Genomic DNA, 57,671 nt, shown 5'->3' with positions numbered 1-57,671 from the left:
CAAAGAGGAGAAACAGTTGGAGTATTTCAATATGAATCTCCTGGAATGCAAAAACACTTAAAAGACCTTAAACCAACAGTTTTTGACGATTTAATTGCGATGAATGCATTATATCGTCCAGGACCAATGGAATATATACCAAGTTTCGTAAGAAGAAAACACGGTGACGAAGATATCGAGTATGACTTGCCAGCAATGGAAGAATACTTAAAAGAAACCTACGGTATTACAGTTTACCAAGAGCAAGTAATGCTTTTGTCGCAAAAGCTAGCTAATTTTACAAAAGGTGAAGCCGATGTCCTTCGTAAAGCAATGGGTAAAAAGCAAATTGCGGTGCTAGATAAAATGAAACCTAAGTTTATCGAGCAAGCAAGTGCTAATGGTCATGATGCTAAAAAACTTGAAAAAATCTGGAAAGACTGGGAAGCATTTGCAAGTTATGCCTTCAATAAATCTCACTCTACGTGTTATGCTTGGATTGCTTATCAAACGGCGTATTTAAAAGCGCATTATCCTGCAGAATATATGGCTGCAGTACTGTCCAATAACATGAACGATATCAAACAAGTTACTTTCTTTATGGAAGAATGTAAACGAATGAAATTACAAGTTTTAGGACCAGATGTAAATGAATCTTTTTATAAATTCTCGGTAAACAAAGATAATGCGGTACGTTTTGGTATGGGAGCAATTAAAGGTGTTGGTCACGGAGCAGTAAAAACGATTGTAGAAAATAGAAAAGAAGATGGACCATATTTATCAATATTTGATTTAGCAAAGCGTATTGATTTAAGAGCAGCTAACAAAAAAGCGTTTGAAAATTTAGCGTTAGCAGGTGGATTTGATGAATTAGGAAATACGCACAGAGCGCAATATTTTTATAAAGATGGTGGTGATTTAACCTTTTTAGAAAAAGCTATAAAATATGGTGCAAAGCATCAAGAAAACGAAAATTCTGCTCAAGTAAGTCTTTTTGGTGGTGAAAGTGAAGTTCAAATTGAAGAACCAACAATACCCGAATGTGAAACTTGGGGAACCATGGAGAAGCTAGCTAAAGAGCGAGAAGTAGTAGGAGTTTATATCTCTGGGCATCCACTAGATGATTTTAAAATAGAAATGAAAACCTTCTGCAATGCTAATTTATCGGTATTTAACGATCTTGAAAAATATGTAAATAGAGAAATGACTTTTGGAGGAGTTGTTACAGATGTGCAACACCGTGTAAGTAAACAAGGTAAAGGTTGGGCATTATTTACTGTAGAAGATTATACAGATACTTACGAGTTCAGAATATTTGGTGAGGAATATTTAAAATTTAGACATTTTTTACTTCAAAATAATTTTGTTTACGTCAAGGTATTTGTACGCGAAGGTTGGGTAAACAAAGATACAGGTAAAAAAAGCGAACCTAGGCTTCAATTTAATAACTTTCAATTACTACAAGATGTTTTAGAAAGTTATGCTAAAAAGCTTTCAATTCAATTAAATATAAAAGATTTAGATGTAGAAAAAATACAACGTTTAAAGGACTTGATTAATCTTCATCCAGGTAATCAAGCTTTAAATTTTGTTGTTTACGATAACAGGGATCAAGTAAAATTGAATATGTCTAGCCGAAAACAAAAAGTTAAAGTAAGCCAAGAGCTTTTAGATCAATTAGAAAACGAACAAGTATATTTTAAATTAAATTAATAACATAACTTAAACTAATACAGTAATAATCAAAACAAATTGTTGTGCTGTAAGGTTTGGCAAATTTTTTGACTAATATTGCATATTAACACGTATTAAAAACACAATTAAATTATATTATTATGGCATTAGAAATTACAGATGCAACTTTTGAAGAGCAAGTATTAAACAGCGACAAACCAGTAATGGTAGACTTTTGGGCTGCTTGGTGTGGACCATGTCGTATGGTTGGACCAATTATTGACGAATTAAGTACAGAATACGAAGGTAAAGCTGTTATAGGTAAAGTAGATGTAGATGCAAATCAAGAGTTTGCAGCAAAATATGGAGTACGTAACATTCCAACAGTATTAGTATTTCAAAATGGAGAAGTAGTTGGACGTCAGGTTGGTGTAGCACCTAAAAATGCTTATGCAGAAGCATTAGACTCTTTATTATAATCCAAATTATAAATAAATTAAAATGAAAGGTTTGTCTTAATGGCAAACCTTTTTTTATTTTAGATGAAATTTAAAAATCATGAAATTACAAAACGAACTAAATAAAGCAGGCGGATTTAAAAACCTTGAACATCTAGCAAAACAAGTAGTAGAAGGTTTTATATCTGGTATGCATAAAAGTCCGTTTCATGGTTTTTCTGCTGAATTTGCAGAACATAAAATATACAATCAAGGAGAAAGCACTAAGCATATTGATTGGAAACTGTTTGCAAAAACAGATAAGTTATACACAAAACGTTTTGATGACGAAACAAACCTAAGATGTCACATAATATTAGATAACAGTAGTTCAATGCATTATCCAATCCTATCTAATTTTTCGATTAATAACTTAAATAAAATTGCATTTTCAGCTTTAGCAAGCGCATCATTAATGCATATTTTAAAACGACAAAGAGATGCTGTTGGATTAAGTATTTATAGTGACGTTTATGATTTTTATGCGCCAGAAAAAGGAAGTGAAAGGCATCATCAAATGTTAATACACCAACTTGAAAAGACTATAGAAAAAAAACAAAAAAATAAGCATACAGAAACATTTACGCTTCTTCATCAAATAGCAGAAAAAATACATAGAAGATCCTTAATATTTCTTTTTACAGATATGTTTCAAACACAAACTAATGAACAGAAGTTATTTGAAGCGCTTAGGCATTTAAAACACAATAAGCATGAAGTAGTACTTTTTCACGTTTTTGATAGTGAAAAAGAACTAATTTTTAATTTTGATAATAAACCAAAACGCTTTATTGATGTAGAAACAGGTCAATATATTAACTTATATGCTGATTCTGTTAAAGAAAATTATAATAAAATGGTTAAAGAGTATTTTAAACAATTAAAATTAAAGTGTTTGCAGTATAAAATTAAATATGTGCAATCTAATGTAAATCAAGGTTTTAATGATGTTTTGACAACCTATATGATCGAAAGGCAAAAATTTATTTAAAAAAAACACGAAAAATATTTGAGAAATTAAAATAGCAGTGTATATTTGCCCTCGCAATAAAGCAACGGTCTGGTAGTTCAGCTGGTTAGAATATCTGCCTGTCACGCAGGGGGTCGCGGGTTCGAATCCCGTCCAGACCGCAAAAATTGTTAAAGCTCCGAGAAATTGGAGCTTTTTTTGGCAATAAAATTTAGTTGTGTTGTTTGACAGATATTGATGTCTGTCAATGGTTTAAGTAGTTAAACCAATGGAAAGCTTTCCTTTTTTCTGTTTTGTTTCAGAAATTAGGGATGCTTTTTTGTTTAAGGACACTTTATCCTTCATTTTAAACGCTTTATCGATTTATTTACTTAATTTAGTCTTCTAATTTTACTTTCGTAGATATTTATAAGTGTCCCTAAATCAATATACTACGCTTATAGTATTAATTATCCATTTTAAAAAGTACAATATCCCTCATTGTATGTAATTTCTTGTTAATTCAATTTTAATGATTGAACAAGTACACTTTTGCTTAAACAAAACAATATAAATTTTAAAATAATAATTAATATGAAATCCTTTAAAATTACAATTCTAGCAATTTTCTCAACTATCTTATTAACTGGATTAATTTCAGCTAATACATCTCCTTCTTCAAAAAACTCTAACAAAGAAGTAAAAGAGATACAGGTAGATTTAATCTCTATGACAGATAAAAAAGTATCAAAAGTACCAACGCAAGGTTAATTAATAATTCACAAAAAAATATACACAATGAAATCCCTTAAAATCACACTAATAGCAATCGCATCAATCGCCATATTAACCGGAGTATCATCAATAAATACAGAAACAGTTACTAAAGAAGATATTAAAGAAGTAAAAGAGGTACAGGTAGATTTAATCTCTATGACAGATAAAAAAGTATCAAAAGTACCAACGCAAGGTTAATTAATAATTCCCAAAAAAATATATACAATGAAATCTCTTAAAATCACACTAATAGCAATCGCATCAATCGCCATATTAACCGGAGTATCATCAATAGAAACAGTTACTAAAGAAGATAACAAAGAAGTAAAAGAGGTACAAGTAGATTTAATCTCTATGACAGATAAAAAAGTATCAAAAGTACCAACGCAAGGTTAATTAATAATTCAAAAAAAATATACACAATGAAATCCCTAAAAATCACACTAATAGCAATCGCATCAATCGCCATATTAACCGGAGTATCATCAATAGATACAGAAACTGTTACTAAAGAAAATAACAAAGAAGCAAAAGAGGTACAAGTAGATTTAATCTCTATGACAGATAAAAAAGTATCAAAGGTACCAACGCAAGGCTAAGACATATATATTTAATTATATAAAAAATCCTCTTCTAACATAACAGTTAGAAGAGGATTAGTTTTTTATTTAAAATATTTTAAATTTGATTTATTAAGAACTCTACTTAGTGAAATATATATTATATATAACCTTACTAATCTTTTTTTTCTCTTTTACTTCTTCACCAAAAGCTAAAGAAGAAGACCCTATTTTAAAAATTTTAAAACTAAGGAAACAAGCCAATAATTCAGATTTAAACATATCTAAAAGGTTTGAATATGCTAGAGAAGCTATTTCGCTATCAAAAAAATATGATAAAGACTCTACAGTATTAGCAAGTAACAGAGTGTTATCTTGGTTATTTATAGTGTCTGGGCAGTATGATTCTTTATATAGGGTAAATAAAGAAAATCTTAAAATTTCTACTAGAATAAAAGACTCTCTTAAGATGGCTTATGCAAATAATAATCTAGGATTTTACTTTGCAGAGAGTAATAAAAATGACAGCGCTTATTACTATTATTACAATGCCAGAAAACTTTACGAGCTTTTAAAAGATATACAAAACGAATCTAATATTATCCTTAATATGGCTAACATACAAGAGTCTGAAAGAGATTATATAGGTGCAGAAATAAATGCCATTAAAGGAATAGAAATAGCAAAAACATTGCCAATATCTGACGGAAACAACCTTAACCTATGGGCTTTTAATAATTTAATTGGTATAGTCTCAAGTAAAGTAAAAAGGTTTGATAAGTCTATTGAATATCATAATAAAGCTTTAGAGTATGCAGAAAAATTAAAAGCTGAAAAGTATAAATATTATAAAGACTTTTCAGAGATGAACATAGCCATAGTACATCGCAGAAAAGGAGATTATGATAAAACAATACAAGTATTAAATAATATAAAAAACTTAGAAACATTAAAGGAAGAAGATCCTCAAACCTATGTTTCTATAATTTCAAATTTAGCCTACGCCAAGTTTTTAAAAGGTAATTTTGTTTCAGAAGAAATAGAAAACACATTTAAAACAGCATACAAATTCTCTATTGATCAAGATATAAAAGTAGAACAATCTATTATCGCCTCTTTTATTTCAGAATTATACTTACACCAAAAACAAATAGATTCTGCTCAAAAATATGCAAATATAGCATACAATAAAGCAAATGAAGTAGGAGAAAACCAAACTGTCTTAGATGCGTTAATACTAAAAGCAAAAACCGAAACAGGAGAGCAATCTAAAGCATACTTATATGAACATATAAGGTTAAACGATAGTTTAATCTCCAAAGAACGAACAAACAGAAATAAATTTGCTAGGATTGAGTTTGAAACAGACGAAATCCTTCAAGAGAAAGAACAAATCTCTAAGCAAAGACAATGGTTAATATTTATATCTGTAGGACTATTAGGCGTTTTATTCTTCTTGTATATTATTAAATCTCAAAGAGAAAAAAATAAAGAGTTACAACTACAAAAACAACAACAAGAAGCAAATGAAGAGATCTATAAGCTAATGCTCTCTCAACAAGAAAAAATAGACGAAGCGCGTAGCGTAGAGAAAAACCGAATTTCTCAAGAAATGCATGATGGTATCTTAGGACGACTTTTTGGAGCAAGATTAAGTCTAGATAGCTTAAATCTAGTTAATACACAAGATGCAATTTCAAAACGAAGTAAATACATTTCTGAATTAAAAAATATAGAAGATGATATAAGAAAGGTTTCTCATGAGTTAAATTCAGATTTTGTTAATCAATCAGGATACTTCAATATGGTTAACAACCTAGTCGAAACTCAAATGACAGCCTACAATATCGATTATACGTTTAAAGCAGATTCTAATATTAATTGGGATATGCTTGATAACAAAATAAAAATTCACTTGTATAGAATCTTGCAAGAAACTATGCAAAATATCTATAAACATGCAGAATCAACATTAGTTGATATCGAGTTTTACTTAGATAAAAATAAATTAAATTTGAAAATAACAGATAATGGTGTTGGATTTGACCAAACCAAAACTAAAAACGGTATCGGTCTTAAAAATATAAAAGATAGATTAAAAGAAATTAACGGATTTTTCAATGTCACATCTCAAATAAATAAAGGAACATCTGTTACAATTACTGTCCCAAACATTTAAACTAACTAAAAAAACATGAAAACTCAAGAGTTAAAAATATTAATGGTTGATGATCATCCAATGATTATAGAAGGCTATATGCATACATTAATGGCTACAAAAAAAGAAAACCAATCTTTGACAATAGATATAGCTTCAGATTGTGATTCGGCATTAAAAGCCATGAAAAAAGCAAAAAGCATAGGCGTACCTTACAATATTTATTTTTTTGATATTAGTATACCAGAGTCTAGTGATGGCTTATATAAATCTGGAGAAGATTTAGCAAAACGAGTAAGAATGGTAGAAGAAGATGCCAAAATAGTAATTCTGACTATGTTTGATGAAGTTTATAGAATACATGATATTATAAAAACTATAAACCCAGAAGGTTTTTTAATAAAAAGCGATTTAACCTCTAGTGAGCTAGCTAGTGCTTTTCAAGCCATTCAAAATAATCCTCCATTTTATAGCGGTACTATCAATAAAATACTAAGAAAAAGCTTACAAAATCCAATAACTTTAGATTTGATAAATCATAAAATGCTTCATCTTTTATCATTAGGTGTAAAGACAAAAGATTTAGTTAAACATTTAGACTTAACATTAAGTGCAATTGAAAAAAGAAAGAAAAACATAAAAGAACTTTTCTTTGTTGAGGATGGTAAAGATGAAACCTTAATTAAAATTGCGAAAGAAAAAGGCTACATATAAAAACTTTTAAAGAAAATTACAATTTTGTTTAACGTTAAAAAAAGCTTCAAAAGTCTACGTATGCTTAAGATTTACGGTTTTTACCACAATCTACTTACGGTAAAAACCGTAAAGGTATAATATACAATTACTTATATTTGTAATGACTATTAATTTAAGTATTTTCCCTTATAAACTTAGTTTGGTTAATAGCATTTACATTTACACACAAGAAAAAGCAACATCGCTCGATGTTGCTTTTTCATTTTATATATATATGATTAAAAAAATTAAAAAATTAAATGCTTAAATTCCCAAAACGTACTAATAAAAAAGCCCATGTAGACTACTGCTACAATAAACTTTAAAAAAGTACCAGTTACAAAACCTAAAAAGGAGCCAAAAGCAGCTTTTAAAGCAGTTTTAGAATCTGCTTTATTAGATAACTCACCTAAGTAAGCGCCAACAAAAGGTCCAATAATAATACCAAATGGTATTGGTGCAATTAATCCTATAATTAAACCTAGCGTTGTCCCAATCATTCCGGATCTACTACCGCCAAATCTTTTAGTACCAATTGCAGGTATGATGTAGTCTAAAGCAAAAATTGATAATGCAACGATTAAGGTTATAATCAAAAAAGAAGTGTCGTTGGGCACAGCGTCTGTAATAAATAAAAATAACAAACCAATCCAACTTAAAGGTGGACCAGGTAAAATTGGTAAGATGCTTCCAACTAAGCCTAACAAGATAAATGCAAAGCCAATAATGGTTAAAAAAATATCCATAAGTTTTTGTTTATATGACGATTATATTTCTGTTATGTTACATTTTTAAACTAAAAAATTAGTTTAAACTAATTTTTTAGTTATATTTGTTATGTTCAACTAAAACTTTAGTTATAAAAATGAAGCCACTTACAAAAGCAGAAGAAGATATTATGCAAGTCCTTTGGCAATTAGAAAAAGCTAATGTAAAAGATATAATTAATATACTTCCAGAACCTAAACCAGCTTACAACACGGTTTCTACAATTGTTAGGATTTTAGAATCCAAAGGATTTGTAGATTATGAAAAAAAAGGAAAGGGACATGTGTATTTTCCTATACTTAAAAAACAAGACTATAGCAATCAAAGCTTAAACACCTTGGTCGAAAATTATTTTCAAGGATCTTTTAAAAGTATGGTGTCTTTTTTTGTGAAGAAAAATGATATAAATATTGAAGAGCTAGAAAGTGTTTTAAAAGAAATCAATAAAAACGAATAGTTATGATTACCTATATCATTCAAATAATAGCTTTTCAACTTATATTTTTATTGGTTTATGAAGCGCTTTTAAAAAAAGAAACGTTTTTTAATTACAACCGTTGGTATTTATTATCAACTTCTGTATTGTCATTACTCTTGCCTTTTATTAAAATTGAAAGTTTTACTAAAACCTTACCAAGTAAATATGTAGTTGTTTTACCAGAAGTTGTTTTAGGTAACGTGAAAAAAACACCACAAATAATTACAGAAGCTTCAACTATTGCCAATAAAACCTCATGGTTAACGCTTAACAATATTATCATTTTAGGTAGTTGTATTGCATTTTTAATTTTTGTCTTTAAACTATCTAAACTTTTAAAATTATGGGCAAAATCTAAAAAAGTAAAGTCTAATGGATATCAAATCTTATCACTGCCAAATACAACTGTTGCTTTTTCCTTTTTTAACTATGTGTTTATTGGTAATCAACTAACAGAACAACAAAAAGAAAGTATTTTGGCACATGAGCTTATTCATGTTAAACAAAAACACAGCATAGATTTATTATGGTTAGAAGTATTAAAAATTGCGCTTTGGTTTAATCCTTTAGTATATGTCTACAAAGCATATTTAATACAAGTGCACGAATATATTGCCGACCAAAATGCCATAAAAACCGTCAATAAAAAAGACTATTATCAACGTTTATTACAGCAAATTTTTGATGTAAAATCGTTGCCTTTCGTCAATCCATTTTTTAAACAATCATTAATCAAAAAACGAATTATTATGTTACAAAAATCAAAATCAAAACCAGTCTATTTAATTAAGTACTTGCTACTAATACCAATGATTACAGCAATGTTGGTGTATTCTTCATGTTCTCAAGACGAAACTAATAAAGCAAATACAGAACAAACTACATTAACAGAAGAAGAGTTAGTGCAAATGTATTTGAAAGAATATAGGAGTAAGTATAAAGATAATATTGAAAAATTGTTTTCAGAGAACAAGACAGATTATAATAATTACTTAAACACTTTAGATCAATATGCAAGACTTAAAGCTAAGTTTTTGTTTATGGCAGAAGACCATAAGGAAAGAACTGGTGAAGATTCAAATATTCTAAAAGTTATAAAAAATGAAACCTATCAAGATTATCTTAATAATAAAAAAACTCAAGAAGCAAAGGATAATTGGGTTGGCAATCCAAAAAGAGGTACTTTAAGATTATTAGTAGAAGATTTAGATGATTTAACTACTGAAGAAGAAGCATTGAAACAATCAAAATTAGCGCAAATAAATAAAGAAGAATGGTATCATGCTTTGGTAATATCTGATGGTTACAGACATATTAAAATTGAAGTTAGAGAACCAAAAGGCGATTACATTCATGATACAAATAACGAAATAGATGTCCCTTTTAGTGTTATAGAACAAGTCCCATTAATTGAAGGTTGTGAAACATTAGTTAATCTTAAAGAACAAAAAGAGTGTTTTTCAAATAAAATTAACGAGCATGTTATGAAAAACTTCAATACAGAACTAGCTAATAATCTAGATTTAGAAAAAGGTGTAAAACGCATTTTTGTAAGCTTTAAAATAGATGTTAATGGAGATGTAGTAAATGTAAAGGCTAGAGCACCACATAAAGAGTTAGAAGAAGAAGCTATTAGAGTGATTAATTTATTGCCAAAAATGATACCTGGTACAGATAAAGGTAAACAAGTTAATGTGCCTTATAGCTTACCAATAACCTTTAAAGTAGATTAGTAAATTCACTTTTAAATAGTTAAAACCGAAGTTTTCTGCTTCGGTTTTTTTATGGTCAACATCTAATAAATATACAATTATCAAGTAAAAATCGTATTTTTCGGCGATACTTGTTTAATATGAAGCAAATAGCAATTTTTTTTATATTCCTTGTGTTAGTGTCTTGTCAGTATTTTGAAGCTAAAAAGACATCAAAAGATGCTATTCTAAAAAAGGAATTAAAAACATTTAATTGGAACGAAGTAGACACGTATCCAAGCTTTCCTGTTTGCGATTCTTTAGACACATTGACTAATAAAAAACAGTGTTTTGAAACTACGTTAGCCAACCACATAAGTACACAATTAGCTAAGCAAACCTTTGTAGTAACTCAAGATATTAACGATACTATTGTTTTAGAACTATTAATTACAGAAAAAGGACAACTACAAATAAAGCAATTTACAGCAGATTCTTTAACGCTTGCAGAATTACCAAACATAAAACAAGTTATAGAAACTAGTTTAGATAGTTTACCTCCAATTTATGCAGCAATAAAAAGAGGTCAACAAGTTAAATCACAATTTAAATTACCTATTATTCTTCAGGTTAATTAACACAGTCTTGCGATTTTAAGACATTTAAAGCTTTAAGAATTACCAATTATAATTATTACTTTGGGAATTTTAAAGCAAACTTTTTCATCAGTCTTAAAATTTCAACATACAACCAAATAAGTGTTGCTAATAATCCCCAAGTCGCAAGCCATTCTTTGTATTTTGGAGCGCGATGTTTTTGTCTTTCAATAAAATCAAAATCAAGTAATAAAGATAAAGAAGCAAAAACAGCAGCAAAAATATTAAAACCAATAGCAAACCATGATGTGCCCCAAATAAAGCTTTTAATACCAAAAAAACTTAGTATCCAAGAGATTAAATAAGTAACAAAAATGCTGGCACAAACTGTAATAATAATACTTCGTAATTTTTTGGTTACTACTATTATTCGTGTTTGATATAGTAATAACATTACAAAAAAAGTAACTATCGTAACACCAACAGCTTGATAAGGTATTTCAGGGAATTTAGCTTGCGCGTATGCAGTGATTCCGCCAAGAAAAAAACCTTTTGCAACAGCATATAAAGGCACTAAAATATGTGCCCAATGTTGTCTTACAGATAAAACTATACTAATAATCAGTGCTGCAATTCCGCCACCAGGAGCAAACCATTTTATGTTTGTTCCTTGCGTATGTAATTTCCAAATACTAACAACAATTGCGGTAATTACAATTAAACAATATACAGTTTTTAGCATTATGCCTGTAACTGTCATTTTTTTAGGGTTGGATTGGTTGTCTTCCCAAAAATAACGGTCAAAAACAGGATTAGAAGTTTTATCTAAAAAAGCCATTATAAGTTAAATTTGTAACCAAGAGCAAAATCTGTAGAAAAGTGATCACCGTTTTCTATAAAGGCAGCAAATAAAGAGTCGTAAATAAATGTAATATATCCGTTGCCAACTTTAAAGTCTGCACCAAGACCAAAAATTAAAGGTGCATCAAATTCTGTGTTAGACACTTCATTAGTTACAAAAGTTCCTGGGTTTTCTGGGTTTTCTATCACAAATGATGCATCTACCTTTGTTAAAGTTGCAAACTTGGTTTGAGCGTACATATTAAACCCATTTGTATTAACAAATCTAAATCTATAACCTAAAGCTAATTGTGCAGCTTTATAATCAAAATTATCGGTTTTAGAAGTGTATCTAAAATTAACAAAACCAGCATGTTTTGGTTGTGGTTTATCTTGAACCAATTCTAATTCGGTACCAAAAAACACAGCGCTTTCATTTTCTGGATTGGAAGTAAAAGGATTGTTGGTTAAACCGCCAAAAACACCAAGTCTTGTTTTAAACTTAACTTTTTGTTCGGTAGACACATAAGTTTCATCTTGACTTACATTGTATTTATTGATAAACTGCTTCAAATCAAATAATGTAAATTTAGTTTTAGACGCATCCATGTCAGTTAAATCAGCAAGTGTCGCTTGGTACTCGTTTTGATATTTATTATTCTCGTTTTTTGTGTTTTTAAGTTCTGTAATAGTTTTGTCTTCGGTTTTGACAAAATATCTAAATTGCCCATCAACAGATGTCCAAAGTAGATCTAAAGTACCTTCTACTTCAGTGTCTAATTTTAAAGATTCGCCATTAACAGAGTAGGTTTGTTGTGCAAAACTTAATGTTGAAACACATAAGCTTAAAATGAAAAGTAAACGTTTCATAGAGATTGTAATTTGGTTGATTGCTAAAGTAGAAATTTTTAAACTAATAAACTATTTCTTAAAACGTCTGTCTTTCCATTTGTAACTTGAAAATGAGCCAACAACAGCAATGTAAACACTAAAAAAAGGATACAATAAACTTGACGGTAAATAGTATTTTAATGCTTGTTCTTTACTAAAAAACACACTTGTTTTATAAATTAAAAGAAAATCTATAAGCAGCTTTAAAAGAAATGAATAAATAAAGGTCTTAAAATGAAATAACCCTAAAACCATTAACACAAAACCAATGACAATTACTGAATTAGCTAGTAAAACCATTAACCCAACCAACTTAGCAAAATTATTATTGTAGTTAGATGTTTTATTAGCCCAACGTATGCGTTGCGATAGTAAACTTTTAAAATCTGGTTGCGGTATTGTCTGCACAATAGCATGGGTGCTTTTTAAATATCTAACAGAATTTTCATCTGTTTTTAAAGCTTTTTCCATTAAAAAAATATCATCTCCGCTTGCAATGGTATCATTGCCTTCAAAACCATTCATGCTATTAAAAAATGATGCTTTGTAAGCTAAATTAGCACCATTACATAAAAATGGTTTACCAATACCAAAACCAGCAATAGTACTTCCTGTTAAACTTAAAAAATCTAAAAGCTGAAAGTGTTTTAAAAACCCATTAACTTGATGATAAGTCACTGGTCCAACAACCATTTTAACATCGTTTTGTTGGATAAAAGTATCAAAACTATCTAGCCAATATTTTGGTAAAACACAGTCGGCATCGGTTGTGATAATCCAATCATAGTTACTAATTTTTATTGCTGAAGAAATCGCATCTTTTTTAGGCGAATTGGATTGTCTTTCGTTTTCAATTAATGTAATGTCCAAAGCTGAAGTTGTAATAAACTTAGTAACAATATCTTTTGAAAGATCTTCAGAATCGTCATTAACTAAAATGATTTCAAAAAGCGAAGCTTGGTAATTTAACTGTGCAATAGAATTTAATAGCGTAGGCAAATTTTCGGCTTCATTTCTAAAAGGAATAACTACCGAAAACTTTATTTTTGCAGGAATATCTTGCAGTTTAAACTCTGATACTTTGTCAATTGCAAAAGCAAATTTTCCTATTAAAAATAAATACAAAAGCAATATAACAACTGTAATAACAAGCATTAATTATGGTTTTTTAGAACATTAAAGTTAAGTACATAGTAACTACCCAAAACGCTAGGCAGTGCAAAATTAAGTAACCACATTAATAAAATACAGCTTAAAATAGGTAATTGGTTAATATCAGCTAGCCCAAAAACATACAGCGCAACACTACCTTTTATCACCACATCAAATATTGAAATTGTTGGAATAATTGAAGCCAATAAATACATGGATGTAATTAAAATCATGGCGTCAATATAGTTTAATTGAATCTCAAAAAGTGTCAAAATAAAATAAAACTGAAAAGAAAATACAGCATATCGTAACACCGATAATAAAAGTCCAATACCTAAAAATTTCGCACCTAAGTTTTTAATGTAATTAATCACCTTTTCAAAAGAAAAACCTTTAATCTTAAATCGGTTTTGTTTAAAACCAAATACAGCAAACAAAGCAATTAAAGCCAATAATATTAAAGCTCTAATAAATTGATAACCAATATTGACTTCATAATTATGATATAAAAAAATAAGCCCAATTACACCTAAAATAACAGTAACACTCATTTGAAGCATATTACTAATTAGGTTTAAAAGCAGTACTTTTTTGCGATGCGTTTTTGCAAAGTAAATCGCTTTTGCGCCGTATTCGCCAATACGATTTGGTGTAAAAATAGATGCAGTTAGAGCACCTAAACTTTGCTCAGTCGCTTCTAAAAAATTTATTGTTTTAATTTTTGAGATTAAAAATCGCCATTTCAAAATTTCTAAAAACCAATTAAGGCTGCTTAAAAACACTAAAAAAATGATGTTTTTTGTTGAAAACAGCTTGTTTTTGTCTAGAAAATTTAAAAAATCTTCAAATTTTAATTCCGGATTATTAAGTAATTTTTGATAAATAAAGTAAAAAGCGCCAACAACTATACTTAATTTGATAAGTACAAAAAAGAATTGCTTAGTTTTGTAAGGTAAGCTACTATTCATCTTATTTTTTCTGAAATGCTTGCAAAATAAACTAAAAAACACACAATGTTATCAAGATTTAAAATCATTTGTTTGGTTGCTTTTTTGATGTTTGGATTAACCACAGTAAAAGCACAAATAGAAACTAGTAAATGGAAAGCTTTAATTGCTGTAGGTGTAAATAGCCCAAGTCAAGATGGATTTGTAACGCCTTTTGAGGCTGATGGATTAAATTTTCCGACCATAAATTTAGGAATTCAGCATATGTTTACTAATCAATTAGGAGCTAAAGTAGATTTTGGGTATAATAGATTTGTAAATGCCGATAATACACCAGATTTTAAAGTAAACTATACACGTGTAAATGCACAGTTTGTTTATGATGCTACACCAGATTTTACGTTTTTACCATTTGGTACAGGTGTAGTTTTTCATGTTGGTCCTGGTTATTCTATGATAAAACCTTTAGATGCTTATGGCGATAATAAAACGTCTTATTTAAATGCTATGGGAGGAATGGAATTTCATTACGGAATAAGTAGAACTGTTTCTGCATATATCGACGCATCTTATATTATGGGATTTGCAAGCGATTTCGATCCTATTACAGAAGGTTATGGATCTTTTAACGGTAATTTATTAACCGTAACTGTTGGTGTTGCAGTTTCTTTAAGCGGTTGCGCAACTTGTAATTAATGGCAAAAGAACAAATTATATTAGGTATTGATCCCGGAACAACCATTATGGGTTTTGGCTTGATTAAAGTTGAAAATAAAAAGATGAGCTTTTTACAACTTAACGAGCTAGATCTAAAAAAATACGACGACCATTACTTAAAATTGAAATTGATTTTTGAGCGTACTATAGAGCTAATCGATACACATCATCCTGACGAAATTGCTATCGAAGCGCCTTTTTTTGGTAAAAACGTACAAAGTATGCTTAAGTTAGGTCGTGCGCAAGGTGTTGCTATGGCGGCAGGTTTAAGTAGAGAAGTACCAGTTACCGAATATTCGCCAAAAAAAATTAAAATGGCAATTACAGGTAATGGTAACGCCAGTAAAGAGCAAGTTGCAAAAATGTTGCAAAGTTTGTTAAAGCTAAAAAGTTTGCCAAAAAACTTAGATTCTACAGATGGTTTAGCAGCAGCAGTTTGTCATTTTTACAATCAAGGTCGCGTAGAAATTGGTAAAAGCTATTCGGGTTGGGCAAGTTTTGTAAAACAAAACCCAACAAAAATCAATAAACAATAAACAGTTATCAATGTCTAAACAAGCAAATAATCCTTTAGCTGATAAATCTTATCAATTAGCTCTTCAAATTGTTAATGTTTATAAAGAATTAACTAATTCAAAAAAAGAGTTTATCTTATCTAAACAATTATTAAGATCTGGTACGTCCATTGGAGCTAATGTTACAGAAGCAAACGGTGCAATATCAAATGCTGATTTTTCTGCTAAAATTTCAATTGCTTATAAAGAAAGCTTAGAGACTAAGTACTGGTTAAGCTTACTTAAAGATTCAGATTTTTTAAGTAAAATAGAGTTTGATAAATTACACTCAAACACTGACGAACTATCAAAAATATTATTTTCAATACTTAAAAAAACAAGAATAAATAAAATACCTTAACTGTTAGTTGGTCACTAATCATTGATATCTGATAATTTGTAAATTGACTACTGCTAATTGTTTACTGTTAATTGTTTATTGACAACTGATATGTCCGGCATCTACATTCACATACCATTTTGCAAACAAGCATGTTATTATTGCGACTTTCATTTTTCGACCTCGTTAAAAAAGAAAGATCAATTAATTTCTGCTTTAGCAAAAGAGCTTCGACTTCGTAAAGATGAATTTAAAAACACAACTGTAGAAACTATCTATTTTGGCGGTGGTACACCAAGCTTATTATCAATTGAAGAATTACAATTTTTAATAGACACGATACATAAAAATTACTCATTAGCAACGTCACCAGAAATCACATTAGAAGCCAATCCTGATGATCTGTCTGAAGAGAAAATTGTAGAATTATCCCAATCACCAATTAATAGACTAAGTATTGGTATTCAATCTTTTTTTGAGAAAGATTTAAAGTTGATGAATCGTGCTCACAATTCCGAAGAGGCAAAAAAATGTTTAGAAATTGCAACCCAATACTTTAACAATATTAGCTTAGATTTAATTTATGGGATACCAAATAGTACATCGCAAGAATGGTTAAATAATATTGAAATGGCTCTAAGTTTTGGTGTACCACATATTTCAAGTTACGCACTAACTGTCGAGCCTAAAACAGCATTAGCTAGTTTTATTGAGAAAGGAATAATTGAGGATGTTGATGATGAGGTTGCACACAAACAATTTCATCAACTAATAGAAAAACTAGATGAAGCAGGTTTTGAGCATTATGAGCTTTCTAATTTTGCAAAACCAGGTTACTATAGTAAAAACAATAGTGCCTATTGGTTAGGTAAGCCATATATTGGTATTGGTCCATCTGCACATAGTTTTAATGGGCATCAACGTGCTTGGAATGTTAAAAATAATTCCATTTACATCAAAAAAATTGAAGCCAACCAATTGCCTCTAGAGATAGAAACCTTATCACAAAATGATAAGTATAATGAGTTTGTCATGACTGGATTAAGAACAATTTGGGGCGTGTCATTATCAAAAATAGAAGACAAGTTTGGGCTTCATTATAAAAATTTCTTAATAAAAGAGGCTCAGTTTTATATCAATGAACAATTATTGTATATTGAAAAGGACAGCTTAAAAGCTACAAAAAAAGGAAAATTTTTAACTGACGGAATAGCAAGTGAGCTATTCATGTTAAATTAATTAGATGAAAACAGTAATTACAATAAACACTATAAAATACACAATAGACTTATCTAAACCTTTAGATATTTCTATGTCAATTAGAGGATCAAAGGATAACGCAAATGCATGGTATATTGAAGAGCCTAAAATTGAACCAGCGCAAATAGGCGAGTGGACTGCAAGTGTAAAAGAAGGTGCGTCTATTAACTTTAATAATATTCAATTTAATCCGCATGCACATGGTACGCATACCGAGTGTGTTGGACATATTACCGAAAAATTTTATAGCATTAATAAATGCTTAAAAACTTTTTTCTTTAGAGCAGAGGTAATCACTGTAGCACCAGAAAAAATAGACGAAGATTATGTGATATCTAAATCGCAATTAAAATTTTTACTAAAACAACGTAAGCCAGAAGCATTAGTTATTCGTACAATGCCAAACACAAAAGATAAGCTTTCTAGACAATACTCTAATACTAATTGGCCTTACTTAACCGAAGATGCGGCAGAATTTATAAAAAAAATAGGTGTACAGCACCTTTTGGTAGACTTACCAAGTGTAGATAAAGAAAAAGACGATGGTAAATTATTAGCGCATAAAGCGTTTTGGGATGTTAATGGTAAGATTAGAAAAAATGCCACTATAACTGAGTTTATTTACGTGAAAAATAAAATTCAAGACGGTAAATACATTTTAAATTTACAAATCGCACCTTTTGAAAACGATGCTACACCAAGTAAGCCTATTCTTTATAAAATAGAATAAAATGAAATCTGTTTTAAAACTAGAAGAATTATTACAATTCGCATTAGGTATTTACTTGTTTTCTACCTTAAGTTACACTTGGTGGTGGTTTTTGGTATTAATTTTGTTACCTGATATTGGTATGTTAGGTTATTTAATAAATACAAAAACTGGAGCATTAACTTATAATGTGTTTCATCATAAAGGATTAGCTATTTTAATCTTTTTAGTAGGAATTTATTTTGAAATCGAAGTCGTGCAGTTAACAGGAATTATCCTATTTTCTCATGCGTCTTTAGACCGAATTTTTGGATACGGACTTAAATATGCAGATCATTTTAAAAACACACATTTAGGACATTTATAATGGAAATTTTTATCTCATTAATCATTGGTGGACTTGTTGTTTTAGCAATATCTACCTATGTAAAACATTTAAAGAACAAAAAAAGAGTTTCATCACAATCGATAATTCTTTTAGATAAAATTAAAAAAGTTTGCAAGTTTATAACAGTAGAAGGTGACTTTGCAGAAATCTATCATTACGAAGATGTAAAAGAACGTTTTTTAAAACTAGTCTCAAGTCGTAAAAAAGCATTGGTAGTTATTAATGCAAAAGCTCATGTAGGTTTTGATTTTAATAAAATAAACTTAGAAGCAAACCAAAATACCAAAACAGTTATAATCAAAAGCTTTCCTCAACCAGAAATATTGTCTATAGAAACTAACTTAAATTACTACGACAAAAAAGATGGTTATTTCAATAAGTTTGAAGCAGCAGATCTTACAGCTTTAAACGAAGAAGCGAAACAACATATCCTAGAAAAAGTTCCAGAAAGCGGCTTATATAATGTTGCCAAACAAGAAGCTTTAGAATCTTTACAATTAATAGAAAATATTGTTGAAACTATTGGTTGGACATTAGATTATCAATCCTTGACTATTCATTCAGAAGAACAACCAAAGTTAACAAAATAACATTTAAACGTTAAAAAATGTAGTTTTGACGTTCATTTCATCGAAAATCGAATAAAGAATTCGTTAATTTGTCTTAGTTTTTTTACCTTAAAGAAAAGTTAATTAAAATTTGCTATTATGAACAGATTACTACTTTATTTAAATGAAACCCTAGAAAGTTTAGACATTCCGCCATTAACCAAGGTAGAAACTAAAAACTTAAAAACAAAAAGGAATAACACCTTAAAAAAAATCAAGCAACATAAAATTGAGTCTTAACTCTAAACATGAATTTAGAGCAGGTTTATCAATATTGTCTTCAAAAACCGCAAGCAGAAGAAACATTTCCTTTTGATCAAGATACATTAGTTTTTAAAGTATGTGGTAAAATGTTTGCGTTACTTCCATTAGAAAAATGGGAAGCAGGACAAGGCTCCATTTCACTTAAATGTGATCCAAAATATGCTATTGAGTTACGTGAAGAATATGATAGCATAAAAGCCGCATATCATATGAATAAAGCACACTGGAATACTATTTATTTAAGTAAAAACGAAATAACTTACGACTTACTTTGCGATTTAATAGATCAATCATATAGTTTGGTAGTCAGTAAATTAACAAAAAAACAACAAAGCCAATTAAACATAAATAACAATTAATCTATAGATATTTAAGTTTGGTCTAACAAAAAGGGCTAAACGTAGAATAAAATTAAATTTTAGAATAACCATAAGTTAATTTTGCATAAAAAAATGATTAATGGTTAATAAAGGTCTATATCAATCGCATAGTTGCCGTAGTCTATCAACAACTTCTTACAAGCCTTTATACTGTAGTATGCAGCAACTACAATGTATAGATTTAATAGAAGATTATCTAATAAACAAGCAGCAACAGCAACATGTTAGAGGGTTATTAAAGGATTTAGAGCAAACAAAATTATTAGCTCAAAAAAATACTTTGAGAGCTTTAAAATTTTGTAAGTAATTTTTTACGACATTTTATTACCATTCGTCGACACTTAATCGCTTTTGACCTTTAGTTTAAAAGCATTAAACGAAATTAAATTTATGTCTAATACTAATGTTCTACCTTTCGAGAATTATAAATCCCTCGATATGAAAAATAAGTTAAATATCTTATTGATAGAAGATGATATGATCGAAATCATGAAGTTGAATAGAACAATCTCTTCTTTAAAATTAAATCATAACATTGTTGAAGCTAATAATGGAGAAGAAGCTCTTAAAATTTTAGAAAAAAAAGACAATCTACCCGATATAATTTTGTTAGATTTAAATATGCCTAAAATTAATGGTATAGAGTTTTTAAGTATCTTAAAAAACGATGAGGTTTTAAAATATATACCAACTATAATTTTAACAACATCTAATAATCAAAAAGACCTGTTAGAATGTTATAAAATAGGTATTGCTGGATACGTAATTAAACCGCTAAAATACGAAGATTACGTTAGTAAAATAGAAAGAGTATTAAACTATTGGAGTGTTAACGAGTTGATAGTAGTATAAGATGAAAGGAATTGTATTTACAGAGTTTTTAGAGTTAGTCGAAGATAAATTTGGATTAGAGATGGTAGATCGTATTATAGAAAATGCAGATCTACCATCTAATGGTGTATACACATCTGTAGGCACATATAGTTTTTCAGAAATGCTTCAATTACTTCAAAATCTAAGTAGTTATACAAACATATCAACAGACGATTTACTACAAGTATACGCAGAACATTTTTTTAGCGTAATAGAAACAAGCTACCCAGGTTTAATAGCTACTTATAAAGATCCAATTGAAATGCTTTCTTCAATAGAAAATCATATACACGTAGAAGTAATGAAGATCTATCCAGATGCAGAGCTACCTACTTTTGTTATAGAAGAAAAGGGAGAAGGTTACCTAAAAATGATTTACAAATCAAGCAGAGCGATGTATAGATTTGGTTTAGGATTAATGAATAAAACCTTTGAGCATTTTAATGCTACAGCAAATATCGAATTTGAAAAAATAAAAGAAGACGGTACAGAAGTAAGATTTATTATCCACCAACAATAATGAGTCAAAAAGAAATTGAAATATTAAAAAGAACATTAGCAAGAGAAAAAGCAGCAAGAAAAGCTGCTGAAAAAATATTAGAGGATAAGTCTAAAGAGCTTTATAATGCTACAAAGCTTTTGCAAAATCATCTAGCAGAAAAATCATCACAATTAAAAGGCGTCTTTGATAATATCTTAGACGCCTATGTTGTTATGGATCTTCCTGGTAATGTCTTAAAATTTAATGACGCAGCAACCAAATTATTTGGGTACGATATTAATAAGCAATCAGTAAATGTTTTAGACTTTGTCTATCATAAAGATTTACCATTGGCATTAGAATCTTTTTATTTACTTAAGACAAAAGGATATTACAGAGACTTTGAAGCTAGAATTGTTACAGGAAATGGTACTATAAAATGGGTGCATATTAACGCAAGTCTTATATTTGATAAACACAAAAAGCCCATTGCAGCACAAGGTATAGTTAGAGATATTACAGAAGAAAAACAATTAAAAAAACAAATAGAAGACCAGCAAAAAAAGCTTAATATAATTGTAGATAACTCACCAATAGGTATTACTCTAACAGATGTAAAAACTCAAGATTTAACATTAGTTAATCAATCCTTTTTAGATATGTTAGGATATTCTAAAGAAGAATTTGATGGCGTTAGTCCACAAGAAATAACACATCCTGAAGATGAGCCAGAAACTAAAGCTATAAGAAAACAATTACTTAAAGGAGAAATTGACAGTGCAACATTACAAAAACGCTATGTAAAAAAGGATGGTTCTTTTTTATGGGCTAAAACAAAAATACTATCTGTAAAAAATAACTCAGGAGATTTAGATTATATAGTAGCCACTATAGAAGATGTTACAAAAGAGCATAAAGCTAATTTAAAGATTTACAAGTCAGAAAAGCAATTATCTACATTAGTACAAAGCTTAGATACTGCAATTTTATTAGAAGATAATAAAAGAAATGCAGTACTAGTAAATAATAAATTTTGTCAATTATTTAAAATAAATGAAAATCCAGAAGATCTAGTTGGGCTAAATTATAATGACATTATTATTAAAAGTAACAGAGCTTTATTTAAAGAAGAAACATTTACCAAAAACTCTGATATTTTAATAAAAGAAAATAAATCAGAGCTTAGAAAAGAAATAACATTAGAAGACGGTACAATAGTAGAAAGAGACTACATACCAATTAATATAGCAGATGGATATAATGGACATTTATGGTCCTATTCAGACGTAACATTAAATAGAACATATCGTAGAAATTTAGAACAACAAAAGCACAAGTACCATAATATTATTGCAAATATGGATTTAGGCTTAATAGAAGCAGATCTAGATGGTAATATTACAATGGTAAACCAAAGTTTACTAAATATGAGCGGCTATACGGAGGAAGAAATATTAGGCAAAAAAGGTAGAGATTTATTTCCTCTAAAATCTGAATCAAGAAAAGTAAAAGAGTTTATAGCTAAAAGAAAAGTAGGTGTTGCTAGTACTTTTGAGTTAAAGGTTAAACGAAAAAACGGAGACACTAGGTTTTGGTTTGTATGCGGATCTCCTAATCTAAACTTAGAAGATGAAGTTGTAGGAAGTGTAGTTGTAGTATTAGATATCACAGATTTAAAAACATTACAACTACAAAAAGAAAGTCTATTAGGTAAACTAGAGAGAAGTAATACAGAGTTACAAGAGTACGCACATATAGTATCTCATGATTTAAAGTCTCCTTTAAGAAGTATACATGCATTAGTTAGCTGGTTAAAAGAAGATAATCAAGGTAAATTAGATCAAGTTAGCCTGCAAAACATTTCTTTAATAGAAAATACGCTAGAAAAAATGGAGCAGCTAATAACAGATATTTTAGAATATTCTAGTATTGGATCAGACTCAAAACTAACAAGTGTAAACCTTGATAATACAATAGAAGAATTGCTTAAAATACTCTATATACCAGATCATATAACTGTTAACATAAAAAATAAACTTCCAACTTTAGAAGGAGATGCAACCAAACTAAAGCAATTGTTTCAAAATCTAATAAGTAACGCAGTAAAATTTATAGATAAAGACAAAGGACTAATTAATATAGATGTAACAGAAAAGAAAACATACTATCAATTCTCAATAGAAGATAACGGGATTGGTATTGATAAAAAATTTCACGATAAAATATTTAAAATATTTCATTCATTAAATAAAAGTAAAGATTCAACCGGAGTAGGATTATCTATAGTAAAAAAAATAGTCGATCTCCATAAAGGTGAAATTTGGCTAGAAAGCGAGTTAAATAAAGGAACCACTTTTTATTTCACTCTAAAAAAGTAAAAAATGAAAACAGTACAATTAGTAAAACATAAAAACTCCGATTGGAAATATATTGGACAAGAAATAAAACTTAACGCACCATTAGTATTGGTTTTAGGTAACAGATATATGTTAGAAGACGCTAATATATATCAAGATATAAAAACTCTATTTCCTGATGGACAAATAGTTTTTGGATCAACTTGCGCAGAAATTTCATCAAATGATGTTAACCAGCAAAGTATTACAATTACAGCAATAGAGTTTGAAAAATCTACATTTGTAATAAAGACTAGTAACATAAAAAATAATAATCAAGATAGTTACAAAGTAGGTCAAGATTTAATCCAACAATTACCAAAAGATAATTTAAAACATGTATTTGTAATATCAGAAGGTAGTTTTGTAAATGGATCAAAACTAACGCAAGGTATGAATAGTGTTACCCAAAATAATTTGTTAATAACAGGTGGACTTTGTGGTGACGATGATCGTTTTGAAAAAACAATTGCAGGGTATAATGAAAATCCAAAAGAAGGACAATTAATCGCTATAGGTTTTTACGGAGATACTTTAGAAGTAACATTTTCTATTTATGGTGGTTGGACACCTTTTGGACCAGAACGTGTAGTTACAAAATCTGATGATAATATTTTATTTGAATTAGATGGTCAGCCAGCATTAGATTTGTACAAAACCTATTTAGGTGATAAAGCCAAAGACTTACCAGGTGCTGCATTACTGTATCCTTTAAACGTAAAAGTACAAATAGACGACCAACCAATTGTAAGATCTATTCTAAACATAGACGAAACTAATAATTCTGTAATATTAGCAGGAGACATACCAGAAAACGCAAAAGTGCAATTAATGATGACTAATGTAGATAACATTGCAAATGCATCAGAACGTGCCGCAAAGCAAGCAATGAATTTAAGACAAAACAAACCAGAACTAGCAATGTTAGTTAGTTGTATTGGACGTAAATTAGTCTTAGATCAAAGAGTAGAAGAAGAAGTAGAAGAAGTAATAGAAGTAATTGGTCAAGACGCAACCATTAGCGGATTTTACTCTTACGGAGAAATAGCTCCTTTTGATGGAGAAATATCATGTCAATTACATAATCAAACAATGACAATTACTTTAATAAGCGAATAATGAACTCGTTATTAAAACGACAAATAAGAAAATTTTTACCTGAAGAATTTGCAAAAAATGATGAGTTAAAAACATTTTTAGACGCAATAAATAGTTCTTACAACAACTTTGAAGAACAATTTAATATGCAGCAAAGAGCCATGCAATTAAGCTCTGAAGAGTTATTTACAGCAAATCAACAATTAAGAGAAGAAGCAGACGCACAAAAAGAAGTAATAGATAAGCTTAAACACGTCTTAGATACCTTAAAGCTTTATAATTTACCAGAAAACAATAAGGATAATACGCTAAATTTAGATTTAGATGGCTTAAAACTTATCGAGTTTATAGACAACCAAACAAAAGAAATTGTCGAAATAAATAAACAAAGAGAGCGATTATTGTCTGAGTTAGCATATCAAAATCAAGAGTTAAGTGATTATGCTCACATGGTATCTCATGATTTAAAATCACCTTTAAGAAGCATAGACACATTAACAGCTTGGTTTAAAGAAGATTTTAAAGATAAAATTGGAGAAAGCGGTAATAAACAATTAGAATTAGTTAGAGAAAATGTAGAGAAAATGGACGCTCTAATTAGCGGCATTTTAGAGTACTCCACTATAGATAAAAATCAAATAAAAATCTATAATGTAGATCTAGATTTAATAGTGGATCAAATCCTAAAAACTATACAAGTACCAAATCATATCACTATAACAAAAGCAAATTTACCTACAGTTAAAGGGGATAAATATAGGCTGCAACAATTGTTTCAAAATTTAATATCAAATGCCATAAAGTATAATGATAAGTCTAAAGGAAGCATAGAAATTGGAGTAGAAGATAAAAAGCAATACTGGCAGTTTTTTGTTAAGGATAACGGAAAAGGGATAAATAGTGATTATTTTGAAAAAATATTTAAAACCTTTGAAAAGTTAGAAAATAGAGCAGATTCTAGCGGTATAGGATTATCTATCGTAAAAAAAATAGTCGAACTATATCAAGGTAAAATATGGCTTGAAAGCGAAATAAATAAAGGAACAACATTTTACTTTACAATAAAAAAACAATTAAATGGAACAGCCTAATCTATCTTATATAAACACACTTTCTGGAGGAGATAAAGAATTTGAAACACAATTGCTAGATGTGGTAAAAAAAGAGTTTCCAACAGAAAAAGAAACGTATTATAAAAACTTAAATAATAAAAATTATAAACTAGCAGCAGAAAATGTTCATAAACTTAAGCATAAAATTAGTATTTTAGGTCTTTCAAAAAGTTATGACATTGCTATTGATTATGAAAATAATTTATTAGACCATAATACAGATCTTAAAGAAGAATTTGATAATATACTAACTGTCATAACTAATTATTTAGATAAATTATAATTAGTTTTTAATGAATTGTATAATAATAGATGACGAGCTTACAGCAAGAACAATAATAAATAAACTTAGCTCTAATGTGCCAGATATTAATGTGGTAGAAGAGTTTTCTAATGCTATTCAAGCTATAAAATACTTAAATCAAAACACTGTAGATTTAATATTTTTAGACATACATATGCCAGATTTTACTGGTTTTGATTTTATACAGACATTAAAAAATCCACCTAAAATTATCTTAACTACATCAGATGCAAATTTTGCAATTCAAGCTTTTGAATATGATTGTATTGTAGATTACTTAGTTAAGCCAATAACCCAAGAGCGATTTAATAAAGCATTAGATAAAGCAAAATCAGCAACATTTACATCTAAAGCTACAACAAACCCGACTGAAGAAGACTCTGGTGTAAATGATTTGTATGTAAATATAGATAGACGCCTTATTAAAATAGATATACCAAGTATATACTTAGTAGAAGCAAAAGGAGACTATATTCATATTAAAACAGAGACAAAAAATTATACAGTACATAGTACATTAAAAAAAATACACGATAAATTACCAGATAGTTTATTTTTAAAAATACACAGATCTTATATCATTAACGTAGATAAAATAATAGATATCGAAGATAATAGTGTATTAATAAAAAAGGATGTAATACCAGTAAGTAGATCTAACCGTCCAGAGTTAATGAAACGCTTAAACTTACTTTAATCGATAGTTTAACTCGGTTAAACGGTAATTGTAAATTTAAAACTTAAAAAATATTCCATTCATCGATACTTTAAAAAGCACTAATCGAATACTTTAACTGTAAAGTAGCATAAAAAATAATTTTGTTGTTAGAAATATAAAACCTAACAACATGTCAAAAATATACCAACCATTACTGCTTCTTTTATTAGTATTAATAACTTCTTGTTCTACAGAAGATATTTCAAGTCAAAACGATACTAATCCTGATATTTCAACAGAAATAAATTATAATTCAATAGACTTAGAAATAATTCAACTAATTAATTCTCATAGAGAAGATTTAGGGTTGTCAAAATTAAACTTGCTAGATATAGCTAGTTTAGAAGCAAAAGCGCACAGTGAGTATATGATAGATCAAGGTCAACCTAGTCATGACTTCTTCTTTTTAAGACAGCAAAATCTACAAGTTACTGTTAACGCAATACATGTGTCAGAAAATGTAGCTTATGGTTATACAACTGCTCAAACAGTTTTTAATGCATGGTTAAATAGTGATTTGCATAAGCAAAATTTAGAACAATCATCATTATCTGATATAGGTGTATATTCAGATGTAGACTCAAGTGGTAAAAGATACTATACCAATATATTTTTAAAGCGATAAACCATTTATCGATAGTTAACTACCATTTAACTTTAGAGTAATAGTAGTAAACGAAAAACACTAATAAACTCTCTTAACCTATATTATTTTTGTTAAAGATTTAATACCCAAAATCATGAATAAAACATTACTTTTTTCTAAAATATTAATCGCTCTTTTAATAGGTCAATTAGCTATTGCACAAGACACGCCATTCAATTGTGATTATAATGCTTATTTATTTCAAAAAAATGATGTTTACGCAATAGATCTAGCTTCTGGTAATTCTTATGAGGTTGCTAAAGATGTAACACCTGGAAATATAAATGCAGCAGCATATAATCCAGCAGATGGATTTATTTGGGGATCATTAAATACACCAACACAAACAATAATTAGAATAGGTCAAGATTTTCAAGTCACTAACTTTACCATTCCACAATTATCAAACTCTAATAGATATGTAGGAGATATTAGTGCAGATGGTATATATTATTTAAAAAGTGGAGGAACAGATTATTACAAAATAGATTTAAATCCACAATCTGCTAATTACGGTCAGTATATATCTACAGAAACTTTAAGTCAAAATATTAATGTACATGATTGGGCTTTTAACGCTGTAGACGGAAATATTTATACAGTAGAAAAAGGGACTAACATACTTTATCGTATTAATCCTTTAACTAGTCAAGTAACAGCTTTGGGTGTTGTACCAATTTTAACAGGATTAAATTATACATATGGCGCTGTTTATTTTGATGCAGATGGTCGTTTTTATGTGTCTGCAAATCAAACAGGAACCATATACGTAATACAAAATGTGCAAGATATAAACACTTTATCTGTTATAGATTCAAATTTATTTGCTTTTGGTCCAGCAAGTTCTAGTAATGATGGAGCACGTTGTCCAACAGCACCAGTATTACAAGAAATTTGTGACAACGGTATTGACGATGATGGCGACGGACTTGTTGATTGTGACGATCCTTCTTGTTCTGGGTTTGGAAATTGTGATGTTATATTGCCTCCAACTACTGCAAACGATGGTGGATTAGAAAGTAATGGTAGATTATCTAAAGCTATTAACAAAAGAAACTATAATCGAGTTAAATCAGGTTATAAGTTCAATCCTAAAAAAGCAAAAAGATTTACAAAAAACAACTCTCAATCTAATTTTAGATCAGTAAATACAGCAGAAAGTGCTTCTACTAATACATCATTTACCCTTCAAGATTTTATACCTTTAACAACTATAAATGAAGATTTTGCAATCGAGTCTACACCAACAGATTTGTTAAATATTACAAATGCAACCGAGGTTTTCTCTGTAGATTATTATCAAAATGATGCTTCTATAGCTTCAATATTAGCTCTTAAAACTGAAAATGGTGTATACGAGCATACAAAATATATTTGTGATAGATTGTTAGGAGCTGAGTTGATTTCTATTTCAACAATAATGATTAACGATGAAGAGTTTGTAAAATCAATTATAAAAAACATAGACGGAAGTTTTGAGTATGTCTTAAGTCTATCTGCAAAAGAAGTAAATAATCAAGCTAACTTTGAAGTTGAAAGTCACTGGAATTTAGATTTATACCAAGAAAATGTGACTTTTTACAACTTTCAAATTTGGTCAGATTCTGTAGACGATTTATACTTACTAGCACAAGAGGTATTAAATTTATTAGATGCCGAAAAAACCATAACAAATTATAATCTATCTGAAGCACCAACAGTGTTTGTAAGAAAAGGAAAGTATATCAATGGTATGTTAGACTTGCAAATTATTAATAGTAATGCTACTAATAGTGTAACATTTGACGCTGGATATAGAACATCAGAAACTAATGATTTTAATTATACAACTTCTACAATAGATTTAAACCAAAACTATATTACTAATGTGCAATTACCAACTGGTAACTTGTTTGATATAGGATTTAGAATAGGAGATGGTGTAAATATTCCTGACGATTTATTTATGTCTGATGGTCCATGGGGTATTGATGATGCACAACCAAATACAATAGTTAATAACTATGAAGTGCAACCAAATACAATCCCATTTGCAGAAGATGTTTTTCCTATAGAAAGAAATATCACCTTAAACGCAACAACTAATACGTATTTTGCAGCCTACCGTGCATTAACACCAAGGTTTAAAGCTGTAGATGTTACAGATTACAACGTTTTAAAATTTAAAGCTAAAGGAACAGGTAGTTTAGAAGTTGCTTTAGTAAAACAAAGTATTACAAATTGGAATGAACAATATAAAGCTACAGTTAATCTAACTGAAAATTATACGAGTTTTTCGTTACCGTTTTCAGATTTTTATTCAGATTTAAGTGCAGAAATTGATCCTGATGATATTGTAACATTAGTATTTACAATGGTTAGCGAAGATGGCTCTACACAAACAAAAGAAATGAACTTACAAGATTTAAGGTTTGAAAGAGGTTTAGCATTATCAGTTTCGGATTTTGAGAGTGAAACTAACCAAAACACATTAGTTGCATATCCAAATCCAATGTCAGAGGTTACTAGCTTAAACTTTAATGCTACAGTAAAAGAAAACTTAACACTATCTATTTATGACCAATTAGGTAAGGTTGTTTACAGCCAACAAGTAAGTGCTAGTGTAGGTAAAAATAAAGTATCAATACAAAGACAAAACCTAAGTTCGGGATTATATATATGTAAGTTAGAGAGTGTAAACTCTAACTATAAAAGTTTAAAGTTATTGATAAGGTAACTTTAATTGTTGATTAATAGCGAAGAAAGGGTAAAAGCAATGCTTTTACCTTTTTTTATTCTGATAATTTAAAAACTGGTCTTTTAAAAATTAACCATTTAAACCTAACACCAATTTCTGTGTAAGTAAATCCTGCTGCAGTAGCAGACGCAATATTACTTCTTATACCAAATATATTAGCTAAACATCTATCAGAAAATTTATATCCTAATTTACTTTGTATTCTGTAAGTGCTCTGGCTTTCGTTATCTTCTATAAATTGTAAGCCTGTAGCAGCTGTAAGCTCGTAAAACCATTCTTTAGGTTTAGCTACATTTTCATCTTTAATTAGATTAACAAATACTTCTCCAGCATTAAATTGTTCTGGAGAAAAATATATAGTCGGAACTTGATTTTTAAATGTGATATATTGATAATTAAGACCTGCTTTAAGAGATGGTTTAGCTAGGATGTTGTAGTATAAAGATGTAAATAATAAATGCCTGTTGTTTTGATCATTTTGACTAGTATAAAAATATTGAGTAAACCAGCCTAAATTAAAGTTGGTATTTAAACTGTAGTTAGCATAATAATTGTTTTGAACAATTTGACGATTTAATAATTCGGCATTAAAATTTTGTAAGTCTCTCTTATACCCAACTTTTAATTGCTGTAACTTAAAAGGTTTTATATCTAATGATACATCAGTTAAAAACTGATTGTAATTAGTATTATTTGCATCTGCACTAGATATACCTGCCATAACATTTGCAGTTATTGTATTTGTTAATTTATAAGATCCGCCTAAAGTAAAATCATTAGAAGTCGCGTTAAAATTAGTAACTTTATTATCTGTTTTTCTATAGATATAGTCTGCTTGAAGTTTCAGTTTTGTACTTAAAGGAAATTGTAAACTGTTACTTAAACTTACAGCATTATTATCTCCGTTGTCAAAAGAATAAGAAGCTTTTCCTTCATAAAAAGGTGTAAAATTATTTTCTATGTTTTTAATAAAGTTTAAAGCATCTTTTTGATTATTATAAATATTTAATGTTTGTTGCGCAGATTTATAAGCTTGATTGGTTTGGTTTAATGCTTTTAATGTGTTTGCTTTACCTAGATTGCCATCAAAAGAAGTACTATCGTTTTTTAATATAGTATTGTAATCTGTTAAACTCTTTTTAAAGTCACTTTTATATATATTTAAAGTGGCTCTTAAGGCTAGTATCCAATTGTTATTAGGCTGCTCTTTAATTAAATTGTTTATTAAACGGTTAGCCTCTTTGTATTTTTTATTCCAAATTAATGCCTGGATGTAGCGTTCTGTAGTTTGTTTGGTCAAAGACTTGTTGCTTGCTTGGTTTAATGCTTGATAGGCTTCTTTGCTAGTATTTAATGCTAATTTTTCTTTTCCTTTTAAGTGATATACTAAAGCTAATCCATTTAAAGCTTCTATTGTATGAGGTGTTTTGTTTTTTAATTGATTGTAAGTGTTTTGAGCTAAATCTAATTTGTTTACAATTAAATATAGATTAGCCAAGTTTAACAAAGTCTCTTTATCATTATTAAAAAGTTCTAAATTTTTTAGCAATAATTTTTCTGCTTCTTCATAAGATTGTTCTTGTTGTTTTTTATAAGCGTAACCTAGGTAGATATATTTTTTAGAGGTTAAGGCATTTGGATTATTATTTGAAACAGACAAAGCTTTGTTTACATAATTTAGAGCTTCGTCATATTCTTTTAAGTTAGATAAAGTGTTTGCATAACTTAGTAATGCAGGAAAACTTTTGGGTTGTTCTATAATTAGTTTTTTAAAGTAGGTTTTGGCTTTTGTGTAATTTTTATTCCATAATAAAGATTCTCCATAATTTAATTTAACCTCAAAGTCTTCAGGGTAATCATTTACTAGATTAGAAAATAAAGTTAATGCTTTTTTGGGGTCACCATTTAATCCAACAGCTCTTCCATAACAAAGTCTAGCTGTTTTGTTTTCAGGATATGTTATTAAAATATCTTTAAAATAACTTTCAGCTTTTTTGTAATCTCCAGACTCTAAATAAGAAAAGCCTTCTTGCATATTTTGTCCGTTTAAAGAGTAACAAAAAAGAAAGATTAGTAGGCTAATAGTATGTTTTAATTTCATAAGTGACACTTATTTATTGCTTTTTGAGGTAAATAGCTTGTTTATTCATCTACAGTTATTTGCAATCTATCGAAATACATCAATTAAGCTTATTGTTTAAGTAGATATTTGCTTTAAATAAATTTAAAGATAAAAATTATGGCATTAACAATAACAAGAGACAAAACTTTATTTGAAATAGTTGGTAGAATTGATACGTCTACAGTAAAAAGCTTTGAAACACACTTAAAATTAATGCTAACTAATTTAGAAGATCTTACCTTAAATATAGATAAGGTTTCTAAAATAGATGCAAGTGGTATGAAAGCTATAAGAAACTTATACGATAATGCCATATCTAGTAATAAAAAACTTTGCATTACAGGTTTAGGGTGTAAAGAGATTTATGAAGAATTAAGAAGTAAATAAAAAGAATATAATTAATTGATTTTATTGTAATTTGTTATGCAGCAATCTATTAAGATGATTAAGTCCTTAAAAATTTCTCAAGAGCAATTGTTTATGTTAAGTGTGCTATTGGTAAACGGTGGTAATTACTTATATAACTTATTATTAGGACGTATTTTAGGCCCAGCACAATTTGCAGATGCGGCTGTATTAATAACATTTTTATTGGTGTTATCTTTTGTAGCAATGACATTTCAATTAGTTACCGCTAAGTTTTCAGTATTATTAGAGAATAACGTTTTAATCAACTTTTTGACCACAATCTATAAAAACTCAACAGCTATAGGTATTGGTTTAGGTATATTGATTATTATTTTTTCTAGACAACTACAAACAGTTTTTAATACATCTTCATCATCTATGTTTATCATTTTTGGTGTTGGCGTGCCTTTATATTTTGTAATGAGCGTAAATAGAGGTGTGTATCAAGGTAAAAAGGAATTTAAAAAGTTATCTATAACATACCAACTAGAAATGCTTAGTAGATTGGTGTTAACAATTTCGTTAATTTACTTGTTGGGTTTAAAAAGTTCAATAGTTATAGCTATTGGTATATTGTTGTCTTTTGTATTTGGTCTAATACCATTTAATACCAAAAACTTCAATTTAAACATTAAAAGTCAACTTCTAGCATCAGATAAAAAAGCTATAAAGCACTTCTTGTTAGTTACTGCATTTTACGAGCTTACACAAATTATAATCAATAATAGCGATATTTTATTAGTTAAGCATTATTTCCCATCTCATGATGCAGGTCTTTATGCATCATTAGCTTTGATTGGACGTATAGTATATTTTATAGCATGGATGTTTGTAATGTTATTATTACCAGAGGTAGTACAATTAAAAAAGGAAGGTAAAGACCCATCAAAAATATTGTTTAAGTATATATTGTATATTGCCGCAATAGCTATTACAATAATTGTAGGATGTGCTTTGTTTCCTAATTTAGCTATTACTTTATTATTTGGAGAACAATATTTGGACGTAGCACCATTATTATGGAAATACGCTACTGCAACTGGCTTATTTGCATTATCTAATATTTTTGCTTATTACTATTTGTCTTTAGATAAGTATGTGCCAGTGTTAATATCTGCAGTGTTTGGAGTTTTACAGGTAGTACTAATATTTCTTTTTCATGGCACATTAGAAGAAGTGGTTTACATGCAAATCATAGCAATGGTATTACTCTTACTAGTGCAATTAACTTTTTATATAACAGGTTTAGAAATAAAAAAGTAGTCAAACTTAACATTCTTTCCATTTGTCTACAGATACTTGCGTTTAATCTTAATACACAGAGATTTATAATCTAATATCATCAAATTTGTATTGTAATTAAATCATTTAAAATTTAATATTATGAAACTAGCAATCGTAACAGCATATCCACCAAGTAAAGTAACTTTAAATGAATACGCTTATCATTTAGTAAAGCATTTTAGACAAAAAGATCAAGTAACAGAAGTAGTTTTACTAACAGATAAAACAGAAGGTGCTAAGGATATAGATTTTGTGAAAAACGGTTGTAGAGTTTCAGTTAAAGAGTGTTGGGAATTTAATAGCTACAAAAACTTATTTACAGTAAACAAAGCATTAAACCAAACTAAACCAGATGCAGTATTGTTTAATTTGCAATTTATGAAGTTTGGTGATAAAAAAGTACCTGCTGCATTAGGATTAATGCTTCCATTAGTGTGTAGATTAAAAAAGATACCAAACATTGTTTTGTTACATAATATCTTAGAAGAGGTCGATTTAGGAAAAGCAGGATTTACATCAAACAAGTTGCTACAAAACGTGTATAACTTTATAGGTACAAGCTTAACTAAGTTAATATTAAAAGCAGATACCGTAGCAGTTACAATGCATAAATACGTAGATGTGTTAAATAATAAATATAAAAGCACAAATGTGGTTCAAATACCACACGGTACTTTTGAAGTAACCGAAGAACAACCAGAATACACTTTGCCAGATGGACCATTACAAATCATGACCTTTGGTAAATTTGGAACCTACAAAAAGGTAGAAGCAATGATAGAAGCAGTTGTTAAGGTAAGAGAAAAAACTGGTTTAGATCTAGAGGTAGTTGTAGCAGGTACTGACAATCCAAATGTGCCTGGTTATTTAGAAGGTGTTAAACAAAAGTATAACCATGTACCACAAGTAAGATATACTGGTTATGTTGAAGAAGAAGAAGTGCCAACTCTGTTTAAAGAAAGTGCAGTTGTTGTTTTTCCTTATACATCAACAACTGGTAGTTCTGGAGTGTTACATCAAGCAGGTAGCTATGGTAAAGCAGTAGTTATGCCAGATTTAGGAGATTTAGCACTTTTAGTTCAAGATGAAGGTTATCAAGGAGAATTTTTTGAGCCAACATCAATAGATAGCTTAGCAAATGCAATAGAAGCAATAGTTACAAATGAAGATTATCGCATATCTTTAGGAAAAGCAAACTATAAAGCAGCAACAGCTTATCCTATGCAAAAAATTGCTGATATGTATTTAGAGCAATTTGATAAACTTATTAAAAAAAAGAACCCTCAAACTAATACAGTAATAAATGCGTAATTAGCTTTTTTGTCCCAAAAACTAACTAATTTTTAATTAGTAATATACTTAAATGCAGGTTTTTTATTACCGTTTTTATCGATAAAGCCAAAATGCTTTTGAGCGTTTTTACGCCAAGGTAATCTACCAACAACCTCTTTAGGTATATTTTTAAAATCGTATAAAGTCCAAGACATAAATTGTAAATTATTTTTTGCAATAATCTCTTGGGCTTTTTTGTAATAACTAGCTTGATCTTCTTTACTATTACCAAAAGGTTTCCAAAAACCAGAGTAAGAGGAAATTCCAAATTCTTGAAGTACAAGTTGCTTGTTTTTTATTTCTTTCTTTAATGCAATAACTTTAGAGTCTAACTCTTCTAAATCTTCATAATAATGAAATGAAACAAAATCTACTTTATCTTTTAAAATAGTAGCACTTTTAGTATTTGACCAACCTATAGTTATAGGGTTTATGCTGTCTACAGATCTAACAACATCTATCATGTTATCTAGCCATGCAATAACATTAGCTTTTCCTCTAGATTTAAAATCAAGGTTAGGTTCGTTTTTAATGTCCCAAGCTAATAAAGCATCATGGTTTTTTATGCTATTTACAATAGTTTCGGCATGTCTATGGTTTAGCGTCCAATTTAAAACAGCATAGTCACCAAAAAAATCAAATAATGTAACAATAACCTTTAAGTTATGTTGTTTTGCTATGTCTAAAGTAGTTTTTAATTGCTTAAGTTTAGTTTTGTCTACATCAGCTTTACCAAAGTCTTCATATTGGACAAAGATTCTTATGGTATTTAAGCCTGCATCTTTTATTATTTTAAAGTCTTTTTTTAAAGTGTCCTTAGCGAAAAGGTTTCCAAACATAGCCCAAGGAGAATTTTGGGGATAGTAATTTATACCTTTGATATTTAACGAATCAATAGGTGGGTTTAATTTTGATTTTATTGGTGTAAAATTTTGTCTTACCGTGTGTCTTATTCGCCAAAAACCATCTTCTAATAATAATATGCTTTTATATGTAGAAGTTTCTTTGGTTTCTAAAACTAAAGAGTCTTTATTGTATACTTGCTTATACTCTAAAACATCTTTATCGGTTATAACTGCTAACTGCCCATCTTCACTAAAAAAATCTAAATTTAAATTATGCTTAATAGTCGTAGCATTTACTCTTGTATTATTATTAGCATTGTAATCTATTGTTTGGTATAAATTTTTTCTAGCATGGTCTGTGTAGTAGTCTTTAATTCCAGCTTTTTTATTAGAGTTATAAGCAACTTGTTTTACGTACCATGCATCTAAATAATCGTTTTGTATGGCATTTAGATTTTGATTATCCATTTTTCTGCCTTCATTATTTAGTGGTTGCCATATAACTTTAGGAAGATATTGTTCTATTTTTTTAATTTCGGTATGTAGCATCTTACTACGATCTGCTCCTGTATTTAGGTAACTAAATAATCCGCTTATTCCAGAAACTATTAAAGCAATAACAATGATATACGATATTATTAAAATGGACCTGATTATGTTTTTATTTAAACTTACCATAGTTTTAGGTCTTTAATGTTTTTTGATAAACCAGCTGTTTTTATAGTTAAGTTATAGATGTCATCTTTATAAATATCTTCTTTTAAATTAAAAGTAACATAGCCATTAAAAGAAGTTTTTTCTATAATATTTATAATGTCATTATCCTTTTTTATTTCCAATTGTACTTCAAGTCCATCAGGTATAAATTGATTCATAAAACTTTTTATAGGACCAACAGTTATAGTACGGTTGTTATTAGTAATAGTGTATGGTATGTTTTTTACAACTTGTTCAAATTTTAATGTAATCAAGTTACTTTCTGTAATACCGTCTATGTAAGCCTTTATATTCCAGGAATCTTCATGATCAGGGTTAATGATTTTTGCTGTAGCAATACCATTAATTGTCGTGCCTGTAGTTTGTAGTTTATTGTTGTTTTTATCTGTGATGTAAAAAGTTACATAAGTACCATCGCTAACAATATTGTTATAACTGTCTTTTATAATTGAAGTTTTTAATGTTGTAATTTGGTTACCGTCTGCATAATTATGAGTTCTTTCGGAATAGATATTAAACGGTTTAGGAATAGATGGTTTTACGAAAACAGTAAATTCTTTTGATGCTGTGTTTTTACATTCTGATGAAATTAATAAACGTCCATCTTTATCTTTAGAATAGATATTTTTGTAAGCAATTAGATTGTCTGTTTTTATAACGTCCAAATACTTTTTATTTAAAAATTGATGTTTTATAATTACTTCTTCATCTTTTCTTATTGGATTGTCTAAACTATCTGTTGGGATAACTACAATCATACTATAGTCTGTTTTTCCTGCATTTATACTTGGTGGACCAATATAGGTTTCAATATTTTTTACTTGTTCTAAAGACTTGATTTTAATACTTCCTTCAAGAGAAGCTTTATTGTCTAAAAGTTTCCAATGTAGTATTCCTTTTTTTGATGAAAAAGATTTAGGTATTTTATACTTTAACACATTATTAGTTAAAGTAGGTTGTATAAGTGTAGAACCATAACTGTTAGTTACGTAAAGTGAAGGTTTGCCGTCAGTATTGGTGCTAAAATTTAATAAAACAGAATCGTTAGCAGTATAAATATTCTTTTTATTAAGTAAGCTGTAAATAGGTTTAGATTCACTACTAAATATAGTAATGGCTTTTATTGTGATAAAAGAAAAAAGTAGCAGGTATGTTATCTTACTTTTCATTAAAACGGATTGCCAATGTATGAGTTAATTTCAACCTTAATATACTTAAAAACAGGATGATTAATAGGTTGTAAAACTTGATCTGTATGATTTGTTATTCTATCTGAAACAATTTTTCTAGCTATATCTGCATTAGGTAATCCATTAACAAAAAGGTTGTCTTTAGATTGATTTATAATTTTTATGTTGTTGTTAGTTAGTAGTTTGTATTTAAAAGTTTGTTTACGTTGTTGTCTAATACCATCTTTTATAAATTGATGATCTACCCATAATAAGTTTTTGTCTTTATCGTAATAACTAATCAATAGCTGAGGTATAGTTACTTCTTGTATACCTCCATTATATACACTTCCCGAAATCAAACTGTCGGTAATTTTTAAACTACTTAAGGCAACACTTTTATAAAGGTCACTTCCTGTAACATTACCAGCTGCTTGTAAGTTGAATTTTGTAGGTTGCTCTTCTAACTCAATAGGTGTAAATTCGTCAGGATTAAAAGTATCTGGTATAGAGTCTTTTGTTTTAGACCACGCTATGCCTTCAAATTCAATTCTAAAGTTAGTTGTTTCTTTAGGCATTAATTTATGCTTCATATGGTATTTAGCATTGTAGGTAGCTAGCATTTTATTATCGTCATTGTATAATGTGCCTTTAATAATTACATCTGCAGGGACATTGTCTATATTTTGTATTTGACCAATAATAGCATAGCTATTATTATTTTTTACAAGTTTTGCGTCTGTAATTTCTAAAACAGGTTGTTTTAGAACATCTTCATGATGTGTTTGTTCTGTAGTTACACGTCTACGTCCTTGATTATAATATTTAGTTTGATTAGCATTATATAGTTGATCTGGTGGTAGGTCGTTATTTAGATCATCAGGTTTTAAATACCATTTACCCTTTTGTTTAATTAAAGTTTTGTGGTCTACGCGCTCTATTTTTTCTAAAGGAGTAATCCATTGCGTAATTACTTTTGCAGTAGCAGTACTATCACTATGTTTTATTATATCAGTTTTAATCTCGTCCATCTTAGCATAACTACTCAATAAACCATCTGTTACTGATACTTCTAGCATATATTGCGCAATACTTAAGTTACTATTAGGATCTATTAGGCTATGAGCTTTTTCAAACTCTTTAAAATCTAAAGCATCATAGTAAGCAATTAAAGCGTTTTTTGGACTTAATTGAGAGTCATTTTTTAAGTAGAAAAGATAAATGCCGTAAATAATAAAACCAGCAAGAAGTAATGACCAAAGATGTGTTAATCGTAATATATTATTGTTAAATTTTTTAAAAACAAAATTATGTTTTAAAAACTCAGGTAATTCTTTTTTACGGGTTTTGAGCATAATAACCCAAAGCATTTGAATATTTAAAATAAATGCAACTAATACAGTTAAAAAAGGCATTATGCCCCAATGTATTTTAAGCCATTTAGCAACGTCTTCTTTCGGCAAAATAGAAGACACAGGAGGAATATTTAATCGCTCCCAAACCATTATACCATTTTCTAATTGTCTTAACCGCTGCCAACCACAAAAGTATAGAATAGGGTCATAAAACTTATCGTTTGAAAATATGTATTTTAAATTATATTTTTCTGGAGTTGTTAAAAACTGTTGTAAAGACCCAATACCAGCTACGCCTTTAAATTTTGAATTTTCAAGACGTTCTATAGGTCTTGTGGTTAATTCTGGTAAACGCCTTGCAGAATGATAATTGCCATCTACAGTCATTGCACTAGTTTGTGCACTTAGCCAAGCCATTTGGTCTCCAAATCCTAATGTTAAAAAACGCCATTTATCATGGTCGTCTTGATTTAAAAAGTTAACAATAGGTAGCATTTTTATTTTTTGAGGTTGAGAAGGTCTAAAATACCCCAAGCTCATTGTAAAAATTACCATAAATACAAATAATCCAGCCAGAATACCACCAATAATTCTGTGGTAAACTGCACCAAATTTTTGTTGAATTAGTGCTTTTAAATCACCTTCTACAAAACGGTAAGCAAATTCTCCTAACAAAGGAATAGACATTATAGAAGCCCAAAGTGTAAACCTGTCTAATGTTAAGATGTTAAAAGCGGTTTCGCCTAACATTTTTAAGGGTATTGGTGTTGTGCCTCCAGTACCTAATATGGTACAGATAGTTATAGAAAGCCCAAAAAATAAATATCGTTTACTGTAATATCTATAAAAAATATAAGGTAAAAGCACTAATAAAACTCCCCAAGGAATTAAGAAAAACACTAATCCAGAAGAAGTTATTTCTAAAAAATTATCTCTAGATCCATGCGGTATTGGTACTTGAGTTATAGGGTTAGTCTTAGAATTTAACCAATACGGAATAATGCATCCAATAATTAAAATTAACGAAGAAAAACCAAAAACGACAATGCGTTTAAATAGCTTAAAAAAACTATTTAAAAACACTTTAAAAGTTACAGCTTTATAAGATCCAGTTTTATCTTTAGACACATCCATTAAGACCATTCCAATTAAAGGAAAAATAAAAAAGACCATCCCAAAAATAGGCGTTACATGGTGGGAAGTAACTGTAACAGATATTAAAGATAAAGATGTAGCTAAATACCATTTCTTACCGGTTTTTAGCCATAAGTAGATTTCTGGTAAAGCATGCATCAAAACAGAAACACCAACAATGCTAGGTAATTGACCAAAAATATGTAAAGTCTCTACAAACGAAGAAGAAAATGTAGCAAGCACACAAGCATAACCAGCTATTTTTTTACTAGAAGTAATTAATAACGAAAATCTGTATGTACCAGTAATAAATAAAACAATAGCAATTAATGCTACTGTAAACATGCCAAATTTAAGTCCGCCAACATAAGATAATAAAGCAATAGATTGATGTACTAATGGCGGATAACTTTGTACTGTAAAACCTGTATACCACTCATAATTCCATGGTTCAAACCAACTATTAGCATAATGATCTGCAAAAAATAAATGAATTAACGCATCATAAGTATATTCTAAAGTAAAAAATATAGAACTACCATGAAAAGCTAAACCTAAAAGTAAAGCTGCAATTAAAAATTTATTAGACGTTTCTTTCATCAATAAAGCAAAATCTTTATGAGTGTAAATATAAATAAATAAAAAAAGGGTTTGATTTTTAATTATCTATACTATTTAACCATTCGTCGACACATAACAATAGCTTAGACTAAAACCAACGTTTAAGAGCTTCATAATAAGCTACTTTTGAACTGTAATCAACAATAAAACTCATATCTCATGAAAATTTTAGCTATCGACGATCAACAACTAGTCTTACTTCCACTACAAAAGAGACTAACAGAGTTAGGATACGACGTAAAAATAGAAACAAACGGTACATCAGGTATAGATACCTTTAATAGTTTTCAACCAGATTTAGTAATAGTAGACATTAATATGCCAGGTGTACCTGGGTTAGATGTTGTAAAATATATAAGACAAACTAAAAATTCTAATATACCAATTGTAGTACTGTCAGGAGATACACAAGATAAAACCATTACAGATGGTTTTGACTTAGGTATAGACGATTACATGAAAAAACCTTTAAGCCTTAACGAAATTAGTGCAAGGATAAAAAGGTTAATAGGAAAACCAGAAACTAAAGCAGTAGAGTCTTCATCAGACGTGGTTATACAAGAGCGTTGCGTTGGTGTTGTTATACCATGTTATAATGAAGAAGAACGCTTGTTAAGTAATGAGTTTTTAAACTACATAGACAAGTACTCTGGTTATCATTTATGTTTTGTTAATGACGGTAGTAAGGACAATACCTTAAAAGTATTAAAAGATTTACAAAAAGGAAGAGAAGACTTTATAACAGTTTACGATTGCGAAAAAAATGGAGGTAAAGCCGAAGCTGTAAGACTGGGTATGTTACATATGGCTAAAAAAGACGATTTAGATTACATAGGATTTTTAGATGCAGATTTATCTACAGATTTAGCAGATTTTGATGATTTAGTAAAAACTATAGAAACATCAAACTTTAAGATTGTTAGTGGATCAAGGATCTCTAGAATGGGAGCAAACATAACTAAAGAGTCTGCAAGAAAAATAATAAGCTTAACGATTAACTACATTATAAGAAAGATCCTAAAAATGGACTTTAAAGACACACAATGTGGAGCAAAAATTTTTAGTAAAGATGTTATTCAAATAGCATTTGGAGAAAAATTTGTAACGCAATGGATTTTTGATGTCGAAATTTTTAAAAGAATGAGTCACCATTTTGGTTTAGAAAAAGCAAAAACTTTATTGTGCGAGCAGCCATTAAAAAGATGGATACACGCAGATGGATCTAAATTATCAATGAAGGATTCAGTAAAAATAGTTATGCAATTAGGTCAAATTGCATGGGTATATAGATCTCCAAAAAGTAAAAAAGTAAACAGCGCTTCAAATTTAAAGACTGTATAAAAATGTAATTTTAAGATGAAAACAGGTGTAATAATAATATTTCACAATAATGCAAAGGATGTAAACCCTTCTATATTTATAGAAAATATAATTAAAGTCTCAGACTTAAAAATATGTTTTGTTAACAATAACAGTAGGGATAATACAGCTTTTATATTAGAAATCATTGCCGATCGTTGTGATAATGTTTCACTTGTAAATATTAAAAAAACAAAATCAGATATATCTGCAATTAGAGCAGGAGCAAGGTTTATGAATAGTCGCTATAACTTAGATAAAATAGCCTATGTTAGTACAAATTTACTTAATACAAAATACCATGGTCTTAATGCTTTAATACATGCAATTGTAGATAATCAAGAAGATATTTTAAATTATAATAAAAGTGTTTTTGAGGCTAAGAAGCAAAATTCAATATTTAAAAGCATGTTTTCTTTAGTAGATTATTTAAAAACATTAAAAACTAATAATGCTTTTATTAATCTTCAAAGATTAAGTAAATTATGATTTATTAATTTATACATTTGCTCTCAAATATTTAAAATGAGCGTACTTCAAATGTTAAAAGATAGAAGTCAATCAACTTGCGAGTTGTGTGGATCTTCTTCAAATTTACAACAATACACAATTCCACCTTCGTTAAACGAAAGCGTAGACACTTGCGTTTTGGTTTGTGACACATGTTATAATCAAATTGAAAAAAACACCGATATGGATCCAAACCATTGGCGTTGTTTAAACGATAGTATGTGGAGCGAGCATGTTGCTGTCCAAATTATGGCATGGCGTATGTTACAACGATTAAGAGGAGAAGGTTGGCCAAAAGACCTGTTGGATATGATGTATTTAGATGAAGATGCTTTAGCATTAGCAAGAGCAACAGGAGAAGATAAAGACGAAAGCGAAAAAATTATACATCGTGATGTTAATGGTGTTTTACTAGAAAACGGAGATAACGTTGTTTTAATAAAAGACCTAAAAGTAAAAGGTTCTAGCATGGTTGCCAAACAAGGAACAGCTGTAAGAAACATACGTGTAGATCATGAAAATGCTAATTATATTGAAGGTAAAGTTGGGGGACAACAAATTGTGATTATCACAGAATATGTAAAAAAGAATTAATATTTTTAAAATGAAGAAAAGCCCGATTTTCTAATTGAAAATCGGGCTTTTTTTTATAATAGTTTTTGCTGACTTTTATAAAAAGCGTCTGCTTGTAACTGCATAAGCTCTCTAGCTTTTTTGCGTTTAAATTGATATAATTCGTCTTCTTCAGATAAATCTGTGTAAACTTTATCGTTAATTTTAAAGTCGGTTTGTAAAGCTAGTTTACGCTCTTCAACACGTTGTTGTACTAATGTTTTTACAGCAGTCTCTTGATCTTCTAATTTAAAATCATATTCACTTTTAGGTGAAATTAATTTTGCGAAAATCGGTGCTGTTTCAATAGCTAAAAATAATAGAAATATAAAAAACGAAGGTAACCAAGGTAATTTGTTTAAGGCATTAACACGCGCCATTAATCCATCAAAACCATCAATAATAGGTTGTGTATTATTAACTTGTGTTTGATAGTTGTTTTGAAGTTGCTCTAATTGCGTTTCGATAGCTGCAATTTTTGCTTTGTTATCTGTTTTTAGTTGTTGTAATTGCGCTAAAGCAGCATCGTGTTTGTCTCTTTTTTCTTTATAAACAGGACCTTTACCCAGTTTTTTTGTTCCTGCAGTACCTTCGGCTTCACTAATATAGGTGTCGTAAAGTGCATTTACTTCGGCTTCTTTGGTGTCAATTTCGGACTTTAAATCTTCGATATTTTGTTTTAGTTCTGTTTCTTTAGGAGAAAATTGAAGTGCAATTTGTTCTTGGTTTTCAAGCGTCATTGCATTTTTTTCTTCTAGTAAAACTTGGTTGATTTCTTTTTCAAAAATCTTCATTTCTAAGGGTTTTGATATAACTATAGCGATAATTAAAGCTAAAATTAGTCTTGGTAATGCTTGTAAAAATTCATCTAAAAAAGAATCTCTTTTCTTAATTGTAGAGACAATAAAACGATCTAAATTAAAAATGAGTAATCCCCAAATTAGTCCAAAAAATATGGCTGTAAAAAGATTGTCAAAAACGGTGTATAGCGCATATCCAGATGCAATAAACGCCATTAGTGCTGTGAAAAAGACCGTTGCGCCAATACCTGCGTATTTGTTTTTTTCGCTTGAAGACGCATTTTTTAAGATGTTAATATCTGCGCCAGAGCAAATAATAAAGAATTGTTGTAACATGATGTGATTGTTTTTTGATTGATGGATGATGCTAATTAGAACGTAAATTACACTGAAATGTTACATTAATTGATAAAAAATCCATTCAACAAAATTGAATGGATTTTTTATTTTTATTCATTTACTACTTTACCATTTACAATTTTTATGGGTTTATCTGAAATATGAACCACCGATACTCCATTATTTGTATTGGAAGATATATTTAAGTTCTTATTTTCTTTTAAAAGTTTTATAGCTTTATCAGAGGTTATTTTTTCATTGTTGTAATAAAAAGTAGCACCTTTTTTAGCCATTTCAACAACTGTGTTTAAAGGCGATTTTGGTTTTGGTGGTTTTGGTACCTGTTTTAAATTATTTGGCTTTGATGGCGTTGGTATTTTTGTAGGTTTACCATCTATAATTTTATATTTTTTATAATATTCTTCTCTTTCTTTTTTATATTTTTCTTTTTGCTCTTTAGTAGCATTATGTGCTACTGGTGGCGGCGGTAACGGAATTGTCTTTTTATTGTTTTTACTTGGTTGATTTTTTATAATTACTATCATAGAAGGCACTTTACTACCATCTTCAAGTTTAATGTCAAAATATTGGATAGTACTGTCTTCTTTAGCATCTAATAAATACTTAATAGCTTCTTCATTAAGTAAATTTCCTTCAACTTTTACTGTTGGTTTCCCTGGTACTTTAAACTTAAAATTTAATACCTTCTTTTCTGTTGTTACAGCAACTTGACTTGCTTGGATCAATTTTTTATTAGCATAAATAGGATTACCTTTAAAAACAGACATACCTAACATTGGATATTGTTTGTCTTGTGTAGTTTTTTTCTTTTCTATAACATTGAAAGAGTAATCTTTGTTTGGAGAAACTTTATGTGTTTTGTCATTGATAGTAATTCCATGACTTAACTCTATTGATTTATATAAACCTTGTAACTCTACAGTTACCTTTTCTAAAATAGAATAGTCTAGACTTTTACCTTTTGAGTTTATCTGTAATTTAACATCCTTTTTTCCAAATAAGTTTATGAAATCTGATCTCAAATTTTCTAAACTAGTCGACTTACCATTTAGTTTAAGAGATAATGGATTTTGATTGATTTCTAAGGTTTGTTTATTATTCTTTTCTAAACCAATATTATCTTCTAATTTAAAAGGAGTATTTCTTTTAGACCTAATAATTTCTTGATTATATGCAACAATTCTATGATAGCCATAATCTTGAACATTATTAAAAATAAACCAAACTTCTTTATCAGAGATTTCTTCTGGACTATCGACATGTATATTTATTACTTTTTCTCTTTCACTTTTAGAAATATCTTGATGTAATTGATTTAGGGTCTTTACAAAGTTTTTCTTGTTAGCTAGAAAACCATCTATTAAATATTGTCCTTCCTTAATAACTTTGATGGATATGCTTCTAGCATAAAGCTTTTCAGTTTCATTATATTCATTTTTTGGTTCAATATTTTTTTTAACCTCTTTAGTTTGACTAAAACTAAATAAAAGCAATGCCAATACAGGTAGTATTAATAGGCTTCTAAGCCATTTTGTTCTTTGTGATGTTTGTGTGTTCATAATTGTTAAACGTTTTTTGATTGATGAATAATTGATAGCATTAACCAATGCTAACTCTTTTTGGTTTGATGAGAACTTTAACAAGAGATTTTGATAATTTTTTAAGTTGAAACCACTTTTTAAAACTTGTTGATCGGCCAAAAATTCGTGGTTAAGTTTAATGTCTTTTTTTATATAGTAGAGTAGTGGATTAAACCAAAAAATAACCTGTAAGATTTCTAAAAACAAAATGTCTAAACTATGTTTTTGCTTAGCATGTGCTTGTTCGTGTAATAAAACTTCTTTCGGAATTTTGTTATTTTTAAAAGCAGATTTATTAAGAAAAATATAGTTGAAAAATGTATGCGGAATAGCTAATTTTTCAATTAGGACATTAATAAAAATAGATGTTTTAACCTTTTGATGCCTTTTAATTTTAGATGAAATTTTAATTAGATTTAAAATAAATCGCGTTGAAAATATAATGACACCAATAGCATAAATTGTCCATAAAAGTGTCGGTAAAAATGTACTTGGTTGTTCTTCTGTAATTGTCGGTAATTCTGCAGGAAAATATGGTGGTGTAGTCATACTTTCTGGATCGTAAATACCAAAATCAAAAGTTGGTTCTACATATTTAATAAATGTAATAAAAGGTATGATTGCCGATAGTAAAAGCGCAGCTAATAGATAAAATCTTTTAAAATGATGATGGTTTAACGGCTCTAAAACTATTTTGTAGAATAGCATTAAAATAGCCAAACATGCCGATGATTTTAATAGCAGAATACCCATGATTATTTGTTTTTAATTTGATGGTCAATAATAGCGCGTAGTTCTTCTAATTCTTCTTTTGTTAAATCGGTTTCTTGGGTAAAAAATGAAGCAAATTGCGTACTACTGTTATTAAAAAAGTTTTTGATCAAACCATTTACATGCTTAGAAAAATAGTCTTTCTTTTTAACTAAAGGATAGTATTGTCTTGAGTTTCCAAATTTGTTGTAAGCCACAAAACCTTTGTCTTTCATACGTTTTAAAAGCGTCGCAACTGTTGTGTTTGCGGGTTTTGGTTCTGGATAGGCATCTAGCAAGTCTTTCATAAAGCCTTTTTCTAATTGCCATAAATAACTCATTAATTCTTCTTCAGATTTTGATAACTGCATGTTCTATGTTTTTAGAATAACCTCTACAAATGTAGAATATAAAAATGAATTCTACAAACGTAGAACGAATTTTGAGTGAAAATATTTTATTTCTTTCGTGTTCTAAGACTTTCTATAATGACGGTAGAAAGGATTAATAGTCCGCCAAAAAAGGTGTTCCAAGTTGGGATTTCGTTTAAGAAAAAGTAAGCAATAATAATCCCGAAAATAGGCTGTGTACTTCCTATAATACTAGCTGTACTCACTTTAAAATGATTTAAACTTTGCACAAATAAAGTATGTCCTAAAGCTGTAGTGACTAACGCTAAAATAATCACATAAGGATATTGGGTTACCATATTAGAGCTGTCTAAGAAAATTAATACAGGTGATAACATAATACCCATAATTAATAATTGATAAAACATTAAATGACTACCATGATAAGTAGTTACATACTGTTTCATTATTAAAATTCGAAGCGCATAACACAAAGCAGAAACCAATCCGAAAAATATGCCTATAAATGCGTCGTTTTCAAAGTCTATTTCTGGAGATAAAATATAAATACCTAAAAGTACCATTGCACCAAGTATAAGGTGCATGATATCAAATTTAGTTTTAGAAAATAATGGCTCTAAAAGCGCTGTAATTATCGGGAATGTAAATAGTGATAACATACCAATTGCAACACTAGATTTTTGCAGTGCAATAAAGTAAGTAATCCAATGTAATGCCATAAAGATGGATGCAATTATAAAACCACCTAAATCTTTTTTTGAAAGAATGTTTAATTTGATGTTTTTATACTTGCAATAACCCAATAAAATAAGCATTGCTAAAATGCTTCGCCACCAAATTGTTACTGGAGCAGGCATATCTATGTATCTACCTAAAGCACCAGACGTACTTATTAAAAAAGTAGCAAAAGTAAGTTCTAAAACGTGCTTAAAATGTTGGTCTTTCACTTTGGGTTAGTTGTGTTAGCGATTGTAATGACATCCTTAATTTTGCTGCCATATATGGCAAAATTAAGATATAATGAAAAGCGCGACCACCTTTTGCCATTAGAAGCAAAAGGTGGAAACACCCAAATTTTATTTATGTAGCTCTGTAAAATATTGATAGAAATACGGAATAGTTTCTATGCCTTTTAGATAATTCCATACTCCAAAATGTTCGTTTGGACTGTGTATCGCATCGCTATCTAGACCAAAGCCCATTAAAATGGTTTTACTTTTTAGTTGCTCTTCAAAAAGTGAAACAATAGGAATACTTCCACCACTACGTTGTGGTATAGGTGTTTTTCCAAAAGTTTGTTCGTAAGCTTTACTTGCAGCTTGATAACCAACACTATCTATTGGCGTTACGTAACCTTGTCCGCCATGATGTGGTTTTACAAGTACTTTTACACCTTCTGGAGCAATGTTTTCAAAATGTGTTTTAAATAGTTGGGTAATCTCTTCCCAATCTTGATTTGGTACTAATCGCATTGATATTTTTGCATAAGCCTTGCTTGCAATAACGGTTTTTGCACCTTCGCCAATGTATCCGCCCCAAATTCCGTTAACGTCTAAAGTTGGTCTAATGCTGTTACGCTCGTTAGTTGTGTAACCGGCTTCACCATAAACAGCATCAATGTCTAAAGATTTTTTATAAGCGTCTAAAGAAAAAGGTGCTTTTGCCATTTGCGCACGTTCTTCTTGGCTTAATTCTTCAACTTTATCATAAAAACCAGGAATGGTAATATGATTATTTTCGTCATGAAGCGAAGCAATCATTTTTGTTAATACATTTATTGGATTAGCAACTGCACCGCCATATAATCCAGAATGTAAATCGCGATTTGGACCTGTAACTTCAACTTCTACATAGCTTAAACCACGTAAACCAGTTGTAATTGAAGGCACGTCTTTAGCAATCATACCAGTATCTGAAATTAAGATCACATCGTTAGCTAATTTTTCGCGGTTTTCTTTAACAAACTTTCCAAGATTAACGCTACCAACTTCTTCTTCACCTTCGATCATAAATTTAACATTACACGGTAAGCAATTATTTTTGGTCATAAACTCCATTGCTTTGACGTGCATGTACATTTGTCCCTTGTCATCACAAGCACCACGTGCAAAAATTGCACCTTCAGGATGTGAGTCTGTAGGTTTTATTACAGGCTCAAAAGGTGGCGAATGCCATAAATCTAGAGGATCTGGTGGTTGTACATCGTAATGACCGTAAACTAATACGGTTGGTAAATTTTTATCAATTATTTTATCTGCATAGACAATAGGATAACCATCGGTTGGGCAGATTTCTACGTTGTCACAACCTGCTTTTTTTAAACTTTCTGCGACAGCATCTGCAGTATTAAAGGTATGTTCTTTGTAAGCAGAATCTGCACTAATAGAAGGAATTTTTAAGAGTTCTATTAGCTCGTCAATAAAGCGTTGTTTGTTGTCTTTTACGTATGTTGAAATGTTTTGCATAAGAGAATTTTATGATTTATGTAAAAGTACAAAAAGCAAATCAAAAAAATCTGCTATTAACTTGTTTGTAAATTGAAACTATTGATTATATTTGCAATCCGAAATTAACGGAAACAAGTTGCAGGCGTGGTGGAATTGGTAGACACGCTAGACTTAGGATCTAGTGCCGCAAGGTGTGAGAGTTCGAGTCTCTCCGCCTGTACAAAGTAAAAAAGCTAACTGAATAAGTTAGCTTTTTTTGTTTTAAATCATTATAAAAAAAGGTTTTAACCTAATTAGATTAAAGCCTTTTTAAAAGCATATTTTTATCCTGACTAATTAATAATTAATTTTTGAGTTGAAGATTGACCATTTTCATTTTCAAGTTGGATTAAATATAACCCTTCCGAAATACCTTCAACATTAAAAGTATGACCTTTTTCAAAGTCACCATTAAACGATTTTATTTCTTTTCCAGAAACATCAATAATCGATACATTGTTTAATTTAATATTTACCGAGAATGTTGTTTTAGTTGGATTAGGATATAGTTTAATAGAATCTTCTACATCAAAACTTGTAGTGCTTAAACTTTGTGGCAAAGCATTGCCAAAAATTCTAAATTCACCAGCAGGAATATTAATTGTTGCAGCTGTGTTTGTTACATTAATTGATGTTGAGTTGGTTTCATCCATTAAATCATACCATGTTCCCGTATAAGGGAAATCTGGTACAATGTTTTGAGCTGTTAAATCAAAGTTTGCTAAAATCACTACATTTTTTAATTCAGTTGCAGGAATAGCGTCATTCCAGATAAAAATACGTGGTGTTAAATCTCCAGAGTCAATAGAGTAGTCACCTTCAAAAACGTCTTCGTTAATTTTTAAATCGTTCAATCTAGCCCAATCGTTAAAAACTTGACTTCTATTTGGGTCACTTGTCCAGTTGTTTACCCATTGTGGTTGTGGTTTTGTGGATAATTTACAATCACCATCATTATTACCGTCATAATCAGTATTTACAACACCGTTGTCGCAAGTCCAAATAGAAATATCCATTCCTAACTCTGCAAAATGCCATAACATTTTTGGACCAGGAATCATGATAGAAGTTGCTCCAATTGTAGACATTCTTGTTAAAGCGGTATTTAAATCTGTAATATCGTAACTACCATTACTGGCACCAAATGTTACCATCTCGTACATTACACGGTCTTTATCATGACTTTCTGGATAACCTAAAGCTCTTTTCATTGTAAACCCATGTTCGTTACTTCCCATACCGCTAATGTTCGCAGCACTACCATTACCAAGGTTTTTGTAATCGTTCCACATTTCTTTCCACATCATTACACCTTTAGGAATAGTTTCTCCAATACGGTAATTGGCCCATTGTTGCTCTTCTGAATCTGATCCTAAATGCTCAAAAATGGCATAGTGATAAGGATCAAGTGACCAAGAATAATCAACATATTCTCTTAGAACATCAACACGATCTTGTTGGTAGCTGTTTGTACAACCTTCATCTCCAGATGTACAATTTTGAGTAAACCCTTTAGTTAAATCCCAACGAAAACCATCTATATGAAACTCTTCAATCCAATGTTTAATAACACTTTTTGTATAATCTTTTGTTCTTGGATTAGAGTGATCAAAATCATATCCAACATTATAAGTATGTGTAGGTGTTACATTAAAATATGGGTTTTGACTATTTGGCTCGCCCCAACCATCTCCATCAGGATCATTCATCCACATGCGTACCATTGGATTACGACCAAAAGCATGATTTAAAGCTAAGTCTAAAATTACAGCAATTCCATTTTGATGACAGACATCAATTAACTCTTTTAACTTATCTTCTGTTCCGTAAAATTTATCTAACGCTCTATGAAATGACGTATTGTATCCCCAACTTTCATTGCCTTCAAACTCCATAACAGGCATCAACTCGATAGCATTAATGTTTAAGCTTTTAAAATAGTCTATTTTATCTATGACATCTTGATAATTTCTATCTGCGTCAAAGTCCCTAACCAAAAGTTCGTAAACAATTAAGTCTTCTTTTTTTGGTTTAGTAAAGTTTGTGACTTGCCAGTTATATGGTGTTTGAGCTGTTTGTAAAACAGTAACTTCGCGTTCTTGACCTGCAGGATATGTTGGTAAGTTTGGGTATGATGCAGCAGGAATCCAAGGATCATCAAATGGTGATAATACTAATGTTGAATAAGGATCTGCAGTTTTTACTAATGATGGTGAATTTGCTGGTGGATCTAAGTCAAATACCCAGTATTGGTATGTTTCTATTTGATTAGGAGTCAAACCTGTTAATTCCAACCAATATTTACCTGTACTAGGGTCTCTTTTCATTGCATAAGAGTTGTCAGGGTTGTAATTATTAAAACTACCAGCAACTTGAATATATTCCTTGTTTGGAGCGCTTAAAACTAAAGTTGCTTTAGTAGGATCGACATCATAATTTATACCATCTTCTAAACCTGCAGGAATATTTTGCTCAGTAGTGGTAGATATAACTAACACTTCAAAACTAATTTCACCTGTATCTGTTGTGTTACTAGGAGAACCTACAAATTTTACGGTACCACTTTCTGTAATATTTGGAATTGTAGTGCTACAAGTAGGAAATCCACAAGTATCTGTTGCTACAGAGACATTATTGTAGAATACCTCAAAACTTCCTTGTACGGTAACAGAGCCTTGATAAGCAATAGTGGCGCTTATTGTTAAATCATCTCCGGATTCTAAAACAATAGGAGTACTTGATGGATTATTAAGATTTATTTTTACACTACCAACAGGAAATATGTAATCATTACATCCTTCATCTTTTAACTCTGCAGTACCATCAGCATTTCTAAAAACTACACCCATTTGAGTAGCGGCATCTGCTTGAGCTTGAGATAAGCTGTAGTATGTTTGAGGTGTTATTGTTATACTAAAAGTTCCATCTCCATTATTAGTCATTTCTCCAACACCATCATCTTGTCCCCAATTCCCAATTACATTAAATCCAAAAGCATTAGAATTGTCTCCAATACCTGAATGCATATAAACCTTAGAAGGGTTGTTAAGACCATTACAATTAGTGTCTGCAAAATTATTTGTATCTACAGTAATAGTTACAGGTTGATCAACTTCTATAGTAGACACGTCAAGAGAGACTTGAGCATTGATACATCCAACTATTAAAAAGATAATATAAGATAATTTTTTTATCATACCTTAGTTATTAAAATGAAACAAGGCTATCAGAAAATAGCCTTGTTTTTATTTGTTTTTTAGTTTAGTGTTATAGTTTTGTTTACTGTATCGATAACAATACCTCTATATCCATCAGCACCTATATAAGCAAAATTATTATCTCCATCCATAGCGTCTACTAAGTCAGGGTCAATAGTGTAACCTTCGTTTTCATAGTAAGTATAGTTAAAACTAGGAGAAGCCCATTCCAAAGTTGCGTCAGAAAAGAATCTGAAATTATTTGAATCTGCAGTACTTGCAAAGTTAACATTTGCACCATAAGCTCCAGAACCTAAACAATAAAGTTGAACAGGAGAATCCCATCCCCATCCAGCATCAGGTACACCAGCACCTACTGCCCATAATTGGTCATACTCACAACTAGCATCTAATGTTATTATTTTATTATTAAAGTCAACAGTTAGTGTATAAGTACCATTAGCTCCAGTAAATGCAAAATTGTTATCTCCATCCATTGCGTCTTCAAAATCTGGGTTTATTGCAAATCCTTCATTAGCAAAGTAAGGGTAATTAAAACTAGGAGAAGCCCATTCCAAAGTTGCATCGGTAAAGAATCTAAAATTGTTTGCGTCTGTTGTACTTTGTAATGTAACTTCGCCAGAATACACACCTTCTCCAGCACATGGTAATGCTACAGGTGATCCCCATCCCCATCCAGCATCAGGAACACCTGCTCCTACAAGCCATAATTGGTCGTATTCACAATTAACTACAACACCAGTCTGTGGCTCTAATAAGTCTACAGTTATAGATTGTATAGGTGTAAATTTTTCTGTAGTTGAAATTGGGTCACCAACATAAGCTCTAACTCTGAAGTTTAAATCACCCATACCTGGAACAGGTATTTCGTAGGTTTCAGCTAATAACTTTAATTCTCCAACAGACACTTCAATTTGATTATTAGCATTAGACAAAGTAGGAACTACGGTTGCATCTGAAAAATCTCCTAATATAGAAGATTGTAACTCATAAGATACGTTAGTAGGAACATCAAAATTAGCAGGGTTAAAAGAAAATATTACCCCAATATTATCATTTGTACTGCTTTCAGCAGGTAAAGAGTACTCTGATAAGAATGTGTTAGTAAATTCAAATTCTCCTTGTGGAGCTGCAACAAATTCTAAACTATCATCTTCTTCACAAGAAGTAAAGCTTAAGAATAATGTCAAAAATAAAGCTGATATTTTTATAAAATTTTTCATTGTTTCAATTTTTAATTAGTAACCAGGGTTTTGTTGTAAATTAGGATTAGCGTCTAAAGCAGATTGAGGTATAGGGAATAATCTATAAGAATCGGGTATTGATGTACCGTTTAAGGTGTTACCTTTCCAAGGCCATAAGTAGCTTCCACCTGTAAACATACCAAATCTAATAAGGTCAGTTCTTCTATGTCCTTCTAGGTTTAATTCTCTAGCTCTTTCGTCTATAATAAAGTCTAATGTTAAATCTGACATATTTATTAAATCTGCATTAGCTCTATCTCTAACTAAATTAACATAAGTTAAGGCATCATTCATGTTTGTGTTAGAAGCGCCTCTTAAAGCACATTCTGCATACATTAAATATACATCTGCAAGTCTATAAAGAGGGAAATCTGTTCCTGAGAATGAAGTTCCTGTTGTAGGTGTTTCGTTAAAATCGTTGTTTCTAAACTTAATTGAAGGATAGCCATCTGTCCATTCTCTGTAATCTGTCATTGTGTAATTATGACCATCCGTCCAGAATAAACTTGCTCTAACATCATTAGATGTGTTTAAATCTCCAAATAGACCATACCAAGCTTCTGTTGCCCTGTGACCTTGCCAACCTTCGGCAGCGCCAAATTCTAAGATAGGAATAGTATCAGGACTTAAACTACCATTTACGATGTATGTAGTGTTACCAAAGCTTTGACTATTTACTGCGTCTGCAATTAGAGGATAAATAATTTCATTAGACACATTATTGTCTCCAGAGAAATTTTGAACAAAATTTTCTTCTAATTGATAACCACCTTCATTTATTATTTTATTGATATAAGTTGCTGCTTCTGTATACATTGCTGTTCCTGTGTATACTTCGGCGTTAATGTATAGTTTAGCTAATAACATATCTACTACGTATGTGTTAGCTCTACCGTAACCATTGTCGTTTCCAATAGTTGGTTCTATATCTAATAATTCTGATTCAACAAAGTTGAATAATTCTTGTCTAGAAGCTTCTGGTAAGAAATCTGATGATCCAGAGTTTTCTTCAGTAACTAAAACTCCTTTTCCAAATGTATCTATTAAATAGTAGTAAGCTAAAGCTCTTAAAAATCGTACTTCGCTTTGTATAGACTCAGGTATATCTACACCTGCGTTTGGTAATACTGTTAGAAGGTTATTACATTGTGGTATTGTGTAATATGCACGATTATATAAATATCTAAAAAATTTGTTGTTACTAGTCCATTGCGATGTTGTGGTTAATTGGTCTAAACCATCATCTCCCCAACGATTTTTCATTCCGTCTGCTGTAAAATCTTGTAAGTTGATAATACCTCTTAAAAAAGGAGATTCTCCAGCATCGTCAGATACGTCCGAACTTCCTGGTCCGTTAGGTCCGGATAAAGCAAAAGAAGCATAAAGTCTAGATAATAGACCTTCTATTGCATTTGGGTCTTGATCTAAAAGCTGTTGTAGAGTAAGCTCTACTTTTGGTTCTGTGTCTAGATCGTTAACACATGACGTAATCGTTACAAATAACGCCAATCCAAAAAATGTTAATATTAATTTTTTCATAGTCATAATTTTAAAAATCTAAGTTTACACCAAATGTATAAGCTGTTGGTCTTGGGTAAAACGCACCATCTATTCCTCCAAATTGTTCAGGATCTTGTCCATCGTAATTAGTTATAATAAAAGGATTGTTAACCGATGCGTAAAGCCTCATGTTTGTGTTTTTAATAAAATTGTTAGGTAAACTATAACCAACAATAATATTTTCACATCTCATAAACGCTGCATCTTGTAAGAAATAATCTGAGAATTGAATATTTCCGTTAGCATCTTGAAAAGCAGGGTTAGCAGCGCCATTATAAAAATTAAGTACATTAGAGATACTAGTATTATTGTTAGGAGCTGCACTTTCTGTAAATCCAAAACGTAAAGCGTTTAAGTCATAAACTTTTCCATCTAATTGGCCTCTAAAAGTTGTACCAAAATCCCAGTTTTTATAGTTAAAGTTAAGTCCAAAACCAAAATTCCAGTTTGGTCTAAGAGGTGTATAATATTTGTCTTCTTCAGTTATTTGATTGTCTCCATTTAAATCAACAAAAGCATTAGGTATTGGGTTACCGTCTGTATCATAAACTTGTTTGAAAACACCAGCTTGATAAGGTTCTTTACCTTCTAAGTTGAATAATAAATTAGATCCCGTATTTAATAGCTGACCGCCAATATTTAACCTGTTTATTCCTCCTAAATCAGTAACTTCAGTTTTAGCATAAGATATGTTACCGTTGATACTTAAGCTAATATCTTCTTTTTGGATAGCATTTAAATTTAAATTAAATTCAAAACCTTCACTTTCAGTACTACCTACATTTTTAACAAAACTATCTGTAAGTGCTTGACCTGGTGGTAAGATAACATCAGATAATAAATCTGTGGTTTCTCTTTTAAAGATATCAAAACTACCTGTTATTAGTCTATTCTGAAATAAAGCGAAATCTACACCGGCATTTAAAGTTGTTGTTTTTTCCCAAGTTAAACCAGTCTGAAATGGTCTAGCAGAGTATAAGTTAGCCCCAGGTAAATATTGACTATCTTGACTTCCTGCTAGAAATAGTGGGCTAGTAGGATAAAAACCAACATCTGGTATTTGTGTTATATTTTGTTGTCCAGTTTTACCCCATCCTAATCTTAATTTAAGATCATTAACAAAATTTACATTTTTAAGAAAGTTCTCTTCTTTTACTTTCCAAGCAAGAGCTGCAGAAGGGAAAAATCCCCAAACGTTATCTCCCCAAATATCATCAGACACAAACAAAGAAGAAGCATCTGCTCTTAAAGATAATGTTATAAGATATTTATTTTGAATACTGATGTTTGATCTAGCAAAGAATGATTGTAAGTTTTGAGTGTTATAGTATCTGTTATTAGGATTGTTAGGGTTAAAAACAAGATAACGACTACCTATTTCTGCATCAAAATCATCTACTTCTTCTTGTGTTGCTGCATAACTAAAGATGTCTTTGTTTCCATCAGTTTTAAAGTTTTGATAGGCATATCCTAGCTGAATATCATAATTGTTAACAAAAGAGCCTTCTAGGCTTTTTGCGTATTTTAAATAAGCATCAAAAGTTGTATTAGTTATAT

General features: G+C 29.8%; 54 protein-coding genes and 2 tRNA genes (2 of these 56 running past the window's edge). 38 read left to right on the top strand and 18 right to left on the bottom strand.

Annotated elements, in window-relative coordinates:
* The 10 genes from dnaE to FHS04_RS07785 form a co-directional block, all read left to right on the top strand.
* On the top strand, positions 1-1,692 hold the 3' end of the coding sequence (gene dnaE, locus FHS04_RS07830) for a DNA polymerase III subunit alpha (RefSeq protein WP_106679814.1). 2,694 nt of this gene lie to the left of the window's left edge; only the last 1,692 of its 4,386 coding nucleotides appear in the window; its start codon lies beyond the left edge, outside the window; the stop codon is at positions 1,690-1,692.
* A gap of 122 nt (positions 1,693-1,814) precedes the next feature.
* Positions 1,815-2,132 (top strand): thioredoxin, encoded by a 318-nt coding sequence (gene trxA, locus FHS04_RS07825; protein ID WP_027880907.1) that lies wholly within the window; start codon positions 1,815-1,817, stop codon positions 2,130-2,132.
* 79 nt (positions 2,133-2,211) lie between these two features.
* A complete protein-coding gene (locus FHS04_RS07820; protein ID WP_106679816.1) occupies positions 2,212-3,141 on the top strand; it encodes a DUF58 domain-containing protein in 930 nt (309 codons plus the stop codon).
* A gap of 66 nt (positions 3,142-3,207) precedes the next feature.
* Positions 3,208-3,281: transfer RNA gene (locus FHS04_RS07815), tRNA-Asp, on the top strand.
* A 412-nt stretch (positions 3,282-3,693) separates the two neighbouring features.
* Positions 3,694-3,870: a hypothetical protein gene (locus FHS04_RS07810; RefSeq protein ID WP_181256129.1), complete on the top strand. Its 177-nt coding sequence runs from the start codon at positions 3,694-3,696 to the stop codon at positions 3,868-3,870.
* 27 nt (positions 3,871-3,897) lie between these two features.
* Positions 3,898-4,074 carry a hypothetical protein gene (locus FHS04_RS07805; protein ID WP_181256130.1) on the top strand — a complete coding sequence of 59 codons (177 nt, stop codon included), beginning with the start codon at positions 3,898-3,900 and terminating at the stop codon, positions 4,072-4,074.
* Positions 4,075-4,101: 27 nt separating this feature from the next.
* Complete coding sequence (locus tag FHS04_RS07800) at positions 4,102-4,272, top strand: hypothetical protein (RefSeq protein WP_181256131.1); 171 nt, start codon at positions 4,102-4,104, stop codon at positions 4,270-4,272.
* A 26-nt stretch (positions 4,273-4,298) separates the two neighbouring features.
* Positions 4,299-4,475, top strand: a complete 177-nt coding sequence (locus tag FHS04_RS07795) for a hypothetical protein (RefSeq protein WP_181256132.1) — start codon at positions 4,299-4,301, stop codon at positions 4,473-4,475.
* Between the two features lie 109 nt (positions 4,476-4,584).
* On the top strand, positions 4,585-6,615 hold the full coding sequence (locus FHS04_RS14405; protein ID WP_244906292.1) for a tetratricopeptide repeat-containing sensor histidine kinase: 2,031 nt from the start codon (positions 4,585-4,587) through the stop codon (positions 6,613-6,615).
* Between the two features lie 15 nt (positions 6,616-6,630).
* Entirely contained in the window at positions 6,631-7,308 is a 678-nt protein-coding gene (locus FHS04_RS07785; protein ID WP_106679818.1) for a response regulator, read from the top strand.
* 269 nt (positions 7,309-7,577) lie between these two features.
* Here FHS04_RS07785 and FHS04_RS07780 read toward each other — a convergent pair whose 3' ends face one another.
* Positions 7,578-8,075, bottom strand: coding sequence for a DUF456 domain-containing protein (locus FHS04_RS07780; RefSeq protein WP_106679820.1), 498 nt, complete (start codon positions 8,073-8,075; stop codon positions 7,578-7,580).
* Positions 8,076-8,194: 119 nt separating this feature from the next.
* Between FHS04_RS07780 and FHS04_RS07775 the strand changes: the two genes are divergently transcribed.
* From FHS04_RS07775 to FHS04_RS07765, 3 genes are all read left to right on the top strand, one after another.
* Positions 8,195-8,554, top strand: a complete 360-nt coding sequence (locus FHS04_RS07775) for a BlaI/MecI/CopY family transcriptional regulator (RefSeq protein ID WP_027880912.1) — start codon at positions 8,195-8,197, stop codon at positions 8,552-8,554.
* Between the two features lie 2 nt (positions 8,555-8,556).
* The gene (locus FHS04_RS07770; protein WP_106679823.1) at positions 8,557-10,308 is read left to right on the top strand and encodes a M56 family metallopeptidase; all 1,752 of its coding nucleotides are present in this window, start codon (positions 8,557-8,559) and stop codon (positions 10,306-10,308) included.
* A 119-nt stretch (positions 10,309-10,427) separates the two neighbouring features.
* Positions 10,428-10,904, top strand: coding sequence for a hypothetical protein (locus tag FHS04_RS07765; protein ID WP_106679825.1), 477 nt, complete (start codon positions 10,428-10,430; stop codon positions 10,902-10,904).
* A 55-nt stretch (positions 10,905-10,959) separates the two neighbouring features.
* On the opposite strand, the gene FHS04_RS07760 is transcribed toward FHS04_RS07765, so the two are convergent.
* Genes FHS04_RS07760 through FHS04_RS07745 form a run of 4 tightly spaced genes read right to left on the bottom strand, consistent with a single transcriptional unit; the run spans position 10,960 to position 14,713 of the window.
* Entirely contained in the window at positions 10,960-11,700 is a 741-nt protein-coding gene (locus FHS04_RS07760; protein WP_106679827.1) for a Bax inhibitor-1/YccA family protein, read from the bottom strand.
* On the bottom strand, positions 11,700-12,572 hold the full coding sequence (locus FHS04_RS07755) for a hypothetical protein (RefSeq protein WP_106679829.1): 873 nt from the start codon (positions 12,570-12,572) through the stop codon (positions 11,700-11,702). Before FHS04_RS07755 ends, FHS04_RS07760 begins: the two co-directional genes overlap by 1 nt.
* Positions 12,573-12,623: 51 nt before the next feature.
* Positions 12,624-13,748 (bottom strand): glycosyltransferase family 2 protein, encoded by a 1,125-nt coding sequence (locus FHS04_RS07750; protein ID WP_106679830.1) that lies wholly within the window; start codon positions 13,746-13,748, stop codon positions 12,624-12,626.
* Positions 13,748-14,713 carry a lysylphosphatidylglycerol synthase domain-containing protein gene (locus tag FHS04_RS07745; protein WP_106679832.1) on the bottom strand — a complete coding sequence of 322 codons (966 nt, stop codon included), beginning with the start codon at positions 14,711-14,713 and terminating at the stop codon, positions 13,748-13,750. The genes FHS04_RS07750 and FHS04_RS07745 overlap by 1 nt, the downstream gene beginning before the upstream one ends.
* Positions 14,714-14,758: 45 nt before the next feature.
* Here FHS04_RS07745 and FHS04_RS07740 point away from each other — a divergent pair, with 45 nt between their 5' ends.
* The 18 genes from FHS04_RS07740 to FHS04_RS07655 all read left to right on the top strand — a co-directional run bounded on the left by FHS04_RS07740 (position 14,759) and on the right by FHS04_RS07655 (position 30,256).
* Entirely contained in the window at positions 14,759-15,388 is a 630-nt protein-coding gene (locus FHS04_RS07740; protein ID WP_106679834.1) for a cell envelope biogenesis protein OmpA, read from the top strand.
* A complete protein-coding gene (ruvC, locus tag FHS04_RS07735) occupies positions 15,388-15,945 on the top strand; it encodes a crossover junction endodeoxyribonuclease RuvC (RefSeq protein WP_106679836.1) in 558 nt (185 codons plus the stop codon). Before FHS04_RS07740 ends, ruvC begins: the two co-directional genes overlap by 1 nt.
* A 10-nt stretch (positions 15,946-15,955) precedes the next feature.
* Positions 15,956-16,324, top strand: a complete 369-nt coding sequence (locus FHS04_RS07730) for a four helix bundle protein (RefSeq protein WP_027880921.1) — start codon at positions 15,956-15,958, stop codon at positions 16,322-16,324.
* Between the two features lie 90 nt (positions 16,325-16,414).
* On the top strand, positions 16,415-17,542 hold the full coding sequence (hemW, locus tag FHS04_RS07725) for a radical SAM family heme chaperone HemW (protein WP_106679838.1): 1,128 nt from the start codon (positions 16,415-16,417) through the stop codon (positions 17,540-17,542).
* A gap of 4 nt (positions 17,543-17,546) precedes the next feature.
* A complete protein-coding gene (locus FHS04_RS07720; RefSeq protein ID WP_106679840.1) occupies positions 17,547-18,293 on the top strand; it encodes a cyclase family protein in 747 nt (248 codons plus the stop codon).
* A gap of 1 nt (position 18,294) precedes the next feature.
* The gene (locus FHS04_RS07715; protein ID WP_106679842.1) at positions 18,295-18,639 is read left to right on the top strand and encodes a DUF4260 domain-containing protein; all 345 of its coding nucleotides are present in this window, start codon (positions 18,295-18,297) and stop codon (positions 18,637-18,639) included.
* Positions 18,639-19,250 (top strand): DUF4230 domain-containing protein, encoded by a 612-nt coding sequence (locus FHS04_RS07710; RefSeq protein ID WP_106679844.1) that lies wholly within the window; start codon positions 18,639-18,641, stop codon positions 19,248-19,250. Before FHS04_RS07715 ends, FHS04_RS07710 begins: the two co-directional genes overlap by 1 nt.
* 117 nt (positions 19,251-19,367) lie before the next feature.
* Positions 19,368-19,508 carry a hypothetical protein gene (locus tag FHS04_RS07705; protein ID WP_155912676.1) on the top strand — a complete coding sequence of 47 codons (141 nt, stop codon included), beginning with the start codon at positions 19,368-19,370 and terminating at the stop codon, positions 19,506-19,508.
* 8 nt (positions 19,509-19,516) lie between these two features.
* On the top strand, positions 19,517-19,891 hold the full coding sequence (locus FHS04_RS07700; protein ID WP_106679846.1) for an MmcQ/YjbR family DNA-binding protein: 375 nt from the start codon (positions 19,517-19,519) through the stop codon (positions 19,889-19,891).
* Between the two features lie 459 nt (positions 19,892-20,350).
* Positions 20,351-20,764 (top strand): response regulator, encoded by a 414-nt coding sequence (locus FHS04_RS07695; RefSeq protein WP_027880928.1) that lies wholly within the window; start codon positions 20,351-20,353, stop codon positions 20,762-20,764.
* 1 nt (position 20,765) lies between these two features.
* On the top strand, positions 20,766-21,305 hold the full coding sequence (locus FHS04_RS07690; RefSeq protein WP_027880929.1) for a heme NO-binding domain-containing protein: 540 nt from the start codon (positions 20,766-20,768) through the stop codon (positions 21,303-21,305).
* Positions 21,305-23,644: a PAS domain-containing sensor histidine kinase gene (locus FHS04_RS07685; RefSeq protein ID WP_106679848.1), complete on the top strand. Its 2,340-nt coding sequence runs from the start codon at positions 21,305-21,307 to the stop codon at positions 23,642-23,644. The genes FHS04_RS07690 and FHS04_RS07685 overlap by 1 nt, the downstream gene beginning before the upstream one ends.
* Before the next feature lie 3 nt (positions 23,645-23,647).
* Complete coding sequence (locus FHS04_RS07680; RefSeq protein ID WP_106679850.1) at positions 23,648-24,781, top strand: FIST signal transduction protein; 1,134 nt, start codon at positions 23,648-23,650, stop codon at positions 24,779-24,781.
* Positions 24,781-25,851: a sensor histidine kinase gene (locus FHS04_RS07675; protein WP_106679852.1), complete on the top strand. Its 1,071-nt coding sequence runs from the start codon at positions 24,781-24,783 to the stop codon at positions 25,849-25,851. The genes FHS04_RS07680 and FHS04_RS07675 overlap by 1 nt, the downstream gene beginning before the upstream one ends.
* Entirely contained in the window at positions 25,838-26,155 is a 318-nt protein-coding gene (locus tag FHS04_RS07670; RefSeq protein ID WP_106679854.1) for an Hpt domain-containing protein, read from the top strand. The genes FHS04_RS07675 and FHS04_RS07670 overlap by 14 nt, the downstream gene beginning before the upstream one ends.
* 10 nt (positions 26,156-26,165) lie before the next feature.
* Positions 26,166-26,873: a LytR/AlgR family response regulator transcription factor gene (locus FHS04_RS07665; protein WP_106679856.1), complete on the top strand. Its 708-nt coding sequence runs from the start codon at positions 26,166-26,168 to the stop codon at positions 26,871-26,873.
* Positions 26,874-27,024: 151 nt separating this feature from the next.
* Positions 27,025-27,519 carry a CAP domain-containing protein gene (locus FHS04_RS07660; RefSeq protein WP_106679858.1) on the top strand — a complete coding sequence of 165 codons (495 nt, stop codon included), beginning with the start codon at positions 27,025-27,027 and terminating at the stop codon, positions 27,517-27,519.
* Between the two features lie 115 nt (positions 27,520-27,634).
* The gene (locus FHS04_RS07655) at positions 27,635-30,256 is read left to right on the top strand and encodes a DUF6923 family protein (RefSeq protein ID WP_106679860.1); all 2,622 of its coding nucleotides are present in this window, start codon (positions 27,635-27,637) and stop codon (positions 30,254-30,256) included.
* 55 nt (positions 30,257-30,311) lie between these two features.
* Here FHS04_RS07655 and FHS04_RS07650 read toward each other — a convergent pair whose 3' ends face one another.
* Positions 30,312-32,378 (bottom strand): tetratricopeptide repeat protein, encoded by a 2,067-nt coding sequence (locus FHS04_RS07650; RefSeq protein WP_106679862.1) that lies wholly within the window; start codon positions 32,376-32,378, stop codon positions 30,312-30,314.
* Between the two features lie 138 nt (positions 32,379-32,516).
* Here FHS04_RS07650 and FHS04_RS07645 point away from each other — a divergent pair, with 138 nt between their 5' ends.
* From FHS04_RS07645 to FHS04_RS07635, 3 genes are all read left to right on the top strand, one after another.
* Positions 32,517-32,786, top strand: a complete 270-nt coding sequence (locus FHS04_RS07645; RefSeq protein WP_027880938.1) for an STAS domain-containing protein — start codon at positions 32,517-32,519, stop codon at positions 32,784-32,786.
* A 36-nt stretch (positions 32,787-32,822) separates the two neighbouring features.
* A complete protein-coding gene (locus FHS04_RS07640) occupies positions 32,823-34,070 on the top strand; it encodes an oligosaccharide flippase family protein (RefSeq protein WP_106679864.1) in 1,248 nt (415 codons plus the stop codon).
* Positions 34,071-34,190: 120 nt separating this feature from the next.
* Entirely contained in the window at positions 34,191-35,402 is a 1,212-nt protein-coding gene (locus FHS04_RS07635) for a glycosyltransferase (RefSeq protein ID WP_106679866.1), read from the top strand.
* Positions 35,403-35,434: 32 nt separating this feature from the next.
* Here the strand turns inward: FHS04_RS07635 and FHS04_RS07630 are convergent, their stop codons facing one another.
* The 3 genes from FHS04_RS07630 to FHS04_RS07620 are packed head-to-tail and all read right to left on the bottom strand — an operon-like array spanning position 35,435 to position 41,243.
* Positions 35,435-36,946, bottom strand: coding sequence for a glycoside hydrolase family 2 TIM barrel-domain containing protein (locus tag FHS04_RS07630; protein WP_106679868.1), 1,512 nt, complete (start codon positions 36,944-36,946; stop codon positions 35,435-35,437).
* Positions 36,940-38,154 carry an Ig-like domain-containing protein gene (locus FHS04_RS07625; protein WP_221184966.1) on the bottom strand — a complete coding sequence of 405 codons (1,215 nt, stop codon included), beginning with the start codon at positions 38,152-38,154 and terminating at the stop codon, positions 36,940-36,942. The genes FHS04_RS07630 and FHS04_RS07625 overlap by 7 nt, the downstream gene beginning before the upstream one ends.
* Complete coding sequence (locus tag FHS04_RS07620) at positions 38,154-41,243, bottom strand: hypothetical protein (protein WP_106679871.1); 3,090 nt, start codon at positions 41,241-41,243, stop codon at positions 38,154-38,156. The genes FHS04_RS07625 and FHS04_RS07620 overlap by 1 nt, the downstream gene beginning before the upstream one ends.
* Before the next feature lie 180 nt (positions 41,244-41,423).
* Here FHS04_RS07620 and FHS04_RS07615 point away from each other — a divergent pair, with 180 nt between their 5' ends.
* Genes FHS04_RS07615 through FHS04_RS07605 form a run of 3 tightly spaced genes read left to right on the top strand, consistent with a single transcriptional unit; the run spans position 41,424 to position 43,727 of the window.
* Complete coding sequence (locus FHS04_RS07615) at positions 41,424-42,605, top strand: response regulator (RefSeq protein WP_106679873.1); 1,182 nt, start codon at positions 41,424-41,426, stop codon at positions 42,603-42,605.
* Between the two features lie 15 nt (positions 42,606-42,620).
* On the top strand, positions 42,621-43,112 hold the full coding sequence (locus tag FHS04_RS07610; protein ID WP_106679875.1) for a glycosyltransferase: 492 nt from the start codon (positions 42,621-42,623) through the stop codon (positions 43,110-43,112).
* A gap of 36 nt (positions 43,113-43,148) precedes the next feature.
* The gene (locus FHS04_RS07605) at positions 43,149-43,727 is read left to right on the top strand and encodes a PhnA domain-containing protein (RefSeq protein ID WP_027880946.1); all 579 of its coding nucleotides are present in this window, start codon (positions 43,149-43,151) and stop codon (positions 43,725-43,727) included.
* Positions 43,728-43,780: 53 nt separating this feature from the next.
* On the opposite strand, the gene FHS04_RS07600 is transcribed toward FHS04_RS07605, so the two are convergent.
* From FHS04_RS07600 to FHS04_RS07580, 5 genes are all read right to left on the bottom strand, one after another.
* On the bottom strand, positions 43,781-44,881 hold the full coding sequence (locus FHS04_RS07600; RefSeq protein WP_106679877.1) for a DUF4407 domain-containing protein: 1,101 nt from the start codon (positions 44,879-44,881) through the stop codon (positions 43,781-43,783).
* A gap of 113 nt (positions 44,882-44,994) precedes the next feature.
* A complete protein-coding gene (locus FHS04_RS07595) occupies positions 44,995-47,238 on the bottom strand; it encodes a M56 family metallopeptidase (RefSeq protein ID WP_106679879.1) in 2,244 nt (747 codons plus the stop codon).
* A gap of 2 nt (positions 47,239-47,240) precedes the next feature.
* A complete protein-coding gene (locus FHS04_RS07590) occupies positions 47,241-47,606 on the bottom strand; it encodes a BlaI/MecI/CopY family transcriptional regulator (protein ID WP_106679881.1) in 366 nt (121 codons plus the stop codon).
* An 86-nt stretch (positions 47,607-47,692) separates the two neighbouring features.
* A complete protein-coding gene (locus FHS04_RS07585) occupies positions 47,693-48,553 on the bottom strand; it encodes a DMT family transporter (RefSeq protein WP_106679883.1) in 861 nt (286 codons plus the stop codon).
* 129 nt (positions 48,554-48,682) lie between these two features.
* Positions 48,683-50,071 carry a dipeptidase gene (locus FHS04_RS07580; RefSeq protein WP_106679885.1) on the bottom strand — a complete coding sequence of 463 codons (1,389 nt, stop codon included), beginning with the start codon at positions 50,069-50,071 and terminating at the stop codon, positions 48,683-48,685.
* A 120-nt stretch (positions 50,072-50,191) separates the two neighbouring features.
* Here FHS04_RS07580 and FHS04_RS07575 point away from each other — a divergent pair.
* Positions 50,192-50,273, top strand: a tRNA-Leu gene (locus FHS04_RS07575).
* Between the two features lie 112 nt (positions 50,274-50,385).
* Here FHS04_RS07575 and FHS04_RS07570 read toward each other — a convergent pair.
* The 4 genes in view from FHS04_RS07570 to FHS04_RS07555 are tightly spaced (at most 59 nt apart) and all read right to left on the bottom strand, a layout consistent with a single transcriptional unit that may run on beyond the window.
* Positions 50,386-53,289, bottom strand: coding sequence for an alpha-amylase family glycosyl hydrolase (locus FHS04_RS07570; RefSeq protein ID WP_106679887.1), 2,904 nt, complete (start codon positions 53,287-53,289; stop codon positions 50,386-50,388).
* 59 nt (positions 53,290-53,348) lie between these two features.
* Entirely contained in the window at positions 53,349-54,533 is a 1,185-nt protein-coding gene (locus tag FHS04_RS07565) for a SusE domain-containing protein (protein WP_106679890.1), read from the bottom strand.
* 15 nt (positions 54,534-54,548) lie between these two features.
* Positions 54,549-56,093 (bottom strand): RagB/SusD family nutrient uptake outer membrane protein, encoded by a 1,545-nt coding sequence (locus tag FHS04_RS07560; protein WP_106679893.1) that lies wholly within the window; start codon positions 56,091-56,093, stop codon positions 54,549-54,551.
* 10 nt (positions 56,094-56,103) lie between these two features.
* Positions 56,104-57,671 carry the 3' portion of a SusC/RagA family TonB-linked outer membrane protein gene (locus tag FHS04_RS07555; RefSeq protein WP_106679897.1) on the bottom strand. Its footprint extends 1,552 nt past the window's final position, so only the last 1,568 of its 3,120 coding nucleotides appear in the window; its start codon lies beyond the right edge, outside the window; the stop codon is at positions 56,104-56,106.

The sequence above is a fragment of the Mesoflavibacter zeaxanthinifaciens subsp. sabulilitoris genome (assembly GCF_014191595.1).
In the GTDB taxonomy this organism is placed as follows: domain Bacteria; phylum Bacteroidota; class Bacteroidia; order Flavobacteriales; family Flavobacteriaceae; genus Mesoflavibacter; species Mesoflavibacter zeaxanthinifaciens.
This window is presented reverse-complemented; position numbering and strand designations above follow the sequence as displayed.

Bases quoted from the DNA above. Each gene is read 5' to 3' on its own strand.
- trxA (WP_027880907.1), top strand. From the start codon at position 1,815: ATGGCATTAGAAATTACAGATGCAACTTTTGAAGAGCAAGTATTAAAC.
- FHS04_RS07820 (WP_106679816.1), top strand. From the start codon at position 2,212: ATGAAATTACAAAACGAACTAAATAAAGCAGGCGGATTTAAAAACCTT.
- FHS04_RS07810 (WP_181256129.1), top strand. From the start codon at position 3,694: ATGAAATCCTTTAAAATTACAATTCTAGCAATTTTCTCAACTATCTTA.
- FHS04_RS07805 (WP_181256130.1), top strand. From the start codon at position 3,898: ATGAAATCCCTTAAAATCACACTAATAGCAATCGCATCAATCGCCATA.
- FHS04_RS07800 (WP_181256131.1), top strand. From the start codon at position 4,102: ATGAAATCTCTTAAAATCACACTAATAGCAATCGCATCAATCGCCATA.
- FHS04_RS07795 (WP_181256132.1), top strand. From the start codon at position 4,299: ATGAAATCCCTAAAAATCACACTAATAGCAATCGCATCAATCGCCATA.
- FHS04_RS07785 (WP_106679818.1), top strand. From the start codon at position 6,631: ATGAAAACTCAAGAGTTAAAAATATTAATGGTTGATGATCATCCAATG.
- FHS04_RS07780 (WP_106679820.1), bottom strand. From the start codon at position 8,075: ATGGATATTTTTTTAACCATTATTGGCTTTGCATTTATCTTGTTAGGC.
- FHS04_RS07775 (WP_027880912.1), top strand. From the start codon at position 8,195: ATGAAGCCACTTACAAAAGCAGAAGAAGATATTATGCAAGTCCTTTGG.
- FHS04_RS07770 (WP_106679823.1), top strand. From the start codon at position 8,557: ATGATTACCTATATCATTCAAATAATAGCTTTTCAACTTATATTTTTA.
- FHS04_RS07765 (WP_106679825.1), top strand. From the start codon at position 10,428: ATGAAGCAAATAGCAATTTTTTTTATATTCCTTGTGTTAGTGTCTTGT.
- FHS04_RS07760 (WP_106679827.1), bottom strand. From the start codon at position 11,700: ATGGCTTTTTTAGATAAAACTTCTAATCCTGTTTTTGACCGTTATTTT.
- FHS04_RS07755 (WP_106679829.1), bottom strand. From the start codon at position 12,572: ATGAAACGTTTACTTTTCATTTTAAGCTTATGTGTTTCAACATTAAGT.
- FHS04_RS07750 (WP_106679830.1), bottom strand. From the start codon at position 13,748: ATGCTTGTTATTACAGTTGTTATATTGCTTTTGTATTTATTTTTAATA.
- FHS04_RS07745 (WP_106679832.1), bottom strand. From the start codon at position 14,713: ATGAATAGTAGCTTACCTTACAAAACTAAGCAATTCTTTTTTGTACTT.
- FHS04_RS07740 (WP_106679834.1), top strand. From the start codon at position 14,759: ATGTTATCAAGATTTAAAATCATTTGTTTGGTTGCTTTTTTGATGTTT.
- ruvC (WP_106679836.1), top strand. From the start codon at position 15,388: ATGGCAAAAGAACAAATTATATTAGGTATTGATCCCGGAACAACCATT.
- FHS04_RS07730 (WP_027880921.1), top strand. From the start codon at position 15,956: ATGTCTAAACAAGCAAATAATCCTTTAGCTGATAAATCTTATCAATTA.
- hemW (WP_106679838.1), top strand. From the start codon at position 16,415: ATGTCCGGCATCTACATTCACATACCATTTTGCAAACAAGCATGTTAT.
- FHS04_RS07720 (WP_106679840.1), top strand. From the start codon at position 17,547: ATGAAAACAGTAATTACAATAAACACTATAAAATACACAATAGACTTA.
- FHS04_RS07715 (WP_106679842.1), top strand. From the start codon at position 18,295: ATGAAATCTGTTTTAAAACTAGAAGAATTATTACAATTCGCATTAGGT.
- FHS04_RS07710 (WP_106679844.1), top strand. From the start codon at position 18,639: ATGGAAATTTTTATCTCATTAATCATTGGTGGACTTGTTGTTTTAGCA.
- FHS04_RS07705 (WP_155912676.1), top strand. From the start codon at position 19,368: ATGAACAGATTACTACTTTATTTAAATGAAACCCTAGAAAGTTTAGAC.
- FHS04_RS07700 (WP_106679846.1), top strand. From the start codon at position 19,517: ATGAATTTAGAGCAGGTTTATCAATATTGTCTTCAAAAACCGCAAGCA.
- FHS04_RS07695 (WP_027880928.1), top strand. From the start codon at position 20,351: ATGAAAAATAAGTTAAATATCTTATTGATAGAAGATGATATGATCGAA.
- FHS04_RS07690 (WP_027880929.1), top strand. From the start codon at position 20,766: ATGAAAGGAATTGTATTTACAGAGTTTTTAGAGTTAGTCGAAGATAAA.
- FHS04_RS07685 (WP_106679848.1), top strand. From the start codon at position 21,305: ATGAGTCAAAAAGAAATTGAAATATTAAAAAGAACATTAGCAAGAGAA.
- FHS04_RS07680 (WP_106679850.1), top strand. From the start codon at position 23,648: ATGAAAACAGTACAATTAGTAAAACATAAAAACTCCGATTGGAAATAT.
- FHS04_RS07675 (WP_106679852.1), top strand. From the start codon at position 24,781: ATGAACTCGTTATTAAAACGACAAATAAGAAAATTTTTACCTGAAGAA.
- FHS04_RS07670 (WP_106679854.1), top strand. From the start codon at position 25,838: ATGGAACAGCCTAATCTATCTTATATAAACACACTTTCTGGAGGAGAT.
- FHS04_RS07665 (WP_106679856.1), top strand. From the start codon at position 26,166: ATGAATTGTATAATAATAGATGACGAGCTTACAGCAAGAACAATAATA.
- FHS04_RS07660 (WP_106679858.1), top strand. From the start codon at position 27,025: ATGTCAAAAATATACCAACCATTACTGCTTCTTTTATTAGTATTAATA.
- FHS04_RS07655 (WP_106679860.1), top strand. From the start codon at position 27,635: ATGAATAAAACATTACTTTTTTCTAAAATATTAATCGCTCTTTTAATA.
- FHS04_RS07650 (WP_106679862.1), bottom strand. From the start codon at position 32,378: ATGAAATTAAAACATACTATTAGCCTACTAATCTTTCTTTTTTGTTAC.
- FHS04_RS07645 (WP_027880938.1), top strand. From the start codon at position 32,517: ATGGCATTAACAATAACAAGAGACAAAACTTTATTTGAAATAGTTGGT.
- FHS04_RS07640 (WP_106679864.1), top strand. From the start codon at position 32,823: ATGCAGCAATCTATTAAGATGATTAAGTCCTTAAAAATTTCTCAAGAG.
- FHS04_RS07635 (WP_106679866.1), top strand. From the start codon at position 34,191: ATGAAACTAGCAATCGTAACAGCATATCCACCAAGTAAAGTAACTTTA.
- FHS04_RS07630 (WP_106679868.1), bottom strand. From the start codon at position 36,946: ATGGTAAGTTTAAATAAAAACATAATCAGGTCCATTTTAATAATATCG.
- FHS04_RS07625 (WP_221184966.1), bottom strand. From the start codon at position 38,154: ATGAAAAGTAAGATAACATACCTGCTACTTTTTTCTTTTATCACAATA.
- FHS04_RS07620 (WP_106679871.1), bottom strand. From the start codon at position 41,243: ATGAAAGAAACGTCTAATAAATTTTTAATTGCAGCTTTACTTTTAGGT.
- FHS04_RS07615 (WP_106679873.1), top strand. From the start codon at position 41,424: ATGAAAATTTTAGCTATCGACGATCAACAACTAGTCTTACTTCCACTA.
- FHS04_RS07610 (WP_106679875.1), top strand. From the start codon at position 42,621: ATGAAAACAGGTGTAATAATAATATTTCACAATAATGCAAAGGATGTA.
- FHS04_RS07605 (WP_027880946.1), top strand. From the start codon at position 43,149: ATGAGCGTACTTCAAATGTTAAAAGATAGAAGTCAATCAACTTGCGAG.
- FHS04_RS07600 (WP_106679877.1), bottom strand. From the start codon at position 44,881: ATGTTACAACAATTCTTTATTATTTGCTCTGGCGCAGATATTAACATC.
- FHS04_RS07595 (WP_106679879.1), bottom strand. From the start codon at position 47,238: ATGGGTATTCTGCTATTAAAATCATCGGCATGTTTGGCTATTTTAATG.
- FHS04_RS07590 (WP_106679881.1), bottom strand. From the start codon at position 47,606: ATGCAGTTATCAAAATCTGAAGAAGAATTAATGAGTTATTTATGGCAA.
- FHS04_RS07580 (WP_106679885.1), bottom strand. From the start codon at position 50,071: ATGCAAAACATTTCAACATACGTAAAAGACAACAAACAACGCTTTATT.
- FHS04_RS07570 (WP_106679887.1), bottom strand. From the start codon at position 53,289: ATGATAAAAAAATTATCTTATATTATCTTTTTAATAGTTGGATGTATC.
- FHS04_RS07565 (WP_106679890.1), bottom strand. From the start codon at position 54,533: ATGAAAAATTTTATAAAAATATCAGCTTTATTTTTGACATTATTCTTA.
- FHS04_RS07560 (WP_106679893.1), bottom strand. From the start codon at position 56,093: ATGAAAAAATTAATATTAACATTTTTTGGATTGGCGTTATTTGTAACG.